Source organism: Hydrogenophaga sp. SNF1, from assembly GCF_034421675.1.
In the GTDB taxonomy this organism is placed as follows: domain Bacteria; phylum Pseudomonadota; class Gammaproteobacteria; order Burkholderiales; family Burkholderiaceae_C; genus Hydrogenophaga; species Hydrogenophaga borbori.
In genome coordinates this window covers 277,857-332,674 of sequence record NZ_CP139793.1, presented here as the reverse complement: position 1 = coordinate 332,674, position 54,818 = coordinate 277,857, and the positions used below count along the sequence as shown (strand labels likewise).

57 protein-coding genes (2 of these 57 cut by a window edge) are annotated in these 54,818 nt (G+C 69.9%); 31 read left to right on the top strand and 26 right to left on the bottom strand.

The window, feature by feature from the left end:
- From SOM08_RS01615 to SOM08_RS01600, 4 genes are all read right to left on the bottom strand, one after another.
- A protein-coding gene (locus tag SOM08_RS01615; RefSeq protein ID WP_322469940.1) for a thiol:disulfide interchange protein DsbA/DsbL crosses the window boundary here: on the bottom strand, window positions 1-417 show its 5' portion. Its footprint begins 204 nt before the window's first position; only the first 417 of its 621 coding nucleotides appear in the window; the start codon lies at window positions 415-417; its stop codon lies off the left edge, out of view.
- A gap of 78 nt (window positions 418-495) precedes the next feature.
- Complete coding sequence (locus tag SOM08_RS01610; protein ID WP_116958865.1) at window positions 496-1,173, bottom strand: SPOR domain-containing protein; 678 nt, start codon at window positions 1,171-1,173, stop codon at window positions 496-498.
- Between the two features lie 8 nt (window positions 1,174-1,181).
- A complete protein-coding gene (gene argS / locus SOM08_RS01605; RefSeq protein ID WP_322469939.1) occupies window positions 1,182-2,855 on the bottom strand; it encodes an arginine--tRNA ligase in 1,674 nt (557 codons plus the stop codon).
- A 9-nt stretch (window positions 2,856-2,864) separates the two neighbouring features.
- Complete coding sequence (locus SOM08_RS01600) at window positions 2,865-3,797, bottom strand: HTH-type transcriptional regulator ArgP (protein WP_070400281.1); 933 nt, start codon at window positions 3,795-3,797, stop codon at window positions 2,865-2,867.
- 104 nt (window positions 3,798-3,901) lie between these two features.
- Between SOM08_RS01600 and SOM08_RS01595 the strand changes: the two genes are divergently transcribed.
- From SOM08_RS01595 to SOM08_RS01585, 3 genes are read left to right on the top strand one after another with little or no spacing between them, the layout of a single operon-like run.
- Window positions 3,902-4,528, top strand: a complete 627-nt coding sequence (locus SOM08_RS01595; RefSeq protein WP_116958867.1) for a LysE/ArgO family amino acid transporter — start codon at window positions 3,902-3,904, stop codon at window positions 4,526-4,528.
- Between the two features lie 5 nt (window positions 4,529-4,533).
- Complete coding sequence (locus SOM08_RS01590; RefSeq protein ID WP_322469938.1) at window positions 4,534-6,195, top strand: NAD(P)/FAD-dependent oxidoreductase; 1,662 nt, start codon at window positions 4,534-4,536, stop codon at window positions 6,193-6,195.
- A gap of 4 nt (window positions 6,196-6,199) precedes the next feature.
- Window positions 6,200-6,958, top strand: a complete 759-nt coding sequence (locus tag SOM08_RS01585; protein ID WP_322469937.1) for a nitrilase-related carbon-nitrogen hydrolase — start codon at window positions 6,200-6,202, stop codon at window positions 6,956-6,958.
- Here the strand turns inward: SOM08_RS01585 and SOM08_RS01580 are convergent.
- The gene (locus tag SOM08_RS01580) at window positions 6,915-7,844 is read right to left on the bottom strand and encodes a LysR family transcriptional regulator (RefSeq protein ID WP_116958870.1); all 930 of its coding nucleotides are present in this window, start codon (window positions 7,842-7,844) and stop codon (window positions 6,915-6,917) included. The two genes, SOM08_RS01585 and SOM08_RS01580, sit on opposite strands and share 44 nt — an antisense overlap.
- A gap of 5 nt (window positions 7,845-7,849) precedes the next feature.
- Complete coding sequence (locus SOM08_RS01575; protein ID WP_116958871.1) at window positions 7,850-9,055, bottom strand: CaiB/BaiF CoA transferase family protein; 1,206 nt, start codon at window positions 9,053-9,055, stop codon at window positions 7,850-7,852.
- Between the two features lie 106 nt (window positions 9,056-9,161).
- Here SOM08_RS01575 and SOM08_RS01570 point away from each other — a divergent pair, with 106 nt between their 5' ends.
- Together SOM08_RS01570 and SOM08_RS01565 are read left to right on the top strand one after the other, a co-directional pair.
- Window positions 9,162-9,857, top strand: a complete 696-nt coding sequence (locus tag SOM08_RS01570) for a haloacid dehalogenase type II (RefSeq protein WP_070400276.1) — start codon at window positions 9,162-9,164, stop codon at window positions 9,855-9,857.
- A 37-nt stretch (window positions 9,858-9,894) separates the two neighbouring features.
- A complete protein-coding gene (locus SOM08_RS01565; RefSeq protein WP_322469936.1) occupies window positions 9,895-12,093 on the top strand; it encodes a malate synthase G in 2,199 nt (732 codons plus the stop codon).
- Window positions 12,094-12,176: 83 nt separating this feature from the next.
- On the opposite strand, the gene SOM08_RS01560 is transcribed toward SOM08_RS01565, so the two are convergent.
- Window positions 12,177-13,298 (bottom strand): hypothetical protein, encoded by a 1,122-nt coding sequence (locus SOM08_RS01560; protein WP_116958874.1) that lies wholly within the window; start codon window positions 13,296-13,298, stop codon window positions 12,177-12,179.
- Between the two features lie 212 nt (window positions 13,299-13,510).
- On the opposite strand from SOM08_RS01560, the gene hemB reads away from it, so the two are divergent.
- Both hemB and SOM08_RS01550 read left to right on the top strand, forming a co-directional pair.
- Complete coding sequence (gene hemB, locus SOM08_RS01555; protein ID WP_116958875.1) at window positions 13,511-14,512, top strand: porphobilinogen synthase; 1,002 nt, start codon at window positions 13,511-13,513, stop codon at window positions 14,510-14,512.
- A gap of 13 nt (window positions 14,513-14,525) precedes the next feature.
- Window positions 14,526-15,635, top strand: coding sequence for a magnesium transporter CorA family protein (locus SOM08_RS01550; protein WP_116958876.1), 1,110 nt, complete (start codon window positions 14,526-14,528; stop codon window positions 15,633-15,635).
- Window positions 15,636-15,638: 3 nt separating this feature from the next.
- On the opposite strand, the gene SOM08_RS01545 is transcribed toward SOM08_RS01550, so the two are convergent.
- From SOM08_RS01545 to SOM08_RS01530, 4 genes are all read right to left on the bottom strand, one after another.
- Window positions 15,639-16,301, bottom strand: a complete 663-nt coding sequence (locus SOM08_RS01545; protein ID WP_116958877.1) for a glutathione S-transferase family protein — start codon at window positions 16,299-16,301, stop codon at window positions 15,639-15,641.
- Entirely contained in the window at window positions 16,298-17,191 is an 894-nt protein-coding gene (locus SOM08_RS01540) for an amidohydrolase family protein (RefSeq protein ID WP_322469935.1), read from the bottom strand. The genes SOM08_RS01545 and SOM08_RS01540 overlap by 4 nt, the downstream gene beginning before the upstream one ends.
- 97 nt (window positions 17,192-17,288) lie before the next feature.
- A complete protein-coding gene (locus tag SOM08_RS01535; protein ID WP_116958879.1) occupies window positions 17,289-17,975 on the bottom strand; it encodes a dienelactone hydrolase family protein in 687 nt (228 codons plus the stop codon).
- Window positions 17,976-18,008: 33 nt separating this feature from the next.
- Window positions 18,009-18,608, bottom strand: a complete 600-nt coding sequence (locus SOM08_RS01530; RefSeq protein WP_322469934.1) for a 2-hydroxychromene-2-carboxylate isomerase — start codon at window positions 18,606-18,608, stop codon at window positions 18,009-18,011.
- A gap of 91 nt (window positions 18,609-18,699) precedes the next feature.
- Between SOM08_RS01530 and SOM08_RS01525 the strand changes: the two genes are divergently transcribed.
- The 3 genes from SOM08_RS01525 to SOM08_RS01515 are packed head-to-tail and all read left to right on the top strand — an operon-like array spanning window position 18,700 to window position 20,586.
- Window positions 18,700-19,449 (top strand): SDR family oxidoreductase, encoded by a 750-nt coding sequence (locus tag SOM08_RS01525; protein ID WP_116958881.1) that lies wholly within the window; start codon window positions 18,700-18,702, stop codon window positions 19,447-19,449.
- Window positions 19,449-19,928, top strand: coding sequence for a MaoC family dehydratase (locus SOM08_RS01520; protein WP_116958882.1), 480 nt, complete (start codon window positions 19,449-19,451; stop codon window positions 19,926-19,928). The genes SOM08_RS01525 and SOM08_RS01520 overlap by 1 nt, the downstream gene beginning before the upstream one ends.
- 37 nt (window positions 19,929-19,965) lie before the next feature.
- On the top strand, window positions 19,966-20,586 hold the full coding sequence (locus tag SOM08_RS01515) for a MarC family protein (RefSeq protein ID WP_116958883.1): 621 nt from the start codon (window positions 19,966-19,968) through the stop codon (window positions 20,584-20,586).
- A 22-nt stretch (window positions 20,587-20,608) separates the two neighbouring features.
- Here SOM08_RS01515 and SOM08_RS01510 read toward each other — a convergent pair whose 3' ends face one another.
- From SOM08_RS01510 to SOM08_RS01440, 15 genes are all read right to left on the bottom strand, one after another.
- On the bottom strand, window positions 20,609-21,628 hold the full coding sequence (locus tag SOM08_RS01510; protein WP_116958884.1) for a TRAP transporter substrate-binding protein: 1,020 nt from the start codon (window positions 21,626-21,628) through the stop codon (window positions 20,609-20,611).
- Between the two features lie 23 nt (window positions 21,629-21,651).
- Entirely contained in the window at window positions 21,652-22,743 is a 1,092-nt protein-coding gene (locus SOM08_RS01505) for an aromatic ring-hydroxylating dioxygenase subunit alpha (RefSeq protein ID WP_322469933.1), read from the bottom strand.
- Window positions 22,744-22,873: 130 nt separating this feature from the next.
- Window positions 22,874-23,698, bottom strand: coding sequence for a helix-turn-helix transcriptional regulator (locus SOM08_RS01500; RefSeq protein ID WP_322469932.1), 825 nt, complete (start codon window positions 23,696-23,698; stop codon window positions 22,874-22,876).
- Window positions 23,699-23,758: 60 nt separating this feature from the next.
- Window positions 23,759-24,778, bottom strand: coding sequence for a 2-dehydropantoate 2-reductase (locus SOM08_RS01495; protein WP_322469931.1), 1,020 nt, complete (start codon window positions 24,776-24,778; stop codon window positions 23,759-23,761).
- A complete protein-coding gene (locus tag SOM08_RS01490; RefSeq protein WP_116958888.1) occupies window positions 24,775-25,569 on the bottom strand; it encodes a class II aldolase/adducin family protein in 795 nt (264 codons plus the stop codon). Before SOM08_RS01490 ends, SOM08_RS01495 begins: the two co-directional genes overlap by 4 nt.
- Window positions 25,570-25,606: 37 nt before the next feature.
- Window positions 25,607-26,434 (bottom strand): aldolase/citrate lyase family protein, encoded by an 828-nt coding sequence (locus tag SOM08_RS01485; RefSeq protein WP_116958889.1) that lies wholly within the window; start codon window positions 26,432-26,434, stop codon window positions 25,607-25,609.
- Window positions 26,435-26,446: 12 nt separating this feature from the next.
- Window positions 26,447-27,271, bottom strand: coding sequence for a 2-oxo-hept-4-ene-1,7-dioate hydratase (gene hpaH, locus SOM08_RS01480; RefSeq protein ID WP_322469930.1), 825 nt, complete (start codon window positions 27,269-27,271; stop codon window positions 26,447-26,449).
- Window positions 27,272-27,273: 2 nt separating this feature from the next.
- On the bottom strand, window positions 27,274-27,729 hold the full coding sequence (locus SOM08_RS01475) for a 5-carboxymethyl-2-hydroxymuconate Delta-isomerase (RefSeq protein WP_116958891.1): 456 nt from the start codon (window positions 27,727-27,729) through the stop codon (window positions 27,274-27,276).
- 11 nt (window positions 27,730-27,740) lie between these two features.
- Window positions 27,741-28,667 (bottom strand): 3,4-dihydroxyphenylacetate 2,3-dioxygenase, encoded by a 927-nt coding sequence (gene hpaD, locus SOM08_RS01470; RefSeq protein ID WP_116958892.1) that lies wholly within the window; start codon window positions 28,665-28,667, stop codon window positions 27,741-27,743.
- A 48-nt stretch (window positions 28,668-28,715) separates the two neighbouring features.
- Window positions 28,716-30,185: a 5-carboxymethyl-2-hydroxymuconate semialdehyde dehydrogenase gene (gene hpaE / locus SOM08_RS01465; protein WP_322469929.1), complete on the bottom strand. Its 1,470-nt coding sequence runs from the start codon at window positions 30,183-30,185 to the stop codon at window positions 28,716-28,718.
- A gap of 11 nt (window positions 30,186-30,196) precedes the next feature.
- Window positions 30,197-30,970 (bottom strand): fumarylacetoacetate hydrolase family protein, encoded by a 774-nt coding sequence (locus SOM08_RS01460; RefSeq protein WP_116958894.1) that lies wholly within the window; start codon window positions 30,968-30,970, stop codon window positions 30,197-30,199.
- Window positions 30,967-31,704 carry a fumarylacetoacetate hydrolase family protein gene (locus SOM08_RS01455; RefSeq protein WP_322469928.1) on the bottom strand — a complete coding sequence of 246 codons (738 nt, stop codon included), beginning with the start codon at window positions 31,702-31,704 and terminating at the stop codon, window positions 30,967-30,969. Before SOM08_RS01455 ends, SOM08_RS01460 begins: the two co-directional genes overlap by 4 nt.
- Complete coding sequence (hpaR, locus tag SOM08_RS01450) at window positions 31,701-32,183, bottom strand: homoprotocatechuate degradation operon regulator HpaR (RefSeq protein ID WP_322469927.1); 483 nt, start codon at window positions 32,181-32,183, stop codon at window positions 31,701-31,703. Before hpaR ends, SOM08_RS01455 begins: the two co-directional genes overlap by 4 nt.
- 80 nt (window positions 32,184-32,263) lie before the next feature.
- Entirely contained in the window at window positions 32,264-33,247 is a 984-nt protein-coding gene (locus tag SOM08_RS01445; RefSeq protein ID WP_116958895.1) for a Bug family tripartite tricarboxylate transporter substrate binding protein, read from the bottom strand.
- Between the two features lie 26 nt (window positions 33,248-33,273).
- Window positions 33,274-34,929, bottom strand: a complete 1,656-nt coding sequence (locus tag SOM08_RS01440; RefSeq protein WP_116958896.1) for an FAD-dependent oxidoreductase — start codon at window positions 34,927-34,929, stop codon at window positions 33,274-33,276.
- 72 nt (window positions 34,930-35,001) lie between these two features.
- Here SOM08_RS01440 and SOM08_RS01435 point away from each other — a divergent pair, with 72 nt between their 5' ends.
- The 21 genes in view from SOM08_RS01435 to SOM08_RS01335 are tightly spaced (at most 54 nt apart) and all read left to right on the top strand, a layout consistent with a single transcriptional unit that may run on beyond the window.
- The gene (locus SOM08_RS01435; RefSeq protein WP_116958897.1) at window positions 35,002-35,922 is read left to right on the top strand and encodes a LysR family transcriptional regulator; all 921 of its coding nucleotides are present in this window, start codon (window positions 35,002-35,004) and stop codon (window positions 35,920-35,922) included.
- Window positions 35,923-35,976: 54 nt separating this feature from the next.
- Complete coding sequence (locus SOM08_RS01430) at window positions 35,977-37,023, top strand: nitronate monooxygenase (protein WP_322469926.1); 1,047 nt, start codon at window positions 35,977-35,979, stop codon at window positions 37,021-37,023.
- 10 nt (window positions 37,024-37,033) lie between these two features.
- The gene (gene radA / locus SOM08_RS01425) at window positions 37,034-38,413 is read left to right on the top strand and encodes a DNA repair protein RadA (RefSeq protein ID WP_322469925.1); all 1,380 of its coding nucleotides are present in this window, start codon (window positions 37,034-37,036) and stop codon (window positions 38,411-38,413) included.
- Window positions 38,414-38,459: 46 nt separating this feature from the next.
- Window positions 38,460-38,888 carry a glycerate kinase gene (locus tag SOM08_RS01420; protein WP_116958900.1) on the top strand — a complete coding sequence of 143 codons (429 nt, stop codon included), beginning with the start codon at window positions 38,460-38,462 and terminating at the stop codon, window positions 38,886-38,888.
- Window positions 38,889-38,932: 44 nt separating this feature from the next.
- Complete coding sequence (locus SOM08_RS01415) at window positions 38,933-39,871, top strand: branched-chain amino acid transaminase (protein WP_070400248.1); 939 nt, start codon at window positions 38,933-38,935, stop codon at window positions 39,869-39,871.
- 12 nt (window positions 39,872-39,883) lie between these two features.
- Window positions 39,884-40,090, top strand: a complete 207-nt coding sequence (locus SOM08_RS01410; protein ID WP_070400247.1) for a zinc-finger domain-containing protein — start codon at window positions 39,884-39,886, stop codon at window positions 40,088-40,090.
- Window positions 40,091-40,144: 54 nt separating this feature from the next.
- Complete coding sequence (gene rfbB, locus SOM08_RS01405) at window positions 40,145-41,209, top strand: dTDP-glucose 4,6-dehydratase (protein WP_322469924.1); 1,065 nt, start codon at window positions 40,145-40,147, stop codon at window positions 41,207-41,209.
- A complete protein-coding gene (rfbD, locus tag SOM08_RS01400) occupies window positions 41,206-42,108 on the top strand; it encodes a dTDP-4-dehydrorhamnose reductase (RefSeq protein ID WP_322469923.1) in 903 nt (300 codons plus the stop codon). Before rfbB ends, rfbD begins: the two co-directional genes overlap by 4 nt.
- The gene (gene rfbA / locus SOM08_RS01395; protein WP_322469922.1) at window positions 42,105-43,010 is read left to right on the top strand and encodes a glucose-1-phosphate thymidylyltransferase RfbA; all 906 of its coding nucleotides are present in this window, start codon (window positions 42,105-42,107) and stop codon (window positions 43,008-43,010) included. Before rfbD ends, rfbA begins: the two co-directional genes overlap by 4 nt.
- Window positions 43,007-43,579 carry a dTDP-4-dehydrorhamnose 3,5-epimerase gene (rfbC, locus tag SOM08_RS01390; RefSeq protein WP_322469921.1) on the top strand — a complete coding sequence of 191 codons (573 nt, stop codon included), beginning with the start codon at window positions 43,007-43,009 and terminating at the stop codon, window positions 43,577-43,579. Before rfbA ends, rfbC begins: the two co-directional genes overlap by 4 nt.
- Complete coding sequence (locus SOM08_RS01385) at window positions 43,576-44,874, top strand: nucleotide sugar dehydrogenase (RefSeq protein WP_322469920.1); 1,299 nt, start codon at window positions 43,576-43,578, stop codon at window positions 44,872-44,874. Before rfbC ends, SOM08_RS01385 begins: the two co-directional genes overlap by 4 nt.
- Before the next feature lie 26 nt (window positions 44,875-44,900).
- Window positions 44,901-45,851 (top strand): Gfo/Idh/MocA family oxidoreductase, encoded by a 951-nt coding sequence (locus tag SOM08_RS01380; protein ID WP_322469919.1) that lies wholly within the window; start codon window positions 44,901-44,903, stop codon window positions 45,849-45,851.
- A gap of 5 nt (window positions 45,852-45,856) precedes the next feature.
- On the top strand, window positions 45,857-46,435 hold the full coding sequence (locus SOM08_RS01375) for an acyltransferase (protein ID WP_322470683.1): 579 nt from the start codon (window positions 45,857-45,859) through the stop codon (window positions 46,433-46,435).
- On the top strand, window positions 46,432-47,550 hold the full coding sequence (locus tag SOM08_RS01370) for a DegT/DnrJ/EryC1/StrS family aminotransferase (protein ID WP_322469918.1): 1,119 nt from the start codon (window positions 46,432-46,434) through the stop codon (window positions 47,548-47,550). The genes SOM08_RS01375 and SOM08_RS01370 overlap by 4 nt, the downstream gene beginning before the upstream one ends.
- A gap of 17 nt (window positions 47,551-47,567) precedes the next feature.
- Window positions 47,568-48,569, top strand: coding sequence for an NAD-dependent epimerase/dehydratase family protein (locus tag SOM08_RS01365; RefSeq protein WP_322469917.1), 1,002 nt, complete (start codon window positions 47,568-47,570; stop codon window positions 48,567-48,569).
- A gap of 16 nt (window positions 48,570-48,585) precedes the next feature.
- The gene (locus SOM08_RS01360) at window positions 48,586-49,773 is read left to right on the top strand and encodes a DegT/DnrJ/EryC1/StrS family aminotransferase (protein ID WP_322469916.1); all 1,188 of its coding nucleotides are present in this window, start codon (window positions 48,586-48,588) and stop codon (window positions 49,771-49,773) included.
- On the top strand, window positions 49,773-51,653 hold the full coding sequence (gene asnB / locus SOM08_RS01355; protein ID WP_322469915.1) for an asparagine synthase (glutamine-hydrolyzing): 1,881 nt from the start codon (window positions 49,773-49,775) through the stop codon (window positions 51,651-51,653). Before SOM08_RS01360 ends, asnB begins: the two co-directional genes overlap by 1 nt.
- Complete coding sequence (locus tag SOM08_RS01350) at window positions 51,650-52,717, top strand: GNAT family N-acetyltransferase (RefSeq protein WP_322469914.1); 1,068 nt, start codon at window positions 51,650-51,652, stop codon at window positions 52,715-52,717. Before asnB ends, SOM08_RS01350 begins: the two co-directional genes overlap by 4 nt.
- A complete protein-coding gene (locus SOM08_RS01345) occupies window positions 52,714-53,373 on the top strand; it encodes an acetyltransferase (protein ID WP_322469913.1) in 660 nt (219 codons plus the stop codon). The genes SOM08_RS01350 and SOM08_RS01345 overlap by 4 nt, the downstream gene beginning before the upstream one ends.
- Complete coding sequence (locus tag SOM08_RS01340; protein ID WP_322469912.1) at window positions 53,374-54,000, top strand: class I SAM-dependent methyltransferase; 627 nt, start codon at window positions 53,374-53,376, stop codon at window positions 53,998-54,000.
- A 45-nt stretch (window positions 54,001-54,045) separates the two neighbouring features.
- Window positions 54,046-54,818, top strand: partial view of a phytanoyl-CoA dioxygenase family protein gene (locus tag SOM08_RS01335; RefSeq protein WP_322469911.1) — the 5' portion only. It continues 43 nt past the right edge of the window; the window shows 773 of its 816 coding nt (coding positions 1-773); its start codon is at window positions 54,046-54,048; its stop codon lies beyond the right edge, outside the window.

The window sequence follows — 54,818 nt, the reverse complement described above, 5'->3', positions numbered from 1 at the left end:
CTGCTTGACCACCCAGTCGGTGATCGGCGCCGGCGTGGTCAGCGGCAGCCGCTCCACATGGATGGCCTTGAACACCTCGGCGTGCAGGCGCTCCACCAGGTTCATGGCCTCCAGCGTGTAGTAGAGGCGCTGCATGGGCACGAAGGCCGGACTGAAGGCCACCGGCACGCGGCGCAGCACCGCGCCCTCGGGCCTGCGCTTCTCCCAGTCCTGCAGCAGCGGCTCGAAGTTGAAGCAATGGATGCAGGAGTAGGCGAAGAACTCCACCACCTCCACCTTGCCGGCCGGCGCCTCGACGGGCACGGGCTTGCCCAGGCGCAGGTACTCGGAGCCCTCTTTCGGGGCGACCCGCTGGGCCAGGGCCGGCAGCGCCGCGCCGGTGGCGAGCAGGGACAGGGCGAAATCGCGACGAAGCATGGGATGGCACTCCAAGGGGTATGAACCAGCGTTTGGGGCCTGGCCGGGCACGGGAAGTTCCCGCGCGCCCGGCGCGGGTCAGCGCTGCACGCGCACCAGGGCCGACTCGACGCCGTTGACCTGCAGCTGCTCGATCGTCAGGTCGGCCAGGGCCTTCTGGGCAAAGGGGCCCACGCGCACCCGGTACAGGGTGCGGCCGGCGTTCTCGCGCTCGTCCACCGTGGCGGCGATGCCCAGCATGGCCAGGCGCGCGCGCTGGGCCTCGGCGTCGGGCGCGTTGCGGAAGGCGCCGGCCTGCACGAAATAGGTGTAGGGGTCGGCGCCGGGCGCGGGGGCTTCGGCGGGCGCCGCACCGGGCTTGGCCGGCGCGGCCGCCGGGGCCTGCTGCTCCGTGCGCGAACGGGCCAGGTCACCCAGCGGGTCGGCCGAGGGCGCGGGGGCGCCGGCGGGCGGCAGGGTGCCGGCGGTGCCCGGCGCGGTGATGGCACCTTCGCTGCCGGGCGCGGGGGTCGCCGGGGCGGGCATGCCGCCGACGGACCGGTTGGGGTTCCAGCCCTTGTTGCGCTCGGCTTCCTTGGCGTCGTCCTCGGCGCTGCGCGACAGGCCACGGTCGACGAAGGGCACGGGCACGCGGGTCACGTAGACCGCCACGGCCAGCGCCGCGGCCAGGCCGACCAGCAGGCCGACGATGAAGCCCACCAGCGTGCCGCCCAGGCTGCTGCGGGACGACTTGGTGGAAGAGGATTTTTTGCTCATGGTGGCTCTTACATCTTCTGCGGCGCGCTCACGCCCAGCACGGCCAGGCCATTGTGCAGCACCTGCCGGGTGGCGGCGACGAGCGCCAGGCGGGCGAGCTTGACCGCTTCATCTTCGACCAGGATGCGTTCGGCGTCGTAGTAACTGTGGTAACTCGCGGCAAGCTCGCGCAGGTAGAAGGTGACGTCGTGCGGCGCGAAGTCGCGCGCGGCGGCGCTGAGCATCTCGGGGTACTTGGCGATCTGGCGCATCAGCGCCTGCGCGGCCGGGGTGTCCAGCGGCGACAGGTCGGCACCGGACAGCGTGGCGGCGTCGCCGCCCCAGCCCGCCAGCACCGAGCAGATGCGCGCGTGCGCGTACTGCACGTAGTAGACCGGGTTGTCGTTGTTCTGCTGCACGGCCAGGTCGACGTCGAAGGTGTATTCGGTGTCGGGCTTGCGGCTCAGCAGGAAGAAGCGCACCGCGTCCTTGCTGGTCCATTCGATCAGGTCGCGCAGCGTGACGTAGCTGCCCGCGCGCTTGCTGATCTTCACCTCCTGGCCGCCGCGCACCACGCGCACCATGGTGTGCAGCACGTAGTCGGGGTAGCCGGCGGGAATGCCCACGTCGGCCGCCTGCAGCCCGGCGCGCACGCGCGCGATGGTGCCGTGGTGATCGGTGCCCTGGATGTTGATGACCTTGCTGAAGCCGCGCTCCCACTTGGCGATGTGGTAGGCCACGTCGGGCACGAAGTAGGTGTACGAGCCGTCGGACTTGCGCATCACGCGGTCCTTGTCGTCGCCGTAGTCGGTGCTGCGCAGCCACAGCGCGCCGTCCTGCTCGTAGGTCTTGCCGTTGGCGACCAGCCGGTTCACCGCGGCCTCCACGCGCCCGCTGGTGTACAGGCTGGACTCGAGGTAGTAGTGGTCGAACTTGACCGCGAAGGCCTGCAGGTCGAGGTCCTGCTCGTGGCGCAGGTAGGCGACGGCGAACTGGCGGATGCCGTCGAGGTCTTGCACGTCGCCACTGGCGGTGAAGGCGCGGTCGTCGGCCGTCACGGTCCGTTTCGCCAGGAAATCGTTGGCGATGTCCTGGATGTAGTCGCCGTTGTAGGCCGACTCGGGCCAGCCGGCGTCGCCGGGCTTCACGCCCTGGGCGCGCAGCTGCGTGGACGTGGCCAGGGTGTTGATCTGCACGCCCGCGTCGTTGTAATAGAACTCGCGGTGCACGTCCCAGCCCTGGGTCTGGTACAGGTTGCAGATGGCGTCGCCCAGCGCGGCCTGGCGGCCGTGGCCCACGTGCAGCGGGCCAGTGGGGTTGGCCGAGACGAACTCGACCATCAGGCGCTGGCCGTTGGCCGGCTGGCGGCCGAAGCCCTCGCCCGCCGACAGCACCTCGCGCACCACCTGCTGCTTGGCCTCGGGCTTCAAGCGGATGTTGATGAAGCCCGGGCCGGCGATCTCGATCGCCTCGACCCAGCGCTGGACCGCCGGCTGGGCCAGCAGGGCCGCGCGCAGCTGCTCGCCCACGGCGCGCGGGTTGAGCTTGAGCGGCTTGGCCAGCTGCATGGCCGCGGTGACCGCGAAATCGCCATGGGCCGCCACCTTGGGCGACTCGAAGGCGGCCTTCTCGCCCGCGCCGGGGCTGAGCTTGTCCAGCTCGTCGCGCAGGGCCGAGAGCAGGTCTTGTTGGATCTGGAGCATCGCGCGATTTTAGGTGGCGGCCCGGGCCGGGCCCGCGGGACCCGCCAGCGGGGCCAGGCGCTCGCGCGCGGCCGCCTTCACCGCCGCCGTGAGCCGCTGGGCTGACGGCGGTTCGTGCGTCCAGTGCTGCCAGTACAGGGCCACATCCACCGTGGCGCCGGGCAGCAGTTCGGTCAGGGCCGGGTGCTTGGGCAGGTGCTGCTCGGGCACCATGCCCCAGCCCATGCCCAGTTCGATGGCGGTTTCGAACGCCTCCACCGCGGGCACGTAGTGGCGCGGGTAGGCCGGCTGGCGCAGGCCGATGTGCTGCTCCAGGAAGGCGTCCTGCAGCGCGTCCTTGCGGTTGAAGATGACGGCCGGCTGGGCCAGCAGCCGGTGCGGCGAGACCGCGCCGCGCGGCGTGCGGCAGCGCTGCACCACGGCGGGCGTGGCCACGCAGTGGTAGCGCATCACGCCCAGGGGCTCGGCCACGCAGCCGCGCATGGCGTCGGCGCGGGTGGTCACGCAGCCCACCACGTCGCCGCGCTTGAGGGCGTCGTGGGTGTGGTCCTGGTCGTCGATCACCACCTCCAGCAGCAGGCGCTGGCGCGCCAGCAGCGGCGCCACGGCGGGCAGGAACCAGCTCGACACCGAGTCGGCGTTGATCGCCACCGACAGGCTCTGCCAGCGCTCGCCCGCGCGCGCCTCGCCCCCCACCAGGCCGGCCAGCAGGTCGGCCTCCATCAGCCGCACCTGCTTCACGTGGCCCAGCAGGGCCTGGCCGGCCGGCGTGGCGCGCACGCGCTTGCCGCGCACCAGCAGCCGCTGGCCGAGCTGGTCTTCCAGCGACTTGATGCGCAGCGACACCGCCGCCAGCGTGAGCTGGAGCGCGCGCGCGGCCGGACCGAAGCCGCCGTGCTCCACCACGGCGGCCAGGGCTTCCAGTGGGCGGGGGTCGAGCATCGCTTAAACCGAATTTGAGTGATTGGATTTCGAATCAACTGGATTAAACACCAACCGGCTTTGCGGCACCATGCGCCCCGCTGTCACCCTCACCCGAGACGTCCATGACCCTGAGCTTTCCCGTTTTCTCCGCCGGCATGGTGCTGAGCCTGTCGCTGATCATGGCCATCGGCCCGCAGAACGCGCACGTGCTGCGCATGGGCCTGCAGCGCCAGCACCTGTGGCTGACGGTGGCCCTGTGCGCCCTGTCCGACATCGCGCTCATCGCCCTGGGCGTGCTGGGCCTGGCCCAGCTCGGCGGCTTGTCGGACAAGCTGCAGGGCGCGCTGATCGGCGCGGGCGTGCTGTTCCTGGCGGTCTACGGCTGGCAGGCCTTCCAGCGCTTTCGCTCGCCGCTGGCGCGCACGCTGGAGGGCCAGCCGCTGGCGCCACCGCCCACCACGCGCCGCCAGGCGGTGTTCTCGGCCCTGGCCTTTTCCTGGCTCAACCCGCACGCCTGGCTGGACACCGCCGTGCTGATCGGCACCGCCTCGCTGGCCTACGGCCCGGCGAGCGAGGTCTTCGGCCTGGGCGCAGCCACGGGTTCGCTGATCTGGTTCACCGCCCTGGGCGCGGCCGCCTTCTGGGCCGGCCGCCGGCTCAACTCCCTGCACATCTGGCGCGTGCTGGATGGCCTGGTGGCGCTCATGATGTGGGGCACGGCCGCCTGGCTGCTGGCCTCGCTGTTCTGAACACCATGCCATCGAAGAAACCCGTCACCGTCTTCGGCCCCGACTTCCCCTTCGCCTACGACGACTGGCTGGGCCATCCCGCGGGCCTGGGCGTGCTGCCGCGCGAGCGGCTGGGCAGCGAGGTGGCCATCGTCGGCGCCGGCATGGCCGGCCTGACGGCTGCGCACGAGCTGATGAAGCTGGGCCTCAAGCCCGTGGTGTACGAGGCCTCGCGACTGGGCGGTCGGCTGCGCTCCCAGGCCTTCGAGGGCGGCCAGGGCGTGGTGGCCGAACTCGGCGGCATGCGCTTTCCGCGCTCGGGCACGGCCTTCTTCCACTACGTGGACCAACTCGGCCTGGCCACCGCGCCCTTCCCCAACCCGCTCACACCGGCCGCCGGCTGCACGGTGATCGACCTCGAAGGCCGCACGCACCGCGCGCGCCGCCTGGCCGACCTGCCGCCACTGTTCGCCGAGGTGGCCCGGGCCTGGACCGACGCGCTGGAAGAAGGCGCCGGCTTCACCGGCCTGCAGGACGCCCTGCGCGAGCGCGACGTGCCGCGCCTCAAGGCCCTGTGGGACGCCCTGGTGCCGCGCTGGGACGACCGCACCTTCTACGACTTCGTCGCCCAGTCCAGCGCCTTCCAGCAGCTGTCCTTCCACCACCGCGAGGTCTTCGGCCAGGTGGGCTTCGGCACCGGCGGCTGGGACTCGGACTTCCCCAACTCCATGCTGGAGATCCTGCGCGTGGTGCTCACCGGCTGCGACGAGGACCAGCACCTGGTGGTGGGCGGCGTGCAGCAGGTGCCGCAGGGCCTGTGGCTGCGCGCGCCGGCGGCCCGCGAACTGCGGCACTGGGGGGCCGGCACCTCGCTCGCGCAGCTGCACGGCGGCGCGCCGCGCCCGGGCGTGGCAGCCATCGCGCGCGCGCCGCACGGACAGATCGCCGTCACCGACGTGCTCGGCACTACGCGCCGCTACCCGGCCGTGCTGGTCACCTGCCAGAGCTGGCTGCTCACCACGCAGATCGCGGTGGAGGAGTCGCTGCTCTCGCACAAGCTCTGGATGGCGCTGGACCGCACGCGCTACATGCAGTCGTCCAAGACCTTCGTCATGGTGGACCGGCCGTTCTGGAACGACCTGCGCGCCGACGGCTGGCCGGTGATGGGCATGACGCTCACCGACCGGCTCACGCGCGGCACCTACCTGTTCGACAACGGCCCGGACAAGCCCGGCGTGATCTGCCTGAGCTACGCCTGGATGAGCGACGCGCTCAAGATGCTGCCGCACCCGACCGCCCGGCGCGTGCAGCTGGCGCTGTCGGCGCTGAAGCAGATCTACCCCGACGTGGACATCGCCAGCCACGTGATCGGCGACCCGATCAGCGTCTCCTGGGAGGCCGACCCCTACTTCCTGGGCGCCTTCAAAGGCGCGCTGCCGGGCCACTACCGCTACAACCACCGCATGGTTGGTCACTTCATGCAGGAAGCCCTGCCCGAGGCCGAGCGCGGCCTCTTCCTGGCCGGCGACGACGTGTCCTTCACGCCGGCCTGGGTGGAGGGTGCCGTGCAGACCGCGCTGAACGCGGTGGCGGGCATGGTGCGCCACCTGGGCGGCGCCTGCCACGCCGACAACCCCGGGCCTTGCGAGGCCTGGCCGGACATCGGGCCGGTGGCGCTGGGGGACTGAGGCGATGGAACCGCTGCGCCTGGCACTCTGGCAGACGCCGCACCCCCGCGACAGCGACGAAGCGCTCCAGCGGCTCGACACCACCGCGGGCGAAGCCGCCGCCCTGGGCGCGCACTGGCTCATCACGCCCGAAATGTTCCTCACCGGCTACCTGATCGATCCCGCGCGCCTGTGCGCGCTCGCCGAGCCGGCCGACGGCCCGCTGCTGCGGGCGGTGCGCGACCTGGCGCGGCGCCATGGCCTGGGCATCGTCACCGGCTGGCCCGAGGCAAGCGGCGGCGCACGCCCCTTCAACAGCGCCGTCGCGATCGACGGCACCGGCGCGCCGCTCGCGGTGCACCGCAAGATCCACCTGTTCGGTGACGGCGACGCCCAGCGCTTCATGCCCGGCGGCGCGCCGCCCGCGTGGTTCGACTGGCGCGGCTGGCGCCTGGGCCTGCTGATCTGCTTCGACGTGGAGCACGACGAACCGCTGCGCCAGCTCGCCGCCGCGGGCGCGCGCGCGGCGCTGGTGCCCACGGCCAACATGGTCGGCTACGACGCCGTGCAACAGACCCGCCTGCCCGAGGCGGCCCGGCGCTTCGGTCTGGCGATCGCCTACGCGAACGCCTGCGGGCGCGAGGGCGGGACGGCCTACAACGGCTGGTCGTGCGTGTGCACGGGCGAAGGCGAAGGCCTGGGCATGGCCGGACGCGGCGAAGCCCTGCTGGCCGCCGCGCTCAGCGCCCCGCCCAGTACTCCCCCCGCCCGTACTCGTGCTTGAGGTAGTCGATCCACAACCGCACGCGCAGCGCCAGGTGCTTGCGCTGCGGGAACAGCGCGTAGATGCCGTTGGGCGGTGCGGCGAAGTCGTCGAGCACGCGCACCAGGCGGCCCGCCGCCACATCGGCCTCCACCTCCCAGGTGCTGCGCCAGGCGATGCCCTGGCCCGCCAGGCACCACTCGTGCAACACCTGGCCGTCGCTGCAGTCCATGGGGCCGCCGGGGCGCAGGTAGTGGATCTCGCGCCCGTCCCCGCCGCCCTCGGCCGGCTGCGAGAAGGCCCAGCCGCGCGTCTGCGAGGCGTCGCTGGACAGGGTGAGGCAGTCGTGCCGCGCCAGGTCGGCCGGGGTCTCGGGCGTGCCGCGCCGCTGCAGGTAGGCCGGCGCGGCCACGCAGAGGCGGCGGTTGTCGGCCAGGCGCACGCTCACCAGCGACGAGTCCGGCAGATCGCCCACGCGCACCGCGCAGTCGTAGCCTTCGCCGGCCACGTCCACCACGCGGTCGGACAGGTTGAGCGAGACCGTCACCTCCGGGTGCAGGTCGCGAAAGCGCGGCACCAGCGGCGCCACGTGGCGCCGGCCGAAGCCCGCCGGCGCGGTGATGCGCAGGTGCCCGCTGGCCTTCACGCCACCCGCGCTCACGCTCGCCTCGGCGTTCGACAGGTCGGTCAAGAGGCGCTGGCAGTCCTCCAGGAAGGCGCTGCCTTCGTGCGTGAGCGAGATGCGCCGCGTGGTACGCACCAGCAGCTTCACGCCCAGGCGCGACTCGAGCGCGTCGAGCCGGCGGCCGATGATGGCCGGCGCCACCGACTCGGCGCGCGCCGCCGCCGTGAGGCTGCCGCGCGTGGCCACCGAGACGAAGGTTTCGAGCTGCTTGAGCTTGTCCACGGCCCTCAGCCTTTTGTCGTGGTGCGCGACAGGCGCTCCGCGCTTGCCGCGTCGTAACCCAGAGCGCGCAGCACCTCGGCGCTGTCGGCGCCCAGGCGCGGCGGGCTGCGCACCGGCAACCGCTGCTCGCCCAGCGTGAAAGGCAACGGCACGGTCATCACGGACTGGCCGGCGCGCTCGCCGTCCGGCAGGGTGATGGGCGCCAGGCCGCCGGTGGCCCGCAGGTGCGGGTCGTCCAGCAGCTCGTGCGGCTTGGCGATGGGCGCGAAAGGCAGGCCGTGGCGCTCGAACAGCTCGGCCAGTTCGGCCGCCGGGCGCTCGGCCACGCGCGCGCGCAGCTCGGGGATGAGCCAGTCGCGCGCGCGCACGCGGTCGTTGTTGGTCCGCAGCCGAGCGTCGTCCCGCCAGTCGGCCCAGCCCATGGCGCTGCAGAAGATGGCCCACTGGGTGTCGCTCACCACCGCCAGGAAAATCTGCTCGCCCCCGGCCGCGGTGAACACGTCGTAGATGCCCCAGGGCGAGATGCGCTGCGGCATGGGGTTGGCGGCCACGCCCGTCACCGCGTACTGCAGCATGTGCTGGGCCACCAGGAAGATGTTGTTCTCGAACAGCGCGCTCTGCACCGCCTGGCCGCGCCCACTGCGCTCGCGCTCGCGCAGCGCGGCCAGCACGCCGATGGCGCCGAACATGCCGCCCATGATGTCGTTGACGCTGCTGCCCGCGCGCAGCGGGTCGCCGGGGCGCCCGGTCATGTAGGCCAGGCCGCCCATCATCTGCACCACCTCGTCGAGCGCGGTGCGGTGGTCATAGGGCCCGGGCAGGAAGCCCTTGTGGCTGACGTGGATCAGGCGCGGGAAGCGCGCCCTCAGGCTCTCATGGTCCAGACCCAGCTTGCGCATGGTCTCGGGCTTGAAGTTCTCCACCAGCACGTCGGCCGTGGCCACCAGGCGCAGCGCGGCCTCGCGGCCCTCCTCGGTCTGCAGGTCCAGCACCAGGCTCTTCTTGTTGCGGTTGAACAGCGGGAAGAATCCGGCGCCCGAGCCCAGCAGGCGGCGCGTGTTGTCGCCCGCCGGCGGCTCCACCTTGATCACCTCCGCGCCCAGGTCGGCCAGCACCATGCCGCACATGGGGCCCATCACCATGTGCGAGAACTCGGCGACGCGGATGCCGGCGAGCGGCAGGGGCGGGGTGGTGGGGGTATCGGGGCTCAATCGGGTCTCCTGGGCAAACAGGCGCAGATTACACACAAAAAAGTCATGGATCCATGGCGCGCGAGCGTCTCAATGCGCGCCGATGTTTGCAATACAGTGCCTTCCCATGGCCAAACCCCGCGCCGTGCTCTTCGACGCCTACGGCACGCTGTTCGACGTGTACAGCGTGGGCCTGCGCGCGGAGCAGCTGTTCCCCGGCCGGGGGGCGCGCCTGGCCGTGCTCTGGCGCGAGCGCCAGCTGGACTACTCGCGCCTGGTCACCATGAGCGGCGACCCGGCCCACTACCGGCCCTTCTGGGAACTGACCGAGCGCGCGCTGCGCTACGCCATCCAGGCCCTGGTGCCGCAGGCCGCCGAGCGCTGGGACGACTACGCCGAGGCGGCCGCCAGCCTGATGAACCAGTACCGCCACCTCTCGTCCTTTCCCGAGAACCGCGAGGTGCTGCAGGCCCTGCGCGCGCAGGGCGTGACCACCGGCATCCTGTCCAATGGCGACCCCGAGATGCTGGGCATCGCCCTGCGCAGCGCCGGGCTCGATGGCCTGCTCGACCACGTCATCAGCGCCGACGCGGCGCGCGCCTACAAGGTCTCGCCCACCCTTTACGCCCTGGGCGAGCAGGCCACCGGCCTGCCGCGCGGGCAGATCGTCTTCGTGAGCAGCAACGCGTGGGACGCGCTGGGCGCCACCTGGTTCGGCTACCAGACCCTCTGGGTGAACCGCGCCAACCTGCCCTTCGAACAGCTCGACACCCAGCCCACCGCGACCGGCACCCACCTGCGCGCGGTGCTCGACTTCTTCTGACACCCACCCTTTCGCCTTTTTCTTCCGGAGCCCTTGCATGACCCAACGCACCCAGATCCACAGCCTGCAGGTCGACACCGCGCTGTACCAGTTCATCAACGAGGAGGTGCTGCCCGGCACCGGCACCGAACCCGCCGCCTTCTGGCAGGGCTTTGACACCCTGGTGCGCGGCCTGGCGCCCAAGAACGCCGCCCTGCTGGCCGAGCGCGACCGCCTGCAGGCCGAGCTGGACACCTGGCACAGCGCCAACCCCGGCCCGGTGCGCGACATGGCGGCCTACCGCAAGTTCCTCGAAACCATCGGCTACCTCGTGCCCGACCCCGGCAAGGTGAAGGCGAGCACCAAGAACGTGGACGACGAGCTGGCCGTGCAGGCGGGCCCCCAGCTGGTGGTGCCCATCCTGAACGCGCGCTACGCGCTCAACGCCGCCAACGCGCGCTGGGGCTCGCTGTACGACGCGCTCTACGGCACCGACGTGATCGCCGAGGACGGCGGCTGCGAGAAAGGCACGCGCTACAACCCCAAGCGCGGCGCCAAGGTCATCGAATGGGCGCGCCACGTGCTGGACCGCACCTGCCCGCTGAAGAAGGGCTCGCACGTGGGCTCCACGGGCTACCGCGTGAAGGACGGTGAACTGGTGGTCTCGCTGGCCGGCGGCGGCACCAGCAAGCTGGCCGACCCGAAGCAGTTCGTGGGTTACCAGGGCGACGCCAAGAAGCCGTCGGCGATCCTGCTGGTGCACAACGGCCTGCACCTGGAAATCCAGGTCCGCCCCGACAGCGCGATCGGCAAGACCGACCCGGCGGGCGTGAGCGACCTCGTGGTCGAGGCCGCGCTGTCCACCATCCTCGACCTGGAAGACTCCGTGGCCGCCGTGGACGCCGAGGACAAGCTGCTGGCCTACCGCAACTGGCTGGGCATCCTCAAGGGCACGCTGACCGAAACCTTCGACAAGGGCGGCCAGACGCTGACCCGCGGCCTCAACGGCGACCGCGAGTACACGGCGCCCAAAGGCAAGAAAGCGGTGCGCCTGCACGGCCGCTCGCTGCTCTTCGTGCGCAACGTGGGCCACCTGATGACCAACCCCGCCATTCTGTGGGGCCCCGAGGGCCAGGAGATCCCCGAGGGCATCATGGACGCGGTGATCACCACCGCCATCGCGGTGCACGACCTGAAGAAGGACAAGAAGCACCCCCTGCGCAACTCCCGCAAGGGCTCGGTCTACATCGTCAAGCCCAAGATGCACGGCCCGCGCGAAGTGGCCTTCGCCGACGAACTGTTCGGCCGCGTCGAACAGCTGCTGGGCCTGGCGGCCAGCACGGTCAAGCTGGGCATCATGGACGAGGAGCGCCGCACCTCGGTCAACCTGAAGGCCTGCATCGCCGCCGCGCCCAGCCGCGTGGCCTTCATCAACACCGGCTTCCTCGACCGCACCGGCGACGAGATGCACACCGCCATGCTGGCCGGCCCCATGGTGCGCAAGGGCGACATGAAGGCCAGCGCCTGGATCCAGGCCTATGAGCGCAACAACGTGCTGGTGGGCCTGGCCTGCGGCCTGCGCGGCAAGGCACAGATCGGCAAGGGCATGTGGGCCATGCCCGACCTCATGAAGGCCATGCTGGAACAGAAGATCGCCCACCCCAAGGCCGGCGCCAACACCGCCTGGGTGCCCAGCCCCACCGGCGCCACGCTGCACGCCATGCACTACCACCAGGTGCTGGTGAGCGAGGTGCAGAAGGACCTGGAAAAGATCGACGCCGACAAGGAGCGCGACACCCTGCTCACCGGCCTGCTCACCGTGCCTGTGAGCGCCAACCCGAACTGGAGCGCGGCCGAGAAACAGCAGGAGCTGGACAACAACGCGCAGGGCATCCTGGGCTACGTGGTGCGCTGGGTCGACCAGGGCGTGGGCTGCTCCAAGGTGCCCGACATCAACGACGTGGGCCTGATGGAAGACCGCGCCACGCTGCGCATCAGCAGCCAGCACATCGCCAACTGGCTGCACCATGGCGTGGTCACCGAGAAACAGGTGCGCGAGACCTTCGAGCGCATGGCCGCCAAGGTGGACAAGCAGAACGCGGGCGACAAGCTCTATCAGCCCATGGCCGGTCGCGCCAAGACCAGCAAGGCCTACCAGGCCGCGCTCGACCTGGTGTTCAAGGGCAAGGAGCAGCCCAGCGGCTACACCGAGCCGCTGCTGCATGCCTGGCGCCTGAAGGTGAAGGCCGCGGCCTGACGGCGGGCACCGCCAGAAGGCGAGAAGGGCGCCGTTGGGGCGCCCTTCTCTTTGGCGGCCCTTGGTGGCCGCGCATCAACCGCTTAAATCGTTTTCGCGAGTTCGAACATCACCGCCGTGCCCAGGGACTCGCGGATGTTGCCCCGGCCCACCTTGGCCATGGAGAACTCGCCGAAGCCCGACATGTCGAACGACGTGTCGTCCGAGGAAATCTCGACGAAGGGCATGTCCATGGCCTCGCGCAGCAGCCCGCGGCGGAACTGCTCGAAGGCCGGGCCCTTGAGCGTGGAATCGATGACCACGATGCCCGGCATGCGGTGCGCCGCCACCTCGCGGGCCTGGTCGAGGTCGACCACGCTGTCGGCGTTCACGCCGATCTCGCGCAGCGCCTCGCGCACGTCGGCGCGGATCTGCAGCGACGGCGACACCACCAGGGCATAGATGTTCTGCAGCGTCTTGAAGGCCGAGGACGGGTCTTCGCTGATGTCGATGGCCGACATCCCGTCGATGGCCTGCACCGTGCGCTGGAACATCGCGACGGCGGTGATGCCCTCGGGCGTCACCCGCCGCTGCAGTTCGATGCCGCCGACGGAGGCGGCGATCTGGCGCACCAGCGCCCAGTCGATGTTGTCGAGTTCGGGCGTGCGGGACGAAGGCGATTCCTCGCCATGCACGCGCACCTGCAGCCGCGCGTGCGGCGGCCAGTCGTTCACGTCCACGCGCACGTCGATGCGGCGGCCCAGCGGCAGGGCCCAGTCGACCAGGGCGTTGAAAAAGGCGTGGGTGACGGTGGGATCGATCAGCACCTCCACAGGCCTGAGCTTGCGCCGCATGTCCACGCCGATCAGCGCGAACTCCTTGCGGCGCTCCTGCAGGCAGGCCTCGGCCAGCTCGGCCAGGTCGAGCCGCTCGTGCGACTGGCGGATGTGCCCCGCGTGGAAGCGCTGCAGCTGCTGCATCACCACCGTCAGCCGCTTGATCCGCTCCAGCGGCACGCTCAGCGCCCACTGCTCCTGCTTGTCGAGGCGGCCCTGCGCCTGGAGCCGGTCGACGCCGCTCTGCAGCGCCTGCAGCGCGTCGCTGATCTGCCCCGCCGCGGAACCGAGCAAGGCCCCGCACTGCTGGGCCAGGGACCAGGGTTCGTCGGCCTGCTGCTGGCCCGCAGTGCCCGCCGCCTCGGGCTGGTTTTTCTTCGGAGTGGCCATGGTTTGTTTCAACACGTCGGTGATCCGCTGGAAGGTGGGACGGGGGCTCCGGGAGCGCCCTGGAAGCCCTCGCATCGGGCCATGTACGAAATTTGCACCATGTTGAAGGGGGTGTACTCCCCCGTGTAGTCGAAAAGCTCGCTTTTCCGTGGAAAGCGGCACGCCGGGCGCCCCCGCGTCGGGGCCATGGGCCGTTTGCCACAATAGCCCTCATGCAGAATCCCGCCCCTTTCCCCGCCGCCCGGCCACGCCGCCTGCGCCGCGACACCTTCACGCGTGAGCTGGTGCGCGAGCACCGCCTGCACCCGTCCGACCTGATCTACCCCGTGTTCGTGCTCGACGGCGCGAACCGGCGCGAGGCCGTGGCCTCCATGCCGGGCGTCGAGCGCCTCAGCCTGGACCTGCTGCTGCCCGTGGCCGAGGACTGCGTGAAGCTGGGCATTCCGGCGCTGGCGCTGTTCCCGGTGATCGACCCGGCGCTGAAAACGCCCGACGGCCAGGAGGCGACCAACCCCGACGGCCTGGTGCCACGCGTGGTGCGCGCGCTCAAGCAGCGCTTCCCCGAACTCGGCGTGATGACCGACGTGGCCCTGGACCCGTACACCAGCCACGGCCAGGACGGCGTGCTCGACGAGGCGAACTACATCATCAACGACGAGACCGTGGCCATCCTGGTGCGCCAGGCGCTGACGCAGGCGGCCGCGGGCGTGGACATCGTGGCGCCCAGCGACATGATGGACGGGCGCATCGGTGCCATCCGCCAGGCGCTGGAGGCCGACGGCCGCATCCACACGCGCATCATGGCCTACAGCGCGAAGTACGCCAGCGCCTTCTACGGTCCGTTCCGCGACGCCGTGGGCTCGGCCGCCAACCTGGGCAAGGCCGACAAGAAGGTCTACCAGATGGACCCGGGCAACAGCGACGAGGCCCTGCGCGAGGTGGCGATGGACATCGCCGAGGGCGCCGACATGGTGATGGTCAAGCCCGGCATGCCCTACCTGGACATCGTGCGCCGCGTGAAGGACGGGTTCGCCATGCCGACCTTCGTCTACCAGGTGAGCGGCGAGTACGCCATGCTCAAGGCCGCCGCGCAGAACGGCTGGCTGGACCACGACGCCGTGATGATGGAAAGCCTGCTCGCTTTCAAGCGCGCTGGCGCCGACGGCGTGCTGACCTACTTCGCGCGCGACGCCGCGCGGCTGCTGCGCGGCTGAAGCGGACCGGGCGATGCGGGTCTTTCACGTGCAGCCCGGGTCGGTGAGCGAAACCGCCGGGCTGCCCATGCTGCTGCCCGCGCGCGGCTTCCTCTGGGTGGCCTGCGGCCGGCGCGAATTCGAGCTGGAGCACGGCCACGTGCAGGCCGCGCTGCAGGTGATGTGCGGCACCACGCTGGTGGACCTGCACGTGAGCGACCTGCTCAACAACCAGCTGCCCTCGCACTACGACTACACCTCGCAATACGACATCCTGGTGTTCCGCCGCCTGGCCGCGGGACAGGCCGAGACCGACATGTCGCAGCCCGGCGCGGTGCTCACCGAACCCGTCAAGCGCAGCGGCCCGCCGGTGCTGCGGCGCATCGACACCAGCCCCGTGGGCTTCGCGGTGTTCGACCGCGTGCTGGTGACCGTGCACCCGGCCGGCTGCGGCGTGCTCGACCAGTACTCGGCGCGGCTGCTGGCCAGCGCCGGCGTGGCGCCGCGCGCCGCCGGTGCCGGCCTGCCCACCAGCCCGGCCGACCTGATGCTGCGCATCGTCAACCAGATGGTGGACGGCTACCTGGACCTGCGGCGCGAACTCACGCGCCAGCTCGACCACTGGCAGTCCGAGCTGCTGCAGCCCAAGACCCGCTTCACCAACTGGAACTCGCTGCTGGACGCGCGCATCTCGCTGCACCAGCTCGACGAAATCTGCGAGGACCAGCGCAGCGCCATCCAGGACTGGATCGAGGCGCTGGAGGACTGGGAGCCCCTGGACGCCATCGGCGGGCAGCGCGGGCTGGAGCTGCTCAAGGTGCGCAGCCGCGACGTGCTGGAGCACATCGAGCGCGTGGTGCACCACGTGCGCCGGCTGGAGCAGAACGCCGAGACCGCCGTGCAGATGCACTTCTCGGCGCAGAGCAACCGCACCAACGACATCATGCGCACGCTCACCGCGCTCACCGCGGTATTCCTGCCGCTGAACCTCATCGCCGGCATCTTCGGCATGAACTTCGAGTTCATCCCCTTCGTTCACGAACGCACGGGCTTCTGGTGGGCCATGGGCTCGATGGCTTTCGTGGCCGTGGCGCTCAGTGTCTACTTCTGGCGCAAGCGCTACCTGCGCTCCTCGGGCCGCTGAGGTTCAGACGTAGGGCTCGGCCAGGCCCTCATTGGCCATCACGCGGCGCAGCGCCGGGCGCTCCAGCACGCGCCGCAGGTAGGGGCCCAGGTGCGGCCGCTCGCGCGCGGGGCGCACCGGCGAATCGGGCGAGAAGTGCCGCGTCCAGCGGCACAGGGTGAAGACGTAGGCGTCCAGCAGCGAATGGGCCTCGCCCAGGAACCAGGGGCCGCCGTGGCGCGCCAGTTCGGCGTCGAGCAGGTCGAGCAGCGCGCCGACGCGGCGCTTGGCCACGGCCTTCACCTCGGCTTCGCTGGCGCCGCCCGCCTCGTTCACCCAGCGGTGCGGGTAGAAGTAGACGATGAGCGTGGCCTGCAGGGTGTTGGTGAGCCACATGAGCCATTTGTAGGCCTGCGCGCGCTCGCGCGTGCCCAGGGCCGGCATCAGCTTCGCCTCGGGGTGCGTGTCGGCGAGGTGCAGGCCGATGGCGGCGGTTTCGTAGAGCACCAGGTCACCGTCCTCCAGCACGGGGATCAGGCCATTGGGGTTGAGCGCGCGGTAGGCGGGCGAATCGAGCGCGCCGTGTTCGCGGTCGATGAGCCGGCGCTCGTAGGGCACGCCAAGCTCTTCGAGCAGGATGTGCGGCACCATGGCCGCGGTGCTGGGGTAGAAGTGCAGTCGGATCATCGGGGGCTTGGTTCGGTGAGGCCAAACAGCGCGGCGCCATTGTCCCAGGCGATCTTTTTCGCGACCTCGGGCGGCAGCGTGCCGAGCCAGGCGCGGTAGCCCTGCATCAGGCCGTCGTACTGCAGCCAGCGCTGGTTGACCCAGGTGTCCGAGCCGATGAGGAAGCGGTCGGGGTACTTGAGCAGCAGCGCGCGCCACTCGGGGCACAGCGTGCCCTCGCCGCAGGTGAGGCCGGGGCGGTAGGACAGCTCACCGTGCAAGCGCGGAAAGCGCGCGAAGAGCGCGTCCACGCGCGCCACGGACGATCCGCCGATGCCCGTGTGCGCCCAGATCAGGCGCGTCGACTGGCCCTTGGAGGGCGTGTGGCCCATGAGCTTTTCCACCGCCACGTCGTCCACGTGGGCCAGGATCGCCAGGTCCTTCCGATCGGCCAGGGCCATGAGCTGCCTGGCCACCGGGCCGTCGGCGTTGGCGCTGTCGTACAGGTGGAATTCGCCCAGGCCGCGGTAGGGGCCGGCGGGCGTGCCGCGCGCCAGCTCGGTGTTCACCATGTCCAAGATGCTCGGGTCGCGGAACCAGTTGTTGTAGTCGGCGCGGTCACGGTAGAGCCGCACGAAGGGCACCACGGCCACGCCAGCGGCACGCGCCTGCTCGCCCGCCTGGGCCAGCGCGCGCGTGCCGTCGTTGGGGCGCGAATTGGCCACGATGGCGCGCACGCCGTTGCGCTGCAGGCGGTCCAGCACGTCGGGCAGGGGGTGCGGGCACTCGGTCGTGGTCGTGGTCGTGGCCGCGGCGGCGTGCCCGCAGGCCTCGACGTTGTAGTGCAGGTGGGCGTCGAACAGGGGACCGCGGTACTGCGCGGCGGCGCTGCCGACGACACCCGCCAGCAAAAGCCCCAGCCAGCGGCTCCGCGGAACCGGCGCTGCCGGGCCGCGGGTGCCGCCCCCTGGAGGGGGGACGGGCGAAGCGCGGCGGGGGCGCGCCATGTCAGCCCACGTGCTGAGCGAAGAAGGCCAGCGTGCGCTCGCGCGCCAGCGTGGCGGCCGCTTCGTTGTACGAGCCGCGCTGGTCGCAGTTGAAGCCGTGGTTGGCGTGGTAGACGTGCACGGTGGCGCCGGGCTGGGCCTTCTTGAAGGCCTCCACGCTGTCGAGCGGGATCCAGTGGTCCTGGTCGCCGAAGTGCGCCATCACGGGCACCTGGGGCTTTCGCGCGGCCTCGTCGGGCATGGTCATGCCGCCGCCGTAATAGGGCGCGGCCGCGCTCAGGCCCTTGAGCGTGCAGGCCGCGCGCCAGGTCAGCAGGCCGCCCCAGCAGTAGCCCACGATGCCCACCTTGCCGGCCTGCGCGGCGTGGTCGATCGCGGCCTGGATGTCCGGCATCACGCCGGGCGCGGGCAGCGCCTCCACGGCGGCCTTCAGGCCCATGCCCTCTTTCATGTCGGCCTCCGTGTAGCCGATCTCCAGATCGCCCTTGCCGATGCGCGAGAAGGTGCTGGGCGCCACGGCGAAGTAGCCCGCCGCGGCATAGCGGTCGGCCACCGAGCGGATGTGCGAGTTGACGCCGAAGATTTCCTGCAGCACCACGACGCCGCCCTTGGCCGGGCCGGCGGGGCGGGCGATGTAGGCGGGAAAGGCGTGGCCGTCGGCGGCCTTGAGGGTGGTGGTTTCGCTCATGCGTGTGCTCCTGGTTGGTGCGGAATGGGTCGTTCAGGCCCGCAGGCGGCGTTCAACGAAATCGAGCCGGTCCTGGCCCCAGTAGACCTCGCCATCGATGACGTAGGCCGGCGCCCCGAAGACACCCGCGTCGATGGCGGCCTGGGTGTGGGCGTCGGCCAGGGCCTGGCCTTCCTCGGCCTGCGATTGTGCGAGCCGCGCGGCGTCCAGGCCAGATTCGCCCAGCAGCTCGGCCAGGGTGGCGGTGTCGGCGATGTCGCGCTCCTGCGCCCACACGGCCGCGAGCACCGCGCCCGTCAGCCGCAGCGCGGCCTCGGTGCCGTCGCGCTCGGCCACCACGCTGATCAAGCGGCACGAAGCGTCTCCCGACACCGGGAAATGCTTCGGGTGCAGGTTGAGCGGCAGCTTCAGCCACTCGCTCCAGCGGCGCAGCTCCACCAGGCGGTAGGCCTGGCGCTGCGGCGCGCGCTTGCCCAGCGGCAAGCCGCCCGAGAGCGGAAAGATCTTGCCCAGGTCCATGGGCCGCACGCGCACCTCGGCGCCGGCGGCGCTGGCCAGGCGCACGAAGCGTTCGTGGCCCAGGTAGGCCCAGGGGCTCATGGTGGCGAAGTAGTAGTCGACCGTGCGACGCATGCCGTCTCCGTTTGGCTGTTGTAATGGACCTCGTTCGAGGACGAAGCTGTCCTTGTACGGCAAGCGCAATGGCTGTTGCAGGAGATCGGGAATGGGCGACAAGGTATTGCTGGTCACGGGCGGCTCGCGCGGCATCGGCGCGGCCACCTGCCGGCTGGCCGCGAAGGCGGGTTGGGCCGTGGCGGTGAACTATGCGGCGAATCCGCTCGCGGCCGACGAGGTGGTGCGCGCCATCCGCGCCGACGGCGGGCGCGCCATGGCCGTGCAGGCCGACGTGGCGGACGAGGCCCAGGTGCTGCGCCTGTTCGAGCAGGTCGACGCCACGCTCGGCCGCCTCGGCGGCCTGGTGAACAACGCCGGCGTGGTGGACCAGCGCGCGCGCCTCGACGAGATGGACGTGGCGCGCTGGCGGCGCATGTTCGACATCAACGTCATCGGCAGCCTGCTCTGCGCCCGCGAGGCCGTGCGCCGCATGAGCCCCCGGCACGGCGGCTCGGGCGGCGCCATCGTCAACCTGTCCAGCGCGGCCGCGCGCCTGGGCTCGCCGGGTGAGTACGTGGACTACGCGGCGTCCAAGGGCGCCATCGACACGTTCACCCTGGGCCTGGCCAAGGAGGTCGCGGCCGAGAACATCCGCGTCAACGCGGTGCGCCCGGGCCTGATCGACACCGACATCCACGCCAGCGGCGGCCGGCCCGACCGCCTGCGCGAGCTCGCGCCGCAGGTGCCCATGCAGCGAGGCGGCCAGGTCGACGAGGTGGCCAGCCTGATCGTCTGGCTGCTGTCCGACGCCGCGAGCTACACCACCATGAGCCTGATCGACGTGTCCGGAGCCCGCTGATGACCGCACCGAAGAAAGAACCTCGCCTGTACTGGGAAGACCTGAGCGTCGGCGAGACGCGCGACCTGGGCAGCCTCTCGCCCACGGCCGAGGAGATCGTGGCCTTCGCCAGCCAGTGGGACCCGCAGCCCTTCCACCTGGACCCCGAGGCTGCCAAGGACTCGGTCTTCGGCGCCCTGTGCGCCAGTGGCTGGCACACCTGCGCCATGGCCATGCGGCTCATGGTCACCAACTTCCTGCACGAGACCTCCAGCCTGGGCTCGCCGGGCCTGGAGAGCCTGAAGTGGCTCAAGCCGGTGTTCCCCGGCGACACACTCACGCTCAGGCACACCATCACCGAGAAGCGCGTGATGGGCAAGCGCCCCGACGTGGGCCTGGTGCGCACCGTCTGGGAGATGGTGAACCAGCGGGACGAGCCGGTGCTGCGCATGGAAGGCTACGGCATGTTCCGGCTCAGGCACCCTGCCCAAACGGCCTGAAGGCGGCCACAATGCGGCGCGTTCATCCGCCGCCGCCATGGACTTCAAACCCCTCATCACCCTGCTGGCCATCGTCAATCCCCTGGCCATCGTGCCCTTCTTCATCCACTACACGCAGGGCTTCAGCCGCCAGCAGCGCCAGCGCACGGTGATGATCTCGGCCTTCAGCGCCTTCGCCGTGATCGCCACCTGCGCGCTGGTGGGGCTGCAGATCCTGGAGTTCTTCTCGATCTCGCTGGCCAGCTTCCAGGTCGGCGGCGGCATGCTGCTGCTGACCTCGGCGCTGTCCATGCTGAACGCGCGCCCGGCCGAGGCCAAGGCCACCGACCAGGACCTCAGCGCCGACTCCCCGCGCACCAGCATCGCCGTGGTGCCACTGACCATTCCGCTGCTCACCGGTCCGGCCACCATGTCCACCGTGGTGATCTACGCCGACCAGGCCAAGACCTTCTTCCAGCACGCCATGCTGGTGGGCTACGGCGTGGTCATCGCCCTGGCCACGGCGGTCTGCTTCGCGCTGGCCGAGCCCATCGCGCGCGGCCTGGGCCAGACCGGCATCAACGTGATGACGCGCCTGATGGGCCTGATCCTCGCGGCCCTGTCGGTGGAGGTGATGGCCGCGGGCCTGGTGAAGCTGTTTCCCGCGCTGGGGAGCTAGCCCAGCGCGAGGGGTTGGCGGCTCACTTCAGCTTCTGCGTCTCCGCGCGGAACTCCGCCAGCACCGCGCGCGCGTTCTTGAGGCCGCGCGCCTCGGCCGCCGCCACCCACTTGTCCTCCAGCTGGGCCTGCTTGGCCTTCACGTCGTTGACGAAGGCCTCGTTGGCCATCTGGCGCTGCACGCCGGTGGTCTTCTGGATGTCGCGCGAGGCGGCGTCGGTGCGGTCCCAGCCGGCGGCGAACAGGCGCGCGGCGTGTTCGCCCGAGACCTTGGTGATCGCCGCCTTCTCTTCCGGCTTGAGCGAATCGAACTTGGCCTGGTTCATCATGAACACGAAGCTGGTGTTGTAGAGCCCGCCCGGGAAGGTGGTGGCGTACTTCACCATGCCCAGGCGCATGGACTGCAGCGACTCGTCGGGGAAGAAGGTGCCGTCCATCACGCCGGTGGACAGCAGCTCGAAGGAATCGGTGGCGGGCTTGAGCGTGGTGTTCCAGCCCATGAGCTTGGACAGCTCGTTGATGTTGCCGCCGCCGATGCGGAACTTGAGCTTGGCGGCCTCGGCCGCGCTGGTCACGGGCTGCTTGACCGTGAAGATGATGCCCGGGCCGTGCGTGAACACCGCCAGGGTCTTCACGCCACGGTGCTCGCCCAGCGGCGCGAAGTACTTGTCGTAGATGCGCTGGTAGGCCACGCTGGTGGCGGTGGAGGTGTCGCCGAGGAAGGGGAACTCGGCCACCTGCGTGAAGATGAAGCGGCCGGGCGTGTAGCCGTCCACCGTGTACGACACGTCGGCCAGGCCGTCGCGCACCGCGTCGAAGGTGCCGGGCGGCGCGGACACGGCCTTGGGCAGCAGGTGGCACTTCACGCTGCCCTTGGTCTCCTTCTCCACCGCCTCGCACCACTGGTTCTGCGCCATGGTGGCGCCGTGCGCGGGCGGCAGCCAGGTGGAGACGTTGAGCACGGTCTGCGCGAGCGCGCCGCCGCTGGCGGCGAACAGGGCGGCGGCGGCGAACGGGGCAAGGCGGAAGGTCTGGCGGGTCATGTGTCTGTCTCCGTGGTGTCGGCTCAGGCCAGGGCGGCCGGTTGGGTGGGGGAAAGGGTCTGCTGCGCCTGCTGCTCGGCGCGCACGCGCGCCTCGAGCAGGCGGCGGAACTGGATCAGCGCGGCGTCCATGGCCAAGGGCAGCATGGACAGCGTGGGGTTGTGCTGGATGTTGCGGTGCTGCGCGGTGATCATGTCGCGGTCTTCGTTGAAGGCGCCGATCAGGCTGTCGTAGATGCTCTGCGTGACGGCCTGATCGCCTTCGCCCGTGGGGTGGGACTGCTGGAAGAAGTAGTGCGTGGTGGTGGCCGTCTCGGGCGTGAGCGTCTGGCAGGAATGCAGGCGCACCGAAGGACCGGGCGCGTCGGGCGCGCTGCCCGTGGGGCGGCCGCCCGAGTGCATGAGCAGGGTGCCGGGCAGCAGGAATTCGTAGACGAACCAGCGGTCCAGGTGGGTGTCGAAGCGGCGGAAGCGCTGGTAGAAGGGCGGCGCCGGCACGTCGTTCACCTGGCGCGAGACCTTGATGCCCAGCTGCGGCCAGTCGGCGTTCGGGCCGGGTACGGGCTCGATGGTGGGGCGCGCCTGCGCGATGCGCGTGGAGCCGCCGAGCGACTTCTCGTGCACGTAGCTCAGGTGCGAGAAATCGAGCAGGTTGTCGCAGATCAGCAGGTAGGGCGTGTCGTAGTGCAGGTAGCCGGGCTGGTTCTGCCAGTCGGGCGAGTCGCAGCTGAAGTTGTCGGGCAGCAGCGCGTCCTCGGCCAGCGCGGGGTCGCCCATCCACACGAAGACCCACTTGTTGCGCAGCACCAGCGGGTAGCGCTTGACCTTCGCCTTGGCGGGGATGATCTCGATGCCCGGGGCCTCCACGCACTGCCCCATCCGATCGAACATGAGGCCGTGGTAGCCGCAGCGCACGCAGTCGCCCTCGCGCCGGCCCACCGACAGGGGCGCGTGCCGGTGGCAGCAGCGGTCCTCCAGGGCGACCAGTTCGCCGGCCTGCGTGCGGTAGACCAGCACCGGCTCGCCGAGCACGGTGCGCGTGAACAGGGTGGGCGAATCGGCCGGCGGGATCTCGTGGTCCCAGGCGATGACGTACCAGCAGTTGCGCAGCCACATGGCCTTGTCTCCTCCTCGTGGGGATGGGAAGGCCATGCTAGGAGGCGCCGGGGGACGGCCTGTCCCCTGCGAAGGGGATGGACGGGGGATTGCGGAAGCCCACGCCGCGCCGCTGGCAGGCCGCGCCTTGTCAGCCCAGCCAGCGCGCCAGCCGCAGCCGGTCCGCCGGCAGCCCCGCCTCGGCGAGCTTGGCGTAGGCCCGCTTTCTCAGCGTCACCACGGTCGACGGCGCCACGTCCAGCTCGGCCGCGATGCCGTCCGCGCTGAGCCCGTGGGCGATGCGCGCCACCACCTCGGCCTCGCGCGGCGACAGCGCCGGCACCAACCGCGCCAGGCGCTGCCGCGACAGCGCGACCTGCGCCTCGCGGTCCGCCGCCACGCCGTCGGCGTTCAGGGCCGCCTGGTGCGCTTGTCGCAGCAGCGGCGCCAGGCCCAGCAGGCGCTGGATCTCATCGGGCCGGAACAGGCCCTGGCGCTCGTCGCGGTACAGGTGGATGGCCTGCACGGCCCCGCGCGCCGGCGCGTGCAGCAGGGTGAAGCGCTCGGTCAGGCGCTCGCGCTTGTAGATCTCGTTGCGCCAGCCCGCCACCGGCAGTTCGTCGGCGCGGCAGTGCAACACCGCCACCTCGCGCGCCGGGCGCTGCGAGACGCGGTCGGCCAGGCGCATCACCGCGTCGGCGCGCCAGTAGCTGCGGCGGTAGATGGCGAAGCACTCGGCCACCACGTCGCGGCCGTGCCCTTCGTGGGGATGGCGCGAGCTGCCTTCGATCAGCTCGGGCGTGTCGCGCCGGAAGTTGACGAGCGAGAGGTATTCCACCGGCACCACCGTGTCGATGGCCCGCAGCAGCCGCGCGGCGCTGGGCGGCGCGCTCGCGCAGTCAAGCAGGGCCGAGACCGCGGCCGGGCTCAGGGCCTGGCCGGGCGCGGGGGCATCGAAGGACCAGATGGCAGGCATGCACCCATTCTGGAAACACGCCCGCCCGCCGCGCCAGCGGGCTAACCCTGCCGGCGTGCGTTACGCCGGCGCCGGGTACAGGCCCAACGTGCGCGCGCGCAGCCGCGCCAGGCCGAGCAGCGCCTCGGTGAAGGGGGTCGGCACCTCGGTCAGGCGGCCCAGTTCGGCCACCACGGCCACCAGGGCGTCCAGCTCCACCGGGCGCCCGGCCTCCACGTCCTGCAGCATGGAGGTCTTGAAGGCGCCGAGCTTGAGCGTGACGGCGTGGCGGTCCTCGGGCTGCTGGTCGATGGGGATGCCCAGCCTCGCGCCGATCGCCTTGGCCTCCAGCATCACCGCGCTGATGAAGCCGCGCACCTGCGGGTCGTCGAGGATGCGGTCGGTGGTGGCGCCGGTGATGGCGCTCACCGGGTTGACCGTCATGTTGCCCCAGAGCTTGTACCAGATGTCCTTCTGGATCTGCGGCGACAGCTTGGCCTCGACGCCGGCCTCGCCCAGCGCGGCCACCACGGCCTGGGCGCGCGCGCTCGGCTCGCCGGAGGGCTCGCCCACGAGCAGGCCGTTGCCGAAGTGGTGGCGCACCAGGCCGGGCGCGTCGAGCGAGCAGCTGGCGTGCACCACCCCGCCCAGCACCTGGCGGCCGGGCACGGCGCGCGCCATGGCGCCGCCCGGGTCCACCACGGGCAGCGGCGTGCCTTGCAAGGCACCGCCGAAGCCTTCGAAGAACCACCAGGGCACGCCGTTCATGGCCGTGAGCACCACCGTGCCGGGGCCGATCAAGGGCCCGATGGCGGGCGCGATGCCGGGCAGCGCGGGCGCCTTCACCGCGAGGACGACGAGGTCGTGCGCGCCGAGCTCGTCGGCCCGCTCGGACGCGCGCACCGGCGCCTGCAGCAGCTCGCCGCCCTGTTGCAGGCGCAGGCCGTGCGCGCGCAGCGCGGCGAGCGTGTCGCCGCGCGCCAGCGCGCTGACCGGGCGGCCCGAGCGCGCCAGGCGCGTGCCCAGCCAGCCGCCGATGGCGCCGGCGCCAACAATCGCCACGCTGCGGATCTCGGTGGGCAGGTTCATCGTGTCGCTCATGCCCGGTAGCTCGAATCGATGCGGTCGACCTGGCGCACCAGGGCGTCGAACACGTCGCGGCCGGCGCCGTGCTTGGGGTCGAACTGGAAGGAGTCGCGCGTGCACTTGGCGGCGATGGCCTCGGACACCGGGATCGCGGCCTGCGGACCGCCCATGCTGAAGGTGGCGAGCTGGATCTCGCAGGCACGCTGCAGCGTCCAGAGGATGGCGAAGGTCTGCGGCAGCGTGCCGCCCCAGGCCAGCAGGCCGTGGTTGCGCAGGATGACCGCGGGCTTGTCGCCGATGCTCTGCAGCAGGCGCGGGCCCTCGTCGGCGTGGATGGTGATGCCTTCGAAGTCGTGGTACGCCACCAGGCCGTGCAGCTGCGCGGTGTAGAAGTTGGTCTGCTGCAAGCCGTCCTTCAGGCAGGCCACGGACACGCCGGCCGTGGTGTGCGTGTGCATCACGCAGTGCGCGCCTTCCAGGCCGTCGTGGATGGCCGCGTGCACCACGAAGCCGGCCGGGTTGACGCGGTGGGTGGAGCCGTCGAGCACCTTGCCCTGCAGGTCGATCTTCACCAGGTTGCTTGCCGTGACCTCGCTGTAGTGCAGGCCGAAGGGGTTGATGAGGAAGTGCTTCTCGCCCCCGGTCACGCTGTCGGGCAGGCGCAGCGTGATGTGGTTGTAGATCATCTCCGTCCAGCCCAGCATGGCGAAGACGCGGTAGCAGGCGGCGAGCTCCAGGCGCGCGGCCCATTCGTCGGCGTGCATGCCGGGCGGCAGCACGGTGCTGGTTTGCAGGGCAGCGTTCATGTCTCGTCTCCTGGGTCTGTGGGGATCGGGTGTGGGATCAGTAGGTGTTCGGGCCCTGCTCGCGCGGTCCTTTGAACGTCGCGAGCAGCTGCGCGGCGGCGGACGCCAGCAGCATGCTGTCGGCGCCCACGGCCACGAACAGCGCGCCGGCGTCCAGCCATTGGCGCGCGCCGGCCTCGGTGGTGGCCAGGATGCCCGGGGCCTTGCCCGCGGCGCGGATGCGGCGGATGCCGTCGGCGATGGCGGCCTGCACCTCGGGGTGGCCGGCGTTGCCGCGGTGGCCCATGCTCGCACTCAGGTCGGCGGGGCCGATGAAGACGCCATCCACGCCCGGCGTGGCGGCGATGGCGTCGAGGTGCTTCATGGCCGTCACGGTCTCGGCCTGCACCAGCACGCAGACCTGCTCGTCGGCCTCGTGCACGTAGCGCGCGTGCGCCTGCCAGCGCGAGGCGCGCGCCAGGGCGCTGCCCATGCCGCGCACGCCCTGCGGCGCATAGCGCGTGGCGGCCACCACCTGGGCGGCCTGCTCGGGCGTGTCGATCATGGGCACCAGCAGGGTCTGCGCGCCGATGTCCAGGTACTGCTTGATGAGCGCGGTGCCCACGTCGCCGGTGCCCACGGGCACCCGCACCACCGGGTGCGAGCGCAGGTCGCCGAAGCCCTGCTGGGCGCTGGCCACCGCCTGCAGCTGCGCCAGCGTGCTGCGCACGTCGTTGGGCGCGTGCTCGCCGTCGAGCAGCAGCCAGTCGTAGCCCGTGCCGGCGATGAGTTCGGTGCTGTAGGCGCTGGCCAGCGCGGCCCACAGGCCGATCTGGGCGCGGCCTTCGGCCAGGGCCTGCTTGAAAACGTTCGTGGGGATTTGCATGGCGACAAAGGATCAGACGAAGCGAAAGCGCAGCACGCCCAGGGGGCCGTAGTCGGCCTCGAAGCGGTCGCCGGCCTTGGCCGGCACGGGGCGCGTGAAGGAGCCGGCGAGCACGATCTGCCCGGGCTGCAGGGTCTCGCCCCAGGGCGCGAGCTTTTCGGACAGCCAGGCGATGCCGATGGCCGGGTGGCCCTGCACGCCGGCGGCCAGGCCGGTCTCTTCCACCGCGCCATTGAGCTTGAGCGCGGCGCCGCACCAGGGCAGATCGGTGCTCAGCGGGTCGGCGCGGTAGCGGGCATCGCCCTCGCCGATGACGATGGCGGCGTTGGCCGCGTTGTCGCTGATGGTGTCGAAGACCTTGCGCGGCTTCTTGGTGTCGCGGTCGAACTGCTCGATGCGCGCGTCGATGATCTCGATGGCGGGCGTCACGTACTCGGTGGCGGCCAGCACCTGCTCCACCGTGACCGGGCCCGAGAGCGCGCGCTTGAGCACGAAGGCCAGCTCCACCTCCACGCGCGGCGACAGGAAGCGGTTGACCGGGATCTCCAGCTCCTCGCCCGCCCGCGCCACCAGCTTCATGGAGCCCAGCAGGGTGCCGAAGTCGGGCTCGTCGATCTGGCTGGAGATCTGCATGGCGCGGCTGGTCAGGCCGATCTTGTGGCCGATGACCGGGTCGCCGCGCCCGCGCTGCAGCGTCACCCAGGCGCGGCCCACGCGGTAGCCGTCGTCGATGGTCATGCTGGGAAAGCGCTGCGAGAAGTGGCGCAGCGGCGTGCGCGTGCGCGCGGACTCGTCGAGTTCGGCGGCGAGTTGCTGGAGGGTGGCGTCGTCGAGCATGGTCAGGTCGATCGCAGGGGCGTGAAGAGGGGATGCAGGGAGCTGATCTTGGCGTCGAAGACCTCGGGGCCTTCGTCGACCTGCACGGTGATGCCGATGGGCCGGCGGCTCAGCTGCTCGGCGAAGTGCTGGCGCGCCACGGCCTCGAGCGCGCCGCCCGAGCGTTTCTGCACGGCGGCGCTGCGCCCGCGGCCCATGCGCAGGTTGAGGTAGATGAAGGCGTAGTCGCGGCCCATGCCGGCGGCCTCGCCCGCGTCGCCGCCGTCGGCGATGGCCCAGTGCGCGGCCGGGAAGGCCAGCACGCGCGTGCCGCCGGTGGGAAAGACCTGGCGGCCGCCTTCGTCGTGGATGGTGAGCATGGCGTCGGCCAGGGCGCGGCACAGCGCGCGCATGTCGGTGCCGCCCTCGGCCTCGGGCCGGTCGAGGTTGCCGCTGTAGAGGATGACGAGGTGGGGCATGGCGTCGCCCCTCAGAGCCGGGAGACGGCCTGGAAGCCCTGGGCCGAGGAGGCCTGGGGCTGCGGAATGGCCTTGCCCGTGACCGGCGTGACCGGGAAAACGATGTTGATCTGCCCCGTGCCCGAGGCGCCGAAGTACGGCGTGATGACCTCGCCGTGCCCGTCGTACTCGCTCCAGCCCAGCGCGCCCAGCATCATGGCGGTGTCGTGCATGAAGCCTTCGCCATGGCCCTTGACCGCGTACTCGGGCAGCATCTCGCAGAAGGCCTTCCATTCGCCGCTCTGCCACATGCGCACCACCTCGTGGTCCATGGTTTCCAGGAAGGGGCTCCAGAGCTTGAAGGCGTACTCGGGCGCCAGGCCGTTCTGCGCGAAGCGGTGGCTGAGCGAGCCGCTGGCGAGGATGGCGACGGTGCCGTCGTACTCGTCCTCGATGGCGCGGCGCAGGGCCCAGCCCAGGCGCGCGCTGTCGTTGAGGTAGTGGGCCATGCACAGGGCCGACACCGACACCGCCTTGAAGTGCTGGTCGGGGTTCATGTAGCGCATGGGCACCAGGGTGCCGTACTCGGGCGCCAGCGTGGTGCCGTCGTGCGCGAGCGTGTCCACCTTCCATTCGTTGGCCACCTTGGCCAGCAGCTTGCCCAGCTCGGGGTTGCCGGGGATGGCGTAGGGCATGTTGCTGATGAAGTGCGGCAGCTCGTTGCTGGTGTAGTTGCCTTGCCAGTGTTTGGCGCAGTTGATGTGGTAGCTGGCGTTCACCAGCCAGTGGGTGTCGAACACGATGAAGGTGTCGACGCCCATGTCGCGGCAGCGCTGGCCGATCGCCTTCAGGCCGTCGATCGCGTCCTGGCGCGTGCCCTTGCGCGGGCCTTCATCGATCTCGCTGAGGACGATGGAGGGAACGTGGGTGATCTTGGCGACCAGTGCTAACTTGCCCATGGCTGTCTCCTTGTGCCGTGTGCGCGCGCGGCGAGCGCGCGCGCCATCTCAGATGCCCCAGTGGGGAATGTGGTGCGAACCCAGCGACACCGCGACGTTCTTGGGCTCCAGGAACACTTCGTAGCTCCAGGTGCCGCCCTCGCGACCGGTGCCCGAGGCCTTGGTGCCGCCGAAGGGCTGGCGCAGGTCGCGCACGTTCTGCGAGTTGACGAAGCACATGCCGGCCTCGATGGCCGCGGCCACGCGGTGCGCCTTGCCGAGGTTCTCGGTCCAGACGTAGCTGGACAGGCCGTACTGGATGTCGTTGGCCAGCTCGATGGCATGCGCCTCGTCCTTGAACGGGATCAGGCAGGCCACCGGGCCGAAGATCTCGTCCTGCGCGATCTTCATGCGGTTGTCCACGTCGGCGAACACCGTGGGCCAGACGTAGTTGCCGGCCTTCACGCGGCCCGGCAGCTCGGGCGCGTAGCTCGGGCGGTCCAGGCCGCCGCACAGCAGCGTGGCGCCCTCCTTGGGGCCCAGCTCGATGTAGCTCTTGACCTTGGCCAGGTGGGCCTTGCTGATCATGGGGCCGACGATGGTCTTGTCGTCCTGCGGGTCGCCCACCACGATCTTCTTCGCGCGCTCGGCGAACTTCTGCGCGAAGTCGGCGTAGATGCTCTGCTGCACCAGGATGCGGCTGCCCGCGGTGCAGCGTTCGCCGTTGTTGCTGAAGATCATGAACACAGCGGCGTCCAGGGCGCGGTCCAGGTCGGCGTCCTCGAAGATCACGAAGGGGCTCTTGCCGCCCAGCTCCATGCTGAACTTCTTCAGACCCGCGCTCTGCACGATGCGGTTGCCGGTGGCGGTGGAGCCGGTGAAGCTGATGGCGCGCACATCGGGGTGCGAGCACAGCGGCTCGCCGGCGTCCTTGCCGTAGCCGTGCACGATGTTGAGCACGCCCGGGGGCACGCCGGCTTCGAGCGCGAGCTCGCCCAGGCGGGCCGCCGTCAGGGGCGACAGCTCGCTCATCTTCAGCACGGCCGTGTTGCCGAAAGCCAGGCAGGGCGCGGTCTTCCAGGTGGCCGTCATGAAGGGAACGTTCCAGGGGCTGATGAGCGCACACACGCCCACCGGGTGGAACAGGGTGTAGTTCAGGTGCGTGGGCGTGGGGTAGGTGTGGCCGTCCACGCGCGTGCACATCTCGGCGAAGTAGCTGAAGTTGTCGGCCGCGCGCGGCACCAGCTGCTTGCCCGTCTGCGAGATCACCTGGCCGGTGTCGTCGGTCTCGGTGCGCGAGAGCTCGGGCACGTGCCTGGCGATGAGCTCGCCCAACTTGCGCATGATGGCCGCGCGCTCGGTGGCGGGACGACCGGCCCAGGCGGGAAAGGCGTCCTTGGCGGCCTGCACGGCGGCGTTGACCTCGGCCTCGCCGCCAGCGGCGACCTCGGCCAGGGCTTCCTGCGTGGCGGGGTTGATGGTCTCGAAGGTGGCGGCGCTGGCGACGGCCTTGCCGTTGATGAGGTGCTGGATGGTCATGGGGGACGGGCCTACGAAAGCGTGGGGGCGGTGATGGTGTTGTGCAGTTCGCCAACGCCCTCGATGGACGTGATCACCACGTCGCCGGGCTGGCAGTCGACCACGCCGTCGGGCGTGCCGGTGAGGATCAGGTCCCCGGGCTGCAGGGTCATGAAGGAAGTGAAGTACTCGATCAGCGTGGGCACGTCGAACACCATGTCGCGGGTGTTGCCGCTCTGGGTGACTGTGCCGTTCACCGTGGTCCGCAGCGCGAGGTTCATGGGATCGGGCAGGTCCGCCGCGTCCACCAGCCAGGGGCCGATGGGCGTGCAGGTGTCGCGGTTCTTCACGCGCAGGTTGGGGCGGTACCAGTTCTCCAGGTAGTCGCGGATCGCGTAGTCGTTGGCCACGGTGTAGCCGGCGATGAAGTCCATCGCGTCGCCGCGCTTCACGTGTTTGGCGGTGCGGCCAATGACCACCGCGAGCTCGCACTCGTAGTGCATGAACGCCACGCCGGCCGGGCGCACGGTGAACGCCCGGTGACCGATGAGCGAGGCCTCGCCCTTGGCGAAGGCCAGCGGTTCGGTGGGCGGCTTGAAGGCCAGTTCCTTGGCGTGGTCGGCGTAGTTCAGGCCCAGGGCCAGCACGGTGCGCGGGCGCGGCACGGGCGCCAGCGGCGGCAGCCAGACCACCTCGTCGGCGGCGACCCGGCGGCCCTTGAAGGCGGGCGTGAGCAGCTCCAGCTGGCCGTCGCGTTCGACGGCGTCGTGAACCGCGCCGGCCCAGGCGATGCGGGCTCTTTTCATGAGAACCGTCCCCCCACGCTCTGCGCCAAGGCGCTGCCGCTGCCCCCCGAGGGGGCCCTCGCGACTTGGGGCGGCCCGGCGTCGCTCGCCTCCTCTGCCACGAAGCGCTGCAGGGCCGGCTTGAGGCCCGGCGCGCTGATTTCCACCGCGTCCCCGACGGCCACGCGCGGGCGCGTGCCGTCGGCCAGCACCTCGCTGCCAACCAGCAGCACGTCGCCGGGGCGCATCGTCATGAATTCGCCGACGTCTTTCAGCAGCGTGGGGATGTCGCGCACCAGGTCCTTGAGCGCGGTGGTCTGCTGGTGCACGCCGTGGATGCGCAGCTCCAGTTCGAGCGCGGCCAGGCCCCCGATGCCGCCCAGCGCCGCCAGCGGCGTGGGCTCCAGCGGCAGGCCCAGGAAGCCATCGCGGTTGCGGAACTTCATGGGCGGGCGGTAGTAACTCTCGTGCGCCAGGCTCAGGTCGTTGACCAGCAGGGCGTGCGTGGGCGCGCCGTGTTCGCCGATCAGCAGGCCCAGGCTGGCCGATGCCTCGACCACCTCGCCCGCCGGCAGGGCCACGCTGGCGCCGTGCGGCGCGAAGGTGTTGGCCGTCTTCACGTACAGCACGGGTGCCTTGGGCGCGCCGCCATAGGGCTTGTCGCCCATGCGCGGCTGCCAGTGCGCGTATTCGCCGCGAAAGTTCAGCAGCGCGCCGTACACGGTGCCCGTGGGCACCCATCCATGGGCAGTCATGCCGCCTCCTCATCCAGGTTGTCGTCCACGTCGCCTTCGAGGGCGATCACCTCGTCCAGCAACACATAGAGCTGCGCGAGACGCGCCTTGCTCAATCGCTCCTCCAGCCAGGCGTAGTGCGCCTCGATGGTGGCGGACAGCTTGCGCACCAGCTTCAGGCCCGCCGGCGTGGCGCGCACCACGGTGCGCCGCGCGTCCTGGCTGCAGCGCTCGCGCGCGATCAGGCCGTCGCGCTCCATGCGCGTGAGCACGCCGGTGAGGCTGGGGCCCAGCAGAAAGGCCTCGCGCGCGATGCGCCCGGTTTCGATGCCGGCGGGGTCGCGCGCGTGTTCACCCAGCACGCGCAGCACGCGCCACTGCTGGTCGCTCAGGCCGTGCTCGCGCAGGCTGGGCCGCGTGTGCTGCATCACCGACTCCCGCGCCTGCAGCAGCAGGCGCGGGAGGTTGCGGTGGGTGAAGGTCTTGTCGATCGGGTCCATGGCGATTTATTTAACATGTTAAATGAAATCGCCCGATCCGCCTACCCCAGCCTGTTCTGGGGTTTTCCCGAGCCTGGCCGTCAGTCGATGGTGGTGCCCGAGGCGCGCACCACCTTGCCCCAGCGCTCGGTCTCGCTGCGCACGTAGGCGGTCAGCTGCGCCGGGCTCATGGCGGTGCTCACGGGCTCGAAGCCGTCGCCTTCCAGGCGCGCGCGCAGCGCCGGGTCCTGCATCACCTTGGCCAGGGCTTGCGCGCAGCGGTTGATGACTTCGGGCGGCGTGCCGGCCGGCGCCACCAGGCTCTGCCAGGCCACGGCCTCGAAGTCCTTGGTGCCGGCCTGGCCCGATTCGGCGATGGTGGGGACCTCGGCCACGGCGGGCTGGCGCTTGGCCGAGGTGACGGCGATGGCGCGCAGCTTGCCCACCTTGACGTGGCCCAGCGCGGGCGGAATGTCGCTGAACATCAGGTCGATCTGGCCGCCGAGCAGGTCGGTGATGGCCGGGCCGCTGCCGCGGTAGGGCACGTGCTTGAGGTTGGCGCCGGTGGCGGCCTTGAACATCTCGGCGCCCAGGTGGTGCGGGCTGCCGTTGCCGGCCGAGCCGTAGACCAGGCCACCGGGGCGCGACTTGGCCAGCGCCACCAGCTCGGCGATGCTCTTGACCGGCAGCGAGGGATTCACCACCACCAGCAGCGGCACCGCGCCGATCATGCCGATGGGCGCGAAGTCCTTGGCCGGGTCGTAGGCGAGCTGCTTGTAGAGCCAGGGGTTGATGGCCAGCGTGGTGCTGGTGGCCACCAGCAGGGTGTTGCCGTCGGCGGCGGCGCGCGCCACCTGGGCCGCGCCCACGCCGCTGCCGGCGCCGGGCTTGTTCTCCACGATCATGGTGCGGCCCAGCAGGGGCGACATCTGCTGCGCGAGCATGCGCCCCAGCAGATCGGTGGTGCCGCCGGGCGCGTAGGGCACGACGATGGTGATGGGCTTGTCGGCCTGCGCGAAGGCGGCGGGCGCGGCGCTGGCGGCGCACAGGGCGGCGAGCTGGGTGAGGGCGTGGCGGCGGTTCATGGCTTGTCTCCTTGGGGTGAATGGTGTCAGGCGGGCACGGCGGCGCCGCGCAGGCGGTCGATCAGCGCGAGCGGGTCGGCGGGCGGCGCGTCGCCGCGCCAGGCCACGTGCTGGTCGGGGCGCGAGAGCAGCAACGCGGTCGTGTAGAGCGCGCCGGCCTCGCGCGGGCTGAGGTCCAGCACGCGCAGCGGCACGCCGCGCGCGCGCGCCGCGTCTTCGAGCGGGCGCACGTCCACGCCCGGGTCGCGGCGCAGCAGGGTGTAGTCGGGCCCGAGCGCGTCGTACAGCGAGCGGCCGTCGTCGAGCCAGACGTGCGGCGTGCGGCAGCCCGGCACGGTCGAGGGCGTGAAGCCGTCCATGGTGTAGCCGGGCGCGGCTTCGCCGTCGTAGGCGATCAGCGGCGAGTCGTCGTAGAAGTAGCCGAAGTTCAGGCCGCCGCAGCAGTACTGGCGCACGTTGAGCTCGTACAGCGCGGCGCCGGCCCGGGCGCGCGCGGCGGCGCCGGCCTCGCCCGCGTCCTCGATGCCGGCGGGCACGCCCTCGCGCTGGGCCTGCAGGGCCAGCGCGTGGTTCATGGCGAAGCGCGAGACCTGCTCGGTGATGGGCTGGCGCTCGCGCTCGTAGGCGCCCAGGATGGCCTCGCCGGCCCAGCCGTTCAGGTGCGCGGCCAGCAGCCACGACAGGTTCATCGCGTCCGCGATGCCGGCGTTCATGCCATAGCCTGCCATGGGGATCCACAGGTGCGCGGCGTCGCCGCAGATGAAGACGCGGCGGTCGCGGAAGCGGTCGGCCACGAGGCGGCGGCCGATCCAGTCTTCCTTGCTGATGATCTCGTACTGGAAGTCCGGGCCCACGCCCAGGATCTCGCGGATCGCCCAGTCGCGGTCGACGGACTCGAAGTCGGCCTCGTCGGCCTTGAGGTAGTTGTGCAGCAGCCAGGTCTCGCGCCCGTCGATGGCGTAGACGTTGCCGCAGCGGCGCGGGTTGAGCGAGAAGGTGGCCCAGGCCGGGCCGTGCTTGGCCAGGCCCAGCAGCGCGGGCGCGCGGAAGTAGGTGGACTGCACGCGGCCCACCTCGTCGGTGCCCGAGAGCTTGGCGCCGATGCTCTTGCGCACCAGGGAGCGGCCACCGTCGCAGCCGATCAGGTAGTCGGCCCGCAACTCGATGGCCTCGCCGCTGTCCAGGTTCACGCCGGTGGCGCGCACGCCGGCCTCGTCCTGCGTGACGGCGTCGATGCGCGTGCGGTTGAGGATGCGCAGGCCGCTCTGGCGCTCGGCGTGCGCGAACAGCACGGGCTCCAGGTAGATCTGGTTGATGCGGTGCGGCGGCTCGGGCGTGGGCCACCAGGTGTCGGGGCCGCCGGTGGCCGTGTAGCGGCTCTGGCGCGCGGGAATGGGGATGCGCGAGAGCTCATCGCCCGTGAAGCTGGTGCGGTAGGACACGTCGTTGGGGTAGTCCGCCGGCAGGCCGGCCTCGCGCAGCGCACCGGCCACGCCGAGGCGGCGAAAGATCTCCATCGAGCGCGCCGACACGTGGTTGCACTTCACGTTGGGCGGCTCGCCGCGGTGGCGGGTCTCGGCCACCAGCACGGCGATGCCGCGCTGGGCGAGGTCCATGGCGAGCGTCAGGCCCACTGGCCCGGCCCCCACGATCAGCACCTGCGCTTGCAGGGTCTGGGTCATGCTGGTCTCCATTCAACAGACGAAAGCCGACAATTACAGGCCTTCGCGCGCCGCGTGAAAAATGAAACTTCGATGGCGATTCATAAAAAACCCGCACACCTCGGCAGCCTGCCCTCGGTGCGCCAGTTGCGCGCCTTCGTGGCGGTGTACGACAGCGGCCAGCTCTCGGCCGCGGCCGAGGCCCTGTCGCTGACGCAGCCGGCCGTGACCGTGCTGCTGCGCGAGCTGGAGGCGCGCCTGGGTGTGCGCCTGTTCGACCGCAGCACGCGCAGCCTGCGCCGCACCGAAGCCGCGGCCGAAGCCATCGGCTACGCGCGGCGCGCGCTGGCCGAGATGCAGGCCCTGAGCGGCGGCATGGCGGCGCTGGCGCGCGGCGAGCGCGGGCGCCTGCGCATCGCGGCCACGTCCACGGTGGCGCAGACCCTGCTGCCATCGGCCGTGCGCCGCTACCTGGACCGCTACCCCGGCATCGAGCTGCAGATCGACGACTGCGCGCCCGGCGAATTCGCCGAGCGCGTGCTCGCGGGCCACGTGGACCTGGGCCTGGGCACGCTCGAAGGGCCCACGCCCGGCCTGTCTCAGCGCGTGGTGCTGCGCGACCACCTGGCCGCGATCGCGCCCGCCGGCCCGCGCTTTGCGGCGGACCGGCCGCTCACCTGGAAGCAGCTGGCGGCCTGGCCGGTGATCACGGTGCGGCCGGGCTACGGCGTGCGCCGGCGCATCGACGCGGCCGCGCGCGAGGCCGGGGCGGACCTGCGGATCGCGCACGAGGTCTCCCTGCTCACCACCGCGGTGGCCCTGGCCGCCGCCGGCCTGGGCGTGGCGGTGGTGCCGGGCAGCGTGTTCGCGCCCGCGCGACACCCCGAGCTGGTGGCGCGGCGCCTGGTGCGCCCGCTGGTGGAGCGCGACACCGCCGTGGTGTTCAAGAGCGACCGCTCGCTCTCGCCCGCCGCGCGGGCGTTTGCCGAGCTGCTGGAGGGCGGCGGGGCCTGAGCCACGGACGGCGCGCGGGCCCTGGGGACATTGCCGCCTGCCTACACTCGCGCCATGAACCGACTCACCGAACTGCTGGGCACGCGCTGGCCCCTGATCCAGGCGCCGATGGCGGGCGCGCAGGGCGCGGCCCTGGCGCTGGCGGCGGGCGAGGCCGGTGCCCTGGGCTCCCTGCCCTGCGCCATGCTGGCACCCGAGGCCATGCGTCGGGAGCTGGATCTGCTGGTCGCCAGCGGCCGCCCCTACAACGTCAACTTCTTCTGCCACACGCCGCCCGAGCCCGACGCCGCGCGCGAGGCGGCCTGGCGCGCGGCGCTGGCGCCCTACTTCGACGAAATCGGCCTGGACCCGGCGAGCCTCCCGGCCGGCCCCGGGCGGCTGCCCTTCAGCGCGGCGGCCGCCGACGCGCTGGAGCCCTTGCGGCCGCGCGTGCTGAGCTTTCACTTCGGCCTGCCCGCGCCCGAGCTGCTGGCGCGTGTGAAGGCCTGGGGTTCGGTGGTGCTGAGCTCGGCCACCACGGTGGACGAGGCGGTCTGGCTGGAAGCCCACGGCGCGGACGCGGTGATCGCCCAAGGCCTGGAAGCCGGCGGGCACCGGGGCCACTTCCTCAGCGACGATCTCACGCGCCAGAGCGGCACCTTCGCGCTGCTGCCGCAGGTGAAGGCCGCCGTGCGCGTGCCGGTGATCGCGGCCGGCGGCATCGCCGACGCGGCCGGCGTGCGCGCGGCCATGGCCCTGGGCGCGGATGGGGTGCAGGTGGGCACGGCCTACCTGTGCAGCCCCGAGGCCACCACCAGCGCCCTGCACCGCGCCGTGCTGCAGAGCGAGGCCGCGCGCCACACCCAGCTCACCACCCTGTTCACCGGCCGGCCCGCGCGCGGCGTGCCCAACCGGGTGATGCGCGAGCTGGGCCCGCTGAACCCGGCCGCGCCGGCCTTCCCGCTGGCCACCGCGGCCATTGCCCCGCTGCGCGCGCACTGGGAGAAGCAGGGCAAGAGCGACTTCACGCCGCTGTGGTCGGGCCAGAACGCCAGCGGCTGCCGCGCCGCCGGCGCGGCCGAGATCACGCGCGCCTTGGTCGAGGGCTTCGGGCCGATATAGTCCCGGCCTCATGGCCAAGGACAAGACGATCTACACCTGCGGCGAGTGCGGCGGCACCAGCCCGCGCTGGCTGGGCAAATGCCCGCATTGCGCCGCCTGGAACACGCTGGTGGAAGGCGTGGCCGAGGGCGGCGGCGCGCCGCCGAAGAACCGCTTCGCGGCGCTGGCCAAGACCAGCGAGGTGATGCCGCTGTCGCGCATCGAGGCCCGGGACGTGCAACGCACGCCCACCGGCCACGAGGAGCTGGACCGCGTGCTGGGCGGGGGCATCGTCGAGGGCGGCGTGGTGCTGATCGGCGGCGATCCCGGCATCGGCAAGTCCACCCTGCTGCTGCAGGCCCTGGACAGCCTGCAGCGCGCCGGCCTGCCCACGCTCTACGTGACGGGCGAGGAGAGCGGCGCCCAGGTGGCGCTGCGCGCGCGCCGCCTGGGCATCGAGGGCTCGCAGGTGCAGGTGCTGGCCGAGATCCAGCTGGAAAAAATCCTGGCCACGCTGGACGCCGAGAAGCCCGCCATCGCGGTGATCGACTCGATCCAGACCGTCTACTCCGACCAGCTCACCAGCGCGCCGGGCTCGGTGGCGCAGGTGCGCGAATGCGCGGCCCACCTCACCCGCGCGGCCAAGGCCTCGGGCACGGCCATCGTGCTGGTGGGCCATGTCACCAAGGAAGGCGCGCTGGCCGGCCCGCGCGTGCTGGAGCACATGGTGGACACCGTGCTCTATTTCGAGGGCGATACGCACAGCAGCTTCCGGCTGATCCGCGCCATCAAGAACCGCTTCGGCGCGGTCAACGAGATCGGCGTGTTCGCCATGACCGAGAAGGGCCTCAAGGGCGTGAGCAACCCGAGCGCGATCTTTCTCTCGCAGCACGCCCAGCCGGTGCCGGGCAGTTGCGTGATGGTCACGCTGGAGGGCACGCGGCCGCTGCTGGTGGAACTGCAGGCCCTGGTGGACAGCGGCGGCCCCAGCCCGCGCCGCCTGAGCGTGGGCCTGGAGCGCGACCGCCTGGCCATGCTGCTGGCCGTGCTGCACCGCCACGCGGGCGTGGCCTGCCTGGACCAGGACGTGTTCGTCAACGCCGTGGGGGGCGTGCGCATCAGCGAGCCCGCGGCCGACCTGGGCGTGATGCTGGCCATCACCAGCAGCCTGCGCGGCAAGCCGCTGCCCAAGGGCTTCCTGGCCTTCGGCGAGGTGGGCCTGGCCGGCGAGGTGCGGCCCGCGCCGCGCGGGCAGGAGCGCCTGAAAGAGGCGGCCAAACTGGGCTTTTCCGTGGCGGTGGTGCCCAAGGCCAACCTGCCCAAGAAAAACGACAAGGCCTTCGACGGCCTCACCGTGCATGGGGTCGAGCGCATCGAAGAGGCGCTGGATCTGGTGCGCCGGATGGAATGACGCGCGCGCGGCGGATCGCGCGCCCTGCAACGGACATTGAAACGACATGAACCTTCGACGCATCGCGATGGCCCTGATCGGCGCCGCCCTCCTGTTCTGGGGCCACTGGCAGTTCGGCTGGGCCGGCGTGGCGGCCGTCGGCGGCGGCCTGGTCCTGTGGCTGCTGCTGCACTTCACGCGCCTCATGGCGGTGATGCGCCGCGCCGCCCAGCGCCCGATCGGCCACGTGGACAGCGCCGTGATGCTGAACTCGCGCCTGCACGCGGGCATGCCCCTGATCGGCGTGATCGGCCTGGCGCGGGCCCTGGGTGAGCTGGCCTCCCCCGAAGGCGAGCAGCCCGAGGTCTACCGCTGGACGGACCCGGGCGGCGCCTCCGTGCAGGCCCGCTTCGCCCACGGCAAGCTGCAGGACTGGGGCCTCAAGCGCCCCGAGGCGGACGCCCCCGCCGGCCCAGCGCCCCAGGCGGCGCCGTAAAATCGCCGGTTGACCCGAATACCCCCCATACCTCAAGGAAACCCATGAGCGCACCCGTTCCCTCGATGTCCGACCGCGACGGCAAGATCTGGATGGATGGCCAGCTGGTGGACTGGCGCGACGCCAAGATCCACGTGCTCACCCATACCCTGCACTACGGCTGCGGGGCCTTCGAGGGCGTGCGGGCCTACGACACGGTCAACGGCACGGCCATCTTCCGCCTGCAGGAACACACCGAGCGCCTGTTCAACAGCGCCAAGATCCTGCGCATGAAGATCCCCTTCACCGTGGAGCAGGTGAACGAGGCGCAGAAGGACGTGATCCGCGCCAACGGCCTCAAGAGCGGTTACATCCGCCCGCTCACCTGGATCGGCGACAAGAAGCTCGGCGTGAGCCCCAAGGGCAACACCATCCACCTAAGCGTGGCCGCCTGGGCCTGGGGCGCCTACCTGGGCGACGAGGGCATGAAGCGCGGCATCCGGGTCAAGACCAGCAGCTACACCCGCCACCACGTCAACATCACCATGACGCAAGCCAAGGCGGTGAGCAACTACACCAACAGCATCCTGGCCAACACCGAGGCCACCGACGAAGGCTACGACGAAGCCCTGCTGCTCGATTCCTCCGGCTTCGTGAGCGAAGGCGCGGGCGAGAACATCTTCGTCGTCAAGGGCGGCGTGATCTACACGCCCGACCTCTCCGCCGGCGCGCTCAACGGCATCACGCGCAACACGGTGTTCCACATCGCCAAGGACCTGGGGCTGGAGATCGTCCAGAAGCGCATCACGCGCGACGAGGTCTACATCGCCGACGAGGCCTTCTTCACCGGCACCGCCGCCGAGGTCACGCCGATCCGCGAACTCGACCGCATCGAGCTGGGCAGCGGCTCGCGCGGCCCCATCACCGAGAAGATCCAGAGCGCCTTCTTCGACATCGTGAACGGCCGCAACCCCAAGTACGCCCACTGGCTGACCAAGGTCTGAGCGGAGCACAGCATGAGCAAGGCGGTGATCGAACTCAAGGCCAAGGACCTCAACGCGCACGGCGGGGTGTTCTGCCCCAGCCCGCTGGCCGACATGAAGCTGTGGAACAGCCACCCCAAGGTCTACCTGGACGTGGCCACCACCGGCGAAGCCATGTGTCCCTACTGCGGCACGGTCTACAAGCTCGCCGCGGGCGAGCACGTGGCGCACGGCCACTGAACACGCGGCAGGGCGGGCGGTGATGACCCGGCACCGCACAGGGAGGCGATTCGAATGATCCTGGTCACCGGCGGCGCCGGCTTCATCGGCAGCAACTTCGTCCTGGACTGGCTCGCACACCGCGACGAGCCGGTGCTCAACCTCGACAAGCTCACCTACGCTGGCAACCGGCGCAACCTCGCCAGCCTCGATGGCGATGCGCGCCACGTATTCGTGCGCGGCGACATCGGCGATGCGGCCCTGGTGGCGCGCCTGCTGGCCGAGCACCGGCCGCGCGCGGTCATCAACTTCGCGGCCGAAAGCCACGTGGACCGCTCCATCCACGGCGCCGAGGACTTCGTCCAGACCAACGTGGTGGGCACCTTCCGGCTGCTCGAGGCCGTGCGCGCGCACTGGCTCGCGCGGCCCGAGGCCGAGCGCGCGGCCTTCCGCTTCCTGCACGTGAGCACCGACGAGGTCTACGGCAGCCTGGCGCCCGAGGCCCCCGCCTTCACCGAGCGCCACCCCTACGAACCCAACAGCCCCTACAGCGCCAGCAAGGCCGCCAGCGACCACCTGGTGCGCGCCTGGCACCACACGCACGGCCTGCCGGTGCTCACCACCAACTGCAGCAACAACTACGGCCCGTTCCATTTCCCCGAGAAGCTGATCCCGCTGATGATCGTCAATGCCCTGGCGGGCAAGCCGCTGCCTGTGTACGGCGACGGCCTGCAGGTGCGCGACTGGCTCTACGTCGGCGACCACTGCAGCGCCATCCGCCGCGTGCTCGAGGCCGGCCGCGTGGGTGAGACCTACAACGTGGGCGGCTGGAACGAGCAGACCAACATCGCCATCGTGAAGACCATCTGCGCCCTGCTCGACCAGCTGCGTCCGCGCGCGGACGGGCAGTGCTACGCCACGCAGATCACCCACGTGAAAGACCGCCCCGGCCACGACCGGCGCTACGCCATCGACGCGCGCAAGATCGAATCCGAACTGGGCTGGCGCCCGGCCGAGACCTTCGACAGCGGCATCCGCAAGACCGTGCGCTGGTTCCTGGACCACCCCGAATGGGTGGCCGAGGTGCAGAGCGGCGCCTACCGCGACTGGGTGCAGGCGCAGTACCAGGGGGCCGCGTGAGGATCCTGCTGCTGGGCGCCAATGGCCAGGTGGGCTGGGAGCTGCGCCGCAGCCTCGCCCCGCTGGGCGAGGTGTTCGCCTTCGACCGCGACCCGAGCGATGCCGGCGCGGTGGACCTGGCCCGGCCCGACAGCCTGGGCGCCCTGATCGAGCGCGTGGCGCCCGACGCGATAGTGAACGCGGCCGCCCACACGGCGGTGGACAAGGCCGAGGCCGAGCCCGCGCTGGCGCACACCATCAACGCCGAAGCCCCCGCCGCCCTGGCGCGCGCCGCCGCCGCGCGCGGCGCCTTGCTGCTGCACTACTCCACCGACTACGTCTTCGACGGCAGCGGCGACGCGCCGCGCGACGAGGGCGCCGCCACCGCGCCGCTGAGCGTCTACGGTCGCACCAAGCTCGCCGGCGAGGACGCCGTGCGCGCCAGCGGCGCACGCCACCTGATCCTGCGCACCAGCTGGGTCTACGCGGCGCGCGGCGCCAACTTCCCGCGCACCATGCTGCGGCTGGCGCAGGAGCGCGAGCACCTGCGCGTGGTGGCCGACCAGGTGGGCGCACCCACCGGCGCCGAACTGCTGGCCGACGTGAGCGCGCACGCCCTGCGCTCGCTGGCCGCGAAGCCCGCGCTGGCTGGCACCTACCACGTGGCCGCGGCCGGCGAGACGAGCTGGCACGGGCTGGCGCGATACGCCATCGAACAAGGCCGCGCGCTGCGGCCCGAGCTGCCCTGGAAGGTCCGCGACATCGAGGCCATCGCCACCGTCGACTACCCGACGCCCGCCCAACGCCCGCTCAACTCGCGCCTGGACACGCGCCGCCTGCGCGAGGCCTTCGGGCTGGGCCTGCCCGCCTGGGAGGCTGGCGTGCGGCGTATGCTCGTGGAGTACCTGGGGACGGCATGAACCACACGCGACGCAAGGGCATCATCCTCGCCGGCGGCTCGGGCACGCGCCTGCACCCGGCCACGCTGGCCATCAGCAAGCAGCTGCTGCCGGTGTACGACAAGCCCATGGTCTATTACCCGCTGAGCACGCTCATGCTCGCCGGCATCCGCGAGGTGCTGATCATCAGCACGCCGCAGGACACGCCGCGCTTCCAGCAGCTGCTGGGCGATGGCAGCGCCTGGGGCATGCGCCTGCAGTACGCGGTGCAACCCAGCCCCGACGGCCTGGCGCAGGCTTTCATCATCGGTGCCGACTTCGTGGGCGACGGCCCGAGCGCGCTGGTGCTGGGCGACAACATCTACTACGGACACGACCTGGCGAACCTGCTGCGCGGCGCGGACGCCCAGGCCAGCGGCGCCACCGTGTTCGCGTACCACGTGACCGACCCCGAGCGCTACGGCGTGGTGGCCTTCGACGAACAAGGCAAGGCGCTGAGCATCGAAGAGAAGCCCGCCACACCCAAGAGCAGCTACGCCGTCACGGGCCTGTACTTCTACGACGCGCAGGTGGTGGACATCGCACGTTCGGTCAAGCCGAGTGCGCGCGGAGAACTGGAGATCACGGCGGTCAATCAGGCCTATCTCGACCGCGGCGAGCTCGACGTGAAAATCCTGCAGCGCGGCTACGCCTGGCTGGACACCGGCACGCACGACAGCCTGCTCGACGCGGGCCAGTTCATCGCCACGCTGGAGCACCGGCAAGGTTTGAAGATCGCCTGCCCGGAAGAAATCGCCTGGCGCCATGGGTGGATCGACGCGGCACAGGTGCAGCGTCTGGCAGAGCCACTGAGCAAGAATGGCTATGGGCAGTACCTGATGCGGCTGCTGGAGGATCGCGTGTACGGGGGCTCGCCGGCATGAGCGACAAGCTCAAGGTCACCACCACCGCCATTCCCGGCGTGCTCATCGTCGAACCCCGCGTGTTCGGCGACGAACGCGGCTTCTTTCTCGAGAGTTTCAACCAGCGCGCGTTCAATGAAGCCGTGGGCGCCGACGTGCGCTTCGTTCAGGACAACCGCAGTCGCAGCGCCCGCGGCGTGCTGCGCGGTCTGCACTACCAGTTGCCTCCGCACGCGCAGGGCAAGCTGGTGAGCGTGGTGCGGGGCAGCGTCTTCGATGTGGCGGTGGACATCCGCCGCCATTCACCGAGCTATGGCCGGTGGGTGGGCGTCGAGCTGAGCGAGCACAATCACCGCCAGCTCTGGATCCCCCCTGGGCTGGCGCACGGCTTCCTGGTGACCAGCGACAGCGCCGATTTCCTCTACAAGACCAGCGCCTACTACGCGCCCGAGGCGGAACGCAGCATCCGCTGGAATGACCCCGCCCTGGGCATCGCGTGGCCACTGGATGGCCCACCGACCCTGTCGGCCAAGGATGCCGCGGCCCCCGGCCTGGATCAGGCTGAACACCCCCTCGCCCCATCAGCATGAATCTGGACAACAAGCTCATCGCCGTCATCGGACTGGGATACGTCGGCCTGCCCCTGGCGGTGGAATTCGGCCGCTCGCGTCCGGTGCTCGGCTTCGACATCAACGAACACCGCATCGCCGAGTTGCGCGCCGGTCGCGACCACACGCGCGAGTGCAGCGAGGAACAACTGCGCGACGCCCGCCAGCTGCGCTACAGCTGCGACCCTGCGGAACTGGAACAGGCCAGCGTGTTCATCGTCACCGTGCCCACGCCGGTGGACAAGGCCAACCGCCCCGACATGACGCCGCTGATCAAGGCCAGCGAAACCGTGGGCAGGGCCTTGCGGCCCGGTGCCCTGGTCATCTACGAATCCACTGTCTACCCGGGTTGCACCGAAGAGGTCTGCGTGCCCGTGCTCGAGCGCCTGTCGGGCCTGCGGTTCAACCAGGATTTTTTTTGCGGCTACAGCCCGGAGCGCATCAACCCGGGCGACAAGGTCAACACCTTGACCAGGATCCGCAAGATCACCAGTGGCTCCACGCCTGCCGCCGCCGCCGCGGTCGATGCGCTCTACCGCTCCATCATCACGGCCGGCACCTTCCCCGCCACCAGCCTCAAGGTTGCCGAGGCGGCCAAGGTCATTGAGAACACCCAGCGCGACCTCAACATCGCCCTGGTCAACGAACTCTCCGTCATCTTCGAGCGCTTGGGTATCGACACGCTGGAGGTGCTCGAGGCCGCCGGCAGCAAGTGGAACTTCCTGCCTTTTCGACCGGGCATGGTCGGCGGCCACTGCATTGGTGTCGATCCCTACTACCTGACGCACAAGGCCGAAGAGGTGGGCTACAACCCGCAGGTCATCCTGGCCGGGCGCCGCATCAACGACAACATGGCGCGCTACGCCGCGCGCAACGTCATCAAGCGCATGCTGCGCAACGGCATCGACGTGCCGCGCAGCACCGTGGGCGTGATGGGCATCACCTTCAAGGAAAACTGCCCGGACATCCGCAACAGCAAGGTGGCCGACCTGGTGCGTGAACTGCAGGGCTGGAACGTCAAGGTGGTCGTCACCGACCCGTGGGCCGACGCACGAGAGGTGCGCGACGAATACGGCATCGAGCTCGGCGAACTGCGGGCGCAGGAACCGGTGGACAGCCTTATCGTGGCCGTGGGTCATCGCGAGTTCCGTGAGATGACCCCGACGCAGCTGGCCCACCTGTGCCGCCCTGACGCGCAGCCCGTGCTGGGCGACCTCAAGAGCCTGTACGACCGGCACGAAGCGGCGCAAGCCGGCTTCAGCGTCTTCCGACTGTGAGCCCCGCGCCCACCATGCCCCACTCCATGAAAAACTTTGCCCTCATCGGTGCCGCCGGCTACATCGCCCCGCGGCACATGCGCGCCATCAAGGACCTGGGTCACCGCCTGTCCGTCGCGTACGACATCAACGATTCGGTCGGCATCATCGACAGCATTTCGCCCCAGAGCGAGTTCTTCACCGACTTCGAGCGCTTCCTGGAGCACGCCTACCGCCTGCGTCGCGACCCGGCCACCGCCCTGCACTATGTAAGCGTCTGTTCGCCCAATCACCTGCACCACGCCCACATCGCCGCTGGCCTGCGGCTGGGTTGTGACGTGATCTGCGAGAAGCCCCTGGTGCCGACGCCGGCCCTCATCGACGAGCTGGCCGAGATTGAGCGCGAGACGGGCCGTCGTGTCTACAACATCCTGCAGTTGCGCCACCACGACGCCATCCTGAAACTGCGCGAAAAAGTGGCGGCCGCGCCCCGCGATCGCAAGTTCGACGTCGAACTGACTTACATCACTTCGCGCGGCAAGTGGTACATGGAGAGTTGGAAAGGCGACCCACGCAAGTCCTTCGGCGTGGCCACCAACATTGGTGTGCACTTCTATGACATGCTGCAGTTCGTCTTCGGTCCTGCGCTGCGCAACGAGGTGCATCTCAACGCCGAGGCCAAAGCCGCGGGCTACCTGGAGTACGAGCGCGCGCGGGTGCGCTGGTTTTTGTCCATCGACGCCGACGACCTCCCGGCCGACGTAAAAGGTAAGAAGAGCACCTTCCGCAACATCGACATCAGCGGCGAGCAGCTCGAGTTCTCCGAGGGCTTCACCGACCTGCACACCACCAGCTACCGCGAGGTGCTGGCGGGCCGGGGCTACGGCCTGGCCGACGCCCGTCCCTGCATCGAAGTGGTGGACACCATCCGCAACAGCCACCCCACGGCGGCGCGCGCCGGTGAAGGCCACCCCTTCCTGAAAGGGCGGTCCGCTTGAACGGCCTGAGCGTCCACCCCAGCGCGATCGTCGACGAAGGCGCGACGATCGGTGAGGGCTCGCGCGTGTGGCACTTCGTGCACGTGTGCGCGGGCGCGCGCATCGGCCGCGGCGTCTCGCTCGGGCAGAACGTGTTCGTGGGCAACCGGGTCGAGATCGGCGACCGCTGCAAGATCCAGAACAACGTGAGCGTGTACGACAACGTCACCCTGGAAGAGGGGGTGTTCTGCGGCCCCAGCATGGTGTTCACCAACGTGCACAACCCCCGCGCGTTGGTCGAGCGCAAGCACGAGTACCGCCCTACCCTTGTGCGCCGTGGCGCCACGCTCGGCGCCAACTGCACCGTGGTGTGCGGAACCACGATCGGAGAGTTCGCTTTCGTGGGTGCGGGCGCGGTTGTCACGCGCGACGTGCCCGCCTACGCCCTCATGGTGGGCGTGCCAGCCCGCCAGGTGGGCTGGATGAGCGAGCACGGCGAGCCGATTCCGCTGCCCCTGCAGGGCAGCGGCCAACACACCTGCCCGCACACGGGTACGCAATACCGCCTCAGCGGGCGGCAACTCAGCCGAGAACCCTCGCCATGAGCATTCCTTTCATTGACCTCAAGAGCCAGTACCGCGCGCTGCAGCCGCAGATCCAGGCGCGCATCAACGCCGTGCTGGAACACGGTCAGTACATCATGGGGCCAGAGGTGCGCGAGCTGGAGGAGAGGCTGGCCGAGCGCACGGGCGCGCGGCACTGCATCACCGTCTCCAGTGGCACCGAGGCATTGCTGATGAGCCTGATGGCCCTGGGCATCGGGCGCGGCGATGAGGTGATCACCACGCCTTTCACTTTCGCCGCCACGGCCGAGATGATCGTTCTGGCGGGCGCCACGCCTGTGTTCGTGGACATCGAGCCTGGCACCTGCAACCTCGACGCCACCCAGATCGAGGCCCGCATCACCAGCCGCACCAAGGCCATCATGCCCGTGAGCCTGTATGGGCAGACCGCGGACATGGACGCCATCAACGCCGTGGCGGCTCGCCACGGCAACATCGCCGTGATCGAGGACGCCGCGCAAAGCTTTGGCGCCACCTACCGCGGCCGCCCCAGCGGCAACCTCTCCACGCTGGGTTGCACCAGCTTCTTCCCGAGCAAGCCCCTCGGCTGCTACGGCGATGGCGGGGCGATCTTCACCAACGATGACGGTCTGGCCCAGGCTCTGCGCGAGATCCGCGTGCACGGCCAATCGCGCCGCTATGTGCACACGCGCATCGGCGTGGGCGGGCGCATGGACACGCTGCAGTGCGCGATCGTGCTGGCCAAGCTCGAGCGATTCGACTGGGAGATCGAACGGCGCCTCGCCCTTGGCGAGCGCTGGGGCCAGGTGCTGCGCGCCAGCGGCCTGCCCATCGGCCTGCTCGGCCGCCCCGCCGATCGCAGCTGTGTCTGGGCGCAGTACACCGTGTTCGTGGAACAGCGCACCACGCTGCAAAAGGAACTGGAACAGCGTGGCGTGCCCACGGCGGTGCACTACCCGATGCCATTGAACCGCCAGCCGGCCTACGCCGGCCTGTGCCCGCCCCACCCCACACCGGCCAGCGACTTCGCGGCGGATCGCGTCATGAGCCTGCCCATGTCCGCCGATCTGAGCGAAGCCGTGCAGGACCGCGTGATCGAAGCCCTTCAGGACGCTTGCGCGTCCACCCAACCCTGAACTTCAAGAAACCCGTTATGGACATCAAAGGCAAGAAATTCGTGGTGGTCGGCGGTGCCGGCCTGATCGGCTCCCACACGGTCGACCACCTGCTGCGCGAAGACGTCAATGAGATCGTGATCTACGACAACTTCGTGCGTGGTCGCGCCGAGAACCTGGCCGAGGCACTCAAGGACCCGCGCGTGCGCATCTACGAGGCCGGTGGCGACATCATGCAAACGGACATCCTGCAGTCGGCGTTCGACGGTGCCGACGGGGTGTTCCACTTGGCCGCGCTGTGGCTGCTGCAATGCCACGAGTACCCGCGCACCGCCTTCGACGTGAACGTGCGCGGCACCTTCAATGTGATGGAAGCCTGCGTGGCCAAGGGTATCAAGCGCCTGGTGTGGTCCTCTTCGGCATCGGTGTACGGCGACGCCATCCAAGAGCCCATGACCGAAGACCACCCGTTCAACAACCAGAATTTCTACGGCGCCACCAAAATCGCGGGCGAGGCCATGATGCGCTCGTTCCACCACCGCTACGGCCTGAACTTCGTCGGCCTGCGCTACATGAACGTCTATGGTCCGCGCCAGGACTACCACGGCGCCTACATCGCCGTGATCATGAAGATGCTGGACGCCATCGACAAAGGCGAGAGCCCCACCATCATGGGCGACGGCTCCGAAGCCTTCGACTTCGTGGCGGTCGAGGACTGTGGCCTGGCCAACCTTTGCGCCATGAAGGCCGACACGGTCGACAGCTTCTACAACGTCGGCACTGGTCAGCGCACCTCGCTCAAGGAGCTGGCCGAGATGCTGATCGAACTCACCGGCTGCAAGGAGCCCATCCGCTATGCGCCGCGCAGCCAGGCCACGCTGGTGCGCAACCGCATCGGCTCGCCCGTGAAGGCCACGCGCGAGATCGGGTTCACTGCACGCATCGAGCTGCGCGAAGGCCTGCGCAAACTCATCGAATGGCGAGCCGCCCACAAGGCCGAAGTCGCCGCCCGCCGCGCCGCCGTCGGACTGCCCGTCTGACCCACAAGAGGACCCCATGAACACCACCACCGCCGCCATGCAGGTGCCCATCGCGCGCACCCAACTCACCGAGGAAGAAATTCAGAGCGTGCTCGGGCCGCTGCGCAGCGGCTGGCTCGTGCAGGGCCCAAAGGTGCGCGAGTTCGAGGAAAAATGGAGCGCCTTCACCGGCGCCAAGCACTCCATCGCCGTGACCTCCTGCACCACCGGCTTGCACCTGGCGCTGGCGGCCCTGGGCTTCGGCCCGGGTGACGAGGCCATTGTCCCGGCGTTCACCTGGATCGCCACGGCCAACGTGGTCGAGCACCTGGGCGGCAAGGTGGTGTTCTGCGACATCGACCTGGAGACCTTCAACCTGAACCTGGCCGACCTCGAGGCCAAGATCACGCCGCGCACGCGCGCCATCCTGCCGGTGCACCTGTTCGGCCTGCCGGCCGACATGGACGGGGTGAACCGCCTGGCGCGCGCGCACCAGCTGTGGGTGGTGGAAGACGCGGCCTGCGGCTTCGGCAGCCGCATCGGCGACCGCCACGTCGGCACCTTCGGCCACGCCGCAGCCTTCAGCTTCCACCCGCGCAAGGCCATCACCACCGGTGAAGGCGGCATGGTCACCACCGACGACGACGAGCTCGCCGTGACCCTGCGCCGCCTGCGCGACCATGGCGCGGCCATGAGCGATCTGCAGCGCCACCTGGGCCCACGCCCCTACCTGCTGGCCGACCACCCGGACGCCGGCTACAACCAGCGCATGACCGACATCCAGGCCGCCCTGGGCTCCGCCCAGATGGACCGCGCCGCGGCCATCGTGGCCGAGCGCCAACGGCTGGCGCGGGTCTACGACGAGGCCTTCGCCGGCCTGCCCTGGCTGCGCACGCCGGCCCATGTGCAGAACATGACCCACGGCTATCAAAGCTACCCCTGCCTGTTTCAGCCCGAGCCCGTCACGCGCGAGTCCATTCCGCGGGTCAACGCGCGCCGCAACGACTGGATGGACCGGCTGCTCAAGGCGGGCATCTCCACCCGCCCGGCCACCCACGCGGTGCACATGCTGCAGTTCTACCGCGAGAAGTACCAGCTTGCGCCGTCGGACTTTCCCCAGGCCTGGGCCGCCAACGACTGCAGCATCTCCTTGCCCCTGTTCCACGGCATGAGCGAGGCCGAGCAGGCGTACGTCATCGACCAGGTCCTGAGCTCGAACCCCTGATGTGTGGCATTGCGGGTCTTATCGAACTCTCCGGTGACGCGGTGTCGCCGGTCATCCTTCAGCGGATGACCGATGCCATCGCCCATCGCGGTCCCGATGGTGAAGGCCACTGGATCGAAGGGCCGGTGGGCTTCGGGCATCGGCGCCTGGCCATCATCGACCTGTCGCCCGGCGGGCACCAGCCGATGATCAGCGCAGACCACCGCTACGTCATCACCTACAACGGCGAGATTTACAACTTCCGCGAGCTGCGCGCCGAGCTTCAGGCGGCGGGCTACTGGTTTCGCTCGCAGTCCGACACCGAGGTACTGCTGCACGCCCTGGCCCATTGGGGGCCCGAGGGCCTGGTCCGACTCAACGGCATGTTCGCGCTCGCCCTGTGGGACCGCAAGGAACGCCGCTTGCTGCTGGCGCGCGATCGCTACGGCATCAAGCCGCTGTACGTGGCACAGCAGAACGGACGCCTGCTGTTTGCCTCGGAGCAGAAGGCGATCCTGGCCCATCCCGCCTTCCAGCGCCAACTGGACAAGCCAGCGCTGCTGGAATACCTGACCTTCCAGAACATCTTCACCGACCGCACCCTGCTGCAGGACGTACAGCTGCTGCCCGCGGGCCACTACGCCACGATGGACCTGCGCCAGCCGAACGCGCCGCTGGAGCGCACGCGCTACTGGGACTACCGCTTTCGCGAGCCCGACCGGCCGGCCCGCCGCGAGGAATACCTGGAAGAGCTCGACCGCCTCTTCCGCCAGGCCGTCAACCGCCAGCTCGTGAGCGACGTCGAACTGGGCGCCTACCTGTCGGGCGGCATGGACAGCGGCTCGATCACCGCGGTCGCCGCCCAGTCCTTCGCCAACCTCAAGACCTTCACCTGCGGCTTCGACCTCAGTTCGGCCTCGGGCATCGAACTGGCCTTCGACGAGCGCGTCAAGGCCGAGGCCATGTCGGCGCGCTTCAAGACCGAACACTACGAGATGGTGCTCAAGGCAGGCGACATGGAGCGTTGCCTGCCGCGGCTGGCCTGGCACCTGGAAGAGCCCCGCGTGGGCCAGAGCTACCCCAACTTCTACGCCGCCCAACTGGCCAGCAAGTTCGTGAAGGTGGTGCTGTCCGGCGGCGGTGGCGACGAGCTCTTCGGTGGCTACCCTTGGCGTTACTACCGCGCGGTGGTCAACCAGGATTTCGAGCACTACATCGACCAGTACTACGTGTTCTGGCACCGGCTCATCCCCAACACGGTCCTCTCCAAGGTGTTCGCGCCGATCTGGGGCGACGTGAAGCACGTCTGGACGCGCGACATCTTCCGCGACGTCTTCCTCACGCACGACAACGAACTCGACCGGCCTGAGGACTACATCAACCACTCGCTGTACTTCGAGGCCAAGACTTTCCTGCACGGCCTTTTCGTGGTGGAAGACAAGCTGAGCATGGCGCATGGCCTCGAAGCGCGCGTGCCCTTCATGGACAACGATCTGGTCGATTTCGCCATGCAGTGCCCGGTCAACCTCAAGCTCAACAACCTGGCGGAGGTGGTGCGCATCAATGAGAACGAGCCGGGCGGCAAGGCGATGAAGTACTTCGAGAAGACCCGCGACGGCAAGCAGATCCTGCGCGACGTAATGGCGCGCCACATCCCTCCCAGCGTCACACAAGCCGAGAAGCAGGGTTTTTCCTCGCCAGATGCCAGCTGGTTCAAAGGCGAGAGCATCGACTTCGTGCGCCGCAAGCTGCTCGGGGGGCACTCCCGCCTGTACGACCTGCTCGATCGCGACGCCGTCGCGGGTCTCGTCAACGAGCACCTCGAAGGACGCCAGAACCGGCGCCTGCTGATCTGGTCGCTGCTCAACGTCGAGCAATGGCTCGCCACGACCCTGCCATGAGCGCCCTTCACACCCAACTGATCGAAGGGCCGGGCGACGAAGCCATCGAGGCCTTCGTCTACCGCGATCCGCGCACGCTGATCTACGCCAGCCCCGGCTACATCGACCTGGTGGCGGCAGAAACACAATCCACTCCTTACTGGCTGACCACTCAGGATGCTTCGGGCCTGCGCGCGGCCTTGCCGCTGCTGGTCAAGGAGGGCGCGCTGGGCCCAGTGGTCAATTCGCTCGCCTTCTATGGCAGCAATGGCGGCGCCATCGTCCCCGATGGCGATCGGCAGGCCTGGCTGGCCGTGGTGCGCGCCTTCGACGCCTTCGGCGAGCGCATCGGCGCCGTGGCCTCCACCTTGATCACCAATCCCCTGGTCGCCGACCACGCGCTCTATGAGAGCCATCTGCCGCACGAACTGCGGGACGAGCGCATCGGGCAGTTCACGGTCTTCCCCGAGGACCGGCAGGCGGCCAGCCTGATGGCCTTGTTCGACGATCCGCGCCCGCGCAACATCCGCAAGGCCCAGCGCAGCGGTATGACGGTCTCGAAGTCTCAGTCGGACGAGGCCATTGCGTTCCTGCACGCCACCCATGATCAGAACATCCGCTCCATCGGCGGACTGCCCAAGCGGCTCGGCTTCTTCCAGCAGATTCCCACGCGGCTGCCACGCGACGCGTGGACCATCTACCTGGCCGAACTCGATGGCGAGCGCGTGGCCGCGCTGCTGCTGCTCTACGGCAATCAGACGGTGGAGTACTTCACGCCCTGCGTGGTTGAGCAACACCGGTCCTCCCAAGCCCTGCCCCTTCTGATCCACGACGCCATGGTCGATGCCATGGCGGCCGGCTATCGCCAGTGGAACTGGGGCGGCACCTGGCTGACGCAGGACGGCGTGTACGCCTTCAAGAAGAAGTGGGGCACCCAGGACATCCGCTACCACTACTTCACCCGGCTGCGCTCGGCCAAGCTGCGAGACGCCACGCGCGAGACCTTGTTGCGCGAATACCCCGGCTTCTACGTTTTGCCGTTTTCCGCCCTGGCGTCTGCCGAGGCGAACCAGGAGACAACATGAAAGACATGGTCGTCGTGGGCACCGCGCTGTTCGCGGAGGTGGTGCGCGACTATTTCCACGAGTACACCGACTACCGCGTGCGCGCCTTCGCCTGCCACGCGCGATACAAGACCCACGACACGTTCGGCGGACTGCCCATCGTCACGATCGAGGAGCTCGAGCGCCACCACCCGCCAGGTGAGGTCGACGTCTTCGTGGCCATCGGCTACCGCAAGATGAACAAGCTCAGGCAGGCGACCTATGAGGAGCTGAAGGCCCGGGGTTACTCCTTCGCCTCCTTCATTGCCCCCAACGTCAAAACCTGGAGCAGCAACCGCTTCGGCGAGAACGTGTTCATCTTCGAGAACAACGTCATCCAGCCCCACGTGCAGATCGGCAACAACACCATCCTTTGGAGCGGCAACCACATCGGTCATCACTCGAGCATCGGCAACCACTGCTTCATCTCCTCACACGTGGTGGTGTCCGGCTCCTGCAAGATCGGCGACAACAGTTTTCTCGGCGTCAACTCGACGCTGCACGACAGCCTGAGCATCGGCCCCGAAAACCTCATCGGCGCGGGTGCCGTTATTGCTCGCGACACCCGAGAACGCGAGGTGTTCGTTCCCAGCGCCACCAAGGCCTTCCCCAAGACGAGCGACCAACTGGAGTTCTGAGTGGATCTGTCCAAGCCCCTGTCTCGCATCGGCGAGCTCTACAGCGACAACCTCGAGCGCAACGGCCCCGTCTCCACGGCCGTGGGCTGGAACACGCCCGAGTCGCAGCGCCTGCGGTTTGAAAAACTGACTTCGGTCGTCGACGCCAGCGCCCAGCCCTTCAGCGTGAACGACTATGGCTGCGGCTATGGCGCGCACCTCGACCATCTGCTGGAGCGGGGCATGAAGGTCAGCGCCTACCACGGCTACGACCTCAGCGAGAAGATGCTCGACACCGCTCGCGCCCGTCTCGGTGGGTTCCAGGGCGAACTGGACCTGCGCCAGAGCACCACCCTCGAGACCGAGGCCGACTACACATTCGTCTCGGGCACGTTCAACGTGCGCTTCGAAGCCAGCGAAGACGAGTGGAAGCGGTTCATCCTGGGCAAGCTCGACGAAATGCACCGCCGTTCGCGCAAGGGCTTCGCCTTCAATCTGCTGTCGACCTACGTGGACTGGCAAGAGCCCCACCTGTTCTACGGCGACCCCTTGTTCTGGTTCGACCACTGCAAACGCAACTACTCGCGCCAGGTGGCGCTGCTGCACGACTATCCGCTGTATGAGTGGACAATCCTTGTCCGCAAGTAAGCACGCTCCCCCTTTGCTCCACGGACCCCGGTCCACACACGCCCCATGGACATCATCGATACCTACAAGCGCGACGGGTTCGTTTGCCTTCCCAATGCCGTCGACCCGGCGGAGGTCAACGCGATCCGCCAGGAAGCCCAGGCCGTGTTTCGGCAAATGTTCCGCAAGAACCGCATCGTGGAACAGAGCCACGGCGAGCAGGGATTCGCAGACGCACTCTATGCGCTGTTCAACGCCAACTACCAGGACTTCATTGGCGCCGCTCGCGCGGCGCAGCACATCCTTGGCATGCACCGCTTCGTCGTATCCGAGCAGATCACCCAGCTGCTGCAGCGCCTGGGTCTGGCCATGCCCATCGTGTGCGTGAAGCCCATCATCTACTTCAACTCGCGCCACTTGGCCAAGATCGAAGGGCACTACAAGACGCCGTCTCATCAGGACTGGCGCAGCATGCAGGGCAGCCTCAATTCGGTGGTGATCTGGGTGCCGCTCGTCGACATCGACGTGAACCTGGGCGCCATCGAATTCATCCCCGGTAGCCACCTGCAGGGCCTGGCCCCCACCGAGAAAGACACCTGGTACCGACACATCCCCAACTCGATCGCACCAGCCGAGGCCTTCGTTCCTGTCGAGGTCAAGGCCGGCGATCTCGTGGTGTTCTCGGCTTTCGCTGTGCATCGCTCAGGCAACAACGTGACGCAGGCCATCCGATGGTCGATCCACGTGCGATACAACGACGCCGCCGAGTCGACCTTCGTCGATCGTGGCATGCCCCACCCCTACGCCGTCTACCGCCCCGAGCAGGAACTGGTCACACC

Excerpts from the sequence above, each read along its gene's own strand:
- SOM08_RS01610 (WP_116958865.1), bottom strand. The coding sequence starts at position 1,173 with ATGAGCAAAAAATCCTCTTCCACCAAGTCGTCCCGCAGCAGCCTGGGC.
- argS (WP_322469939.1), bottom strand. The coding sequence starts at position 2,855 with ATGCTCCAGATCCAACAAGACCTGCTCTCGGCCCTGCGCGACGAGCTG.
- SOM08_RS01600 (WP_070400281.1), bottom strand. The coding sequence starts at position 3,797 with ATGCTCGACCCCCGCCCACTGGAAGCCCTGGCCGCCGTGGTGGAGCAC.
- SOM08_RS01595 (WP_116958867.1), top strand. The coding sequence starts at position 3,902 with ATGACCCTGAGCTTTCCCGTTTTCTCCGCCGGCATGGTGCTGAGCCTG.
- SOM08_RS01590 (WP_322469938.1), top strand. The coding sequence starts at position 4,534 with ATGCCATCGAAGAAACCCGTCACCGTCTTCGGCCCCGACTTCCCCTTC.
- SOM08_RS01585 (WP_322469937.1), top strand. The coding sequence starts at position 6,200 with ATGGAACCGCTGCGCCTGGCACTCTGGCAGACGCCGCACCCCCGCGAC.
- SOM08_RS01570 (WP_070400276.1), top strand. The coding sequence starts at position 9,162 with ATGGCCAAACCCCGCGCCGTGCTCTTCGACGCCTACGGCACGCTGTTC.
- SOM08_RS01565 (WP_322469936.1), top strand. The coding sequence starts at position 9,895 with ATGACCCAACGCACCCAGATCCACAGCCTGCAGGTCGACACCGCGCTG.
- SOM08_RS01560 (WP_116958874.1), bottom strand. The coding sequence starts at position 13,298 with ATGGCCACTCCGAAGAAAAACCAGCCCGAGGCGGCGGGCACTGCGGGC.
- hemB (WP_116958875.1), top strand. The coding sequence starts at position 13,511 with ATGCAGAATCCCGCCCCTTTCCCCGCCGCCCGGCCACGCCGCCTGCGC.
- SOM08_RS01550 (WP_116958876.1), top strand. The coding sequence starts at position 14,526 with ATGCGGGTCTTTCACGTGCAGCCCGGGTCGGTGAGCGAAACCGCCGGG.
- SOM08_RS01545 (WP_116958877.1), bottom strand. The coding sequence starts at position 16,301 with ATGATCCGACTGCACTTCTACCCCAGCACCGCGGCCATGGTGCCGCAC.
- SOM08_RS01535 (WP_116958879.1), bottom strand. The coding sequence starts at position 17,975 with ATGAGCGAAACCACCACCCTCAAGGCCGCCGACGGCCACGCCTTTCCC.
- SOM08_RS01530 (WP_322469934.1), bottom strand. The coding sequence starts at position 18,608 with ATGCGTCGCACGGTCGACTACTACTTCGCCACCATGAGCCCCTGGGCC.
- SOM08_RS01525 (WP_116958881.1), top strand. The coding sequence starts at position 18,700 with ATGGGCGACAAGGTATTGCTGGTCACGGGCGGCTCGCGCGGCATCGGC.
- SOM08_RS01520 (WP_116958882.1), top strand. The coding sequence starts at position 19,449 with ATGACCGCACCGAAGAAAGAACCTCGCCTGTACTGGGAAGACCTGAGC.
- SOM08_RS01515 (WP_116958883.1), top strand. The coding sequence starts at position 19,966 with ATGGACTTCAAACCCCTCATCACCCTGCTGGCCATCGTCAATCCCCTG.
- SOM08_RS01510 (WP_116958884.1), bottom strand. The coding sequence starts at position 21,628 with ATGACCCGCCAGACCTTCCGCCTTGCCCCGTTCGCCGCCGCCGCCCTG.
- SOM08_RS01505 (WP_322469933.1), bottom strand. The coding sequence starts at position 22,743 with ATGTGGCTGCGCAACTGCTGGTACGTCATCGCCTGGGACCACGAGATC.
- SOM08_RS01500 (WP_322469932.1), bottom strand. The coding sequence starts at position 23,698 with ATGCCTGCCATCTGGTCCTTCGATGCCCCCGCGCCCGGCCAGGCCCTG.
- SOM08_RS01495 (WP_322469931.1), bottom strand. The coding sequence starts at position 24,778 with ATGAGCGACACGATGAACCTGCCCACCGAGATCCGCAGCGTGGCGATT.
- SOM08_RS01490 (WP_116958888.1), bottom strand. The coding sequence starts at position 25,569 with ATGAACGCTGCCCTGCAAACCAGCACCGTGCTGCCGCCCGGCATGCAC.
- SOM08_RS01485 (WP_116958889.1), bottom strand. The coding sequence starts at position 26,434 with ATGCAAATCCCCACGAACGTTTTCAAGCAGGCCCTGGCCGAAGGCCGC.
- hpaH (WP_322469930.1), bottom strand. The coding sequence starts at position 27,271 with ATGCTCGACGACGCCACCCTCCAGCAACTCGCCGCCGAACTCGACGAG.
- SOM08_RS01475 (WP_116958891.1), bottom strand. The coding sequence starts at position 27,729 with ATGCCCCACCTCGTCATCCTCTACAGCGGCAACCTCGACCGGCCCGAG.
- hpaD (WP_116958892.1), bottom strand. The coding sequence starts at position 28,667 with ATGGGCAAGTTAGCACTGGTCGCCAAGATCACCCACGTTCCCTCCATC.
- hpaE (WP_322469929.1), bottom strand. The coding sequence starts at position 30,185 with ATGACCATCCAGCACCTCATCAACGGCAAGGCCGTCGCCAGCGCCGCC.
- SOM08_RS01460 (WP_116958894.1), bottom strand. The coding sequence starts at position 30,970 with ATGAAAAGAGCCCGCATCGCCTGGGCCGGCGCGGTTCACGACGCCGTC.
- SOM08_RS01455 (WP_322469928.1), bottom strand. The coding sequence starts at position 31,704 with ATGACTGCCCATGGATGGGTGCCCACGGGCACCGTGTACGGCGCGCTG.
- hpaR (WP_322469927.1), bottom strand. The coding sequence starts at position 32,183 with ATGGACCCGATCGACAAGACCTTCACCCACCGCAACCTCCCGCGCCTG.
- SOM08_RS01445 (WP_116958895.1), bottom strand. The coding sequence starts at position 33,247 with ATGAACCGCCGCCACGCCCTCACCCAGCTCGCCGCCCTGTGCGCCGCC.
- SOM08_RS01440 (WP_116958896.1), bottom strand. The coding sequence starts at position 34,929 with ATGACCCAGACCCTGCAAGCGCAGGTGCTGATCGTGGGGGCCGGGCCA.
- SOM08_RS01435 (WP_116958897.1), top strand. The coding sequence starts at position 35,002 with ATGGCGATTCATAAAAAACCCGCACACCTCGGCAGCCTGCCCTCGGTG.
- SOM08_RS01430 (WP_322469926.1), top strand. The coding sequence starts at position 35,977 with ATGAACCGACTCACCGAACTGCTGGGCACGCGCTGGCCCCTGATCCAG.
- radA (WP_322469925.1), top strand. The coding sequence starts at position 37,034 with ATGGCCAAGGACAAGACGATCTACACCTGCGGCGAGTGCGGCGGCACC.
- SOM08_RS01420 (WP_116958900.1), top strand. The coding sequence starts at position 38,460 with ATGAACCTTCGACGCATCGCGATGGCCCTGATCGGCGCCGCCCTCCTG.
- SOM08_RS01415 (WP_070400248.1), top strand. The coding sequence starts at position 38,933 with ATGAGCGCACCCGTTCCCTCGATGTCCGACCGCGACGGCAAGATCTGG.
- SOM08_RS01410 (WP_070400247.1), top strand. The coding sequence starts at position 39,884 with ATGAGCAAGGCGGTGATCGAACTCAAGGCCAAGGACCTCAACGCGCAC.
- rfbB (WP_322469924.1), top strand. The coding sequence starts at position 40,145 with ATGATCCTGGTCACCGGCGGCGCCGGCTTCATCGGCAGCAACTTCGTC.
- rfbA (WP_322469922.1), top strand. The coding sequence starts at position 42,105 with ATGAACCACACGCGACGCAAGGGCATCATCCTCGCCGGCGGCTCGGGC.
- rfbC (WP_322469921.1), top strand. The coding sequence starts at position 43,007 with ATGAGCGACAAGCTCAAGGTCACCACCACCGCCATTCCCGGCGTGCTC.
- SOM08_RS01385 (WP_322469920.1), top strand. The coding sequence starts at position 43,576 with ATGAATCTGGACAACAAGCTCATCGCCGTCATCGGACTGGGATACGTC.
- SOM08_RS01380 (WP_322469919.1), top strand. The coding sequence starts at position 44,901 with ATGAAAAACTTTGCCCTCATCGGTGCCGCCGGCTACATCGCCCCGCGG.
- SOM08_RS01370 (WP_322469918.1), top strand. The coding sequence starts at position 46,432 with ATGAGCATTCCTTTCATTGACCTCAAGAGCCAGTACCGCGCGCTGCAG.
- SOM08_RS01365 (WP_322469917.1), top strand. The coding sequence starts at position 47,568 with ATGGACATCAAAGGCAAGAAATTCGTGGTGGTCGGCGGTGCCGGCCTG.
- SOM08_RS01360 (WP_322469916.1), top strand. The coding sequence starts at position 48,586 with ATGAACACCACCACCGCCGCCATGCAGGTGCCCATCGCGCGCACCCAA.
- asnB (WP_322469915.1), top strand. The coding sequence starts at position 49,773 with ATGTGTGGCATTGCGGGTCTTATCGAACTCTCCGGTGACGCGGTGTCG.
- SOM08_RS01350 (WP_322469914.1), top strand. The coding sequence starts at position 51,650 with ATGAGCGCCCTTCACACCCAACTGATCGAAGGGCCGGGCGACGAAGCC.
- SOM08_RS01345 (WP_322469913.1), top strand. The coding sequence starts at position 52,714 with ATGAAAGACATGGTCGTCGTGGGCACCGCGCTGTTCGCGGAGGTGGTG.